At 65.6% G+C, this 54,651-nt stretch carries 57 protein-coding genes and 2 tRNA genes (1 of these 59 cut by a window edge); 29 read left to right on the top strand and 30 right to left on the bottom strand.

Annotation, left to right across the window (positions count from 1 at the left end; translation table 11 throughout):
- The 3 genes in view from AC13CR_RS05785 to AC13CR_RS05795 are tightly spaced (at most 24 nt apart) and all read left to right on the top strand, a layout consistent with a single transcriptional unit that may run on beyond the window.
- Positions 1-692, top strand: the 3' portion of a protein-coding gene (locus AC13CR_RS05785) for a DUF1800 domain-containing protein (RefSeq protein WP_335662123.1). It extends 664 nt beyond the left edge of the window; the window shows 692 of its 1,356 coding nt (coding positions 665-1,356); its start codon lies off the left edge, out of view; the stop codon is at positions 690-692.
- Between the two features lie 4 nt (positions 693-696).
- Complete coding sequence (locus tag AC13CR_RS05790) at positions 697-1,875, top strand: DUF1501 domain-containing protein (RefSeq protein WP_293767171.1); 1,179 nt, start codon at positions 697-699, stop codon at positions 1,873-1,875.
- 24 nt (positions 1,876-1,899) lie between these two features.
- Positions 1,900-2,682, top strand: coding sequence for a GNAT family N-acetyltransferase (locus AC13CR_RS05795; protein WP_292978054.1), 783 nt, complete (start codon positions 1,900-1,902; stop codon positions 2,680-2,682).
- Here the strand turns inward: AC13CR_RS05795 and AC13CR_RS05800 are convergent.
- Positions 2,636-3,367, bottom strand: a complete 732-nt coding sequence (locus tag AC13CR_RS05800; RefSeq protein WP_292953777.1) for a response regulator — start codon at positions 3,365-3,367, stop codon at positions 2,636-2,638. The genes AC13CR_RS05795 and AC13CR_RS05800 overlap by 47 nt on opposite strands.
- A gap of 133 nt (positions 3,368-3,500) precedes the next feature.
- On the opposite strand from AC13CR_RS05800, the gene mce reads away from it, so the two are divergent.
- Complete coding sequence (gene mce, locus AC13CR_RS05805) at positions 3,501-3,905, top strand: methylmalonyl-CoA epimerase (RefSeq protein ID WP_292953780.1); 405 nt, start codon at positions 3,501-3,503, stop codon at positions 3,903-3,905.
- The gene (locus AC13CR_RS05810; RefSeq protein ID WP_292953783.1) at positions 3,905-4,174 is read left to right on the top strand and encodes a DUF1467 family protein; all 270 of its coding nucleotides are present in this window, start codon (positions 3,905-3,907) and stop codon (positions 4,172-4,174) included. The genes mce and AC13CR_RS05810 overlap by 1 nt, the downstream gene beginning before the upstream one ends.
- Here AC13CR_RS05810 and AC13CR_RS05815 read toward each other — a convergent pair.
- The 3 genes from AC13CR_RS05815 to AC13CR_RS05825 form a co-directional block, all read right to left on the bottom strand.
- Complete coding sequence (locus tag AC13CR_RS05815) at positions 4,131-4,847, bottom strand: EI24 domain-containing protein (protein ID WP_292953786.1); 717 nt, start codon at positions 4,845-4,847, stop codon at positions 4,131-4,133. The two genes, AC13CR_RS05810 and AC13CR_RS05815, sit on opposite strands and share 44 nt — an antisense overlap.
- Entirely contained in the window at positions 4,844-5,416 is a 573-nt protein-coding gene (locus AC13CR_RS05820; RefSeq protein ID WP_292953789.1) for a nitroreductase family protein, read from the bottom strand. The genes AC13CR_RS05815 and AC13CR_RS05820 overlap by 4 nt, the downstream gene beginning before the upstream one ends.
- A gap of 143 nt (positions 5,417-5,559) precedes the next feature.
- Entirely contained in the window at positions 5,560-5,811 is a 252-nt protein-coding gene (locus tag AC13CR_RS05825; protein WP_292953792.1) for a hypothetical protein, read from the bottom strand.
- A 144-nt stretch (positions 5,812-5,955) separates the two neighbouring features.
- Between AC13CR_RS05825 and AC13CR_RS05830 the strand changes: the two genes are divergently transcribed.
- The 3 genes from AC13CR_RS05830 to AC13CR_RS05840 all read left to right on the top strand — a co-directional run bounded on the left by AC13CR_RS05830 (position 5,956) and on the right by AC13CR_RS05840 (position 8,555).
- Positions 5,956-6,741, top strand: a complete 786-nt coding sequence (locus AC13CR_RS05830; protein ID WP_292953795.1) for a M48 family metalloprotease — start codon at positions 5,956-5,958, stop codon at positions 6,739-6,741.
- 5 nt (positions 6,742-6,746) lie between these two features.
- Positions 6,747-8,045, top strand: a complete 1,299-nt coding sequence (locus tag AC13CR_RS05835) for a DUF2254 domain-containing protein (protein WP_292953798.1) — start codon at positions 6,747-6,749, stop codon at positions 8,043-8,045.
- A gap of 159 nt (positions 8,046-8,204) precedes the next feature.
- On the top strand, positions 8,205-8,555 hold the full coding sequence (locus tag AC13CR_RS05840; RefSeq protein WP_482900474.1) for a hypothetical protein: 351 nt from the start codon (positions 8,205-8,207) through the stop codon (positions 8,553-8,555).
- Between the two features lie 3 nt (positions 8,556-8,558).
- Here AC13CR_RS05840 and ilvN read toward each other — a convergent pair whose 3' ends face one another.
- The 3 genes from ilvN to AC13CR_RS05855 all read right to left on the bottom strand — a co-directional run bounded on the left by ilvN (position 8,559) and on the right by AC13CR_RS05855 (position 11,930).
- Entirely contained in the window at positions 8,559-9,119 is a 561-nt protein-coding gene (ilvN, locus tag AC13CR_RS05845) for an acetolactate synthase small subunit (protein WP_292953803.1), read from the bottom strand.
- 60 nt (positions 9,120-9,179) lie between these two features.
- Positions 9,180-10,934, bottom strand: coding sequence for an acetolactate synthase 3 large subunit (locus AC13CR_RS05850; protein ID WP_292953806.1), 1,755 nt, complete (start codon positions 10,932-10,934; stop codon positions 9,180-9,182).
- Positions 10,935-11,090: 156 nt separating this feature from the next.
- On the bottom strand, positions 11,091-11,930 hold the full coding sequence (locus tag AC13CR_RS05855; RefSeq protein WP_292953809.1) for an arginyltransferase: 840 nt from the start codon (positions 11,928-11,930) through the stop codon (positions 11,091-11,093).
- A gap of 190 nt (positions 11,931-12,120) precedes the next feature.
- On the opposite strand from AC13CR_RS05855, the gene AC13CR_RS05860 reads away from it, so the two are divergent.
- Positions 12,121-14,931, top strand: a complete 2,811-nt coding sequence (locus AC13CR_RS05860; RefSeq protein WP_292953812.1) for a [protein-PII] uridylyltransferase family protein — start codon at positions 12,121-12,123, stop codon at positions 14,929-14,931.
- A gap of 33 nt (positions 14,932-14,964) precedes the next feature.
- On the opposite strand, the gene AC13CR_RS05865 is transcribed toward AC13CR_RS05860, so the two are convergent.
- Together AC13CR_RS05865 and carA are read right to left on the bottom strand one after the other, a co-directional pair.
- On the bottom strand, positions 14,965-17,094 hold the full coding sequence (locus AC13CR_RS05865; protein ID WP_292953815.1) for a glycosyltransferase: 2,130 nt from the start codon (positions 17,092-17,094) through the stop codon (positions 14,965-14,967).
- Positions 17,095-17,148: 54 nt separating this feature from the next.
- Positions 17,149-18,300: a glutamine-hydrolyzing carbamoyl-phosphate synthase small subunit gene (gene carA, locus AC13CR_RS05870; RefSeq protein ID WP_292953818.1), complete on the bottom strand. Its 1,152-nt coding sequence runs from the start codon at positions 18,298-18,300 to the stop codon at positions 17,149-17,151.
- 181 nt (positions 18,301-18,481) lie between these two features.
- Between carA and AC13CR_RS05875 the strand changes: the two genes are divergently transcribed.
- Complete coding sequence (locus tag AC13CR_RS05875) at positions 18,482-18,946, top strand: GatB/YqeY domain-containing protein (protein ID WP_292953821.1); 465 nt, start codon at positions 18,482-18,484, stop codon at positions 18,944-18,946.
- Between the two features lie 51 nt (positions 18,947-18,997).
- Positions 18,998-19,186 carry a DUF3008 family protein gene (locus tag AC13CR_RS05880; protein WP_292953824.1) on the top strand — a complete coding sequence of 63 codons (189 nt, stop codon included), beginning with the start codon at positions 18,998-19,000 and terminating at the stop codon, positions 19,184-19,186.
- 92 nt (positions 19,187-19,278) lie between these two features.
- Here the strand turns inward: AC13CR_RS05880 and AC13CR_RS05885 are convergent, their stop codons facing one another.
- The 4 genes from AC13CR_RS05885 to lipB form a co-directional block, all read right to left on the bottom strand.
- Positions 19,279-19,773 carry a DUF2244 domain-containing protein gene (locus tag AC13CR_RS05885; protein WP_292953827.1) on the bottom strand — a complete coding sequence of 165 codons (495 nt, stop codon included), beginning with the start codon at positions 19,771-19,773 and terminating at the stop codon, positions 19,279-19,281.
- Positions 19,774-19,779: 6 nt separating this feature from the next.
- The gene (locus tag AC13CR_RS05890; RefSeq protein WP_292953830.1) at positions 19,780-21,456 is read right to left on the bottom strand and encodes a cytochrome c oxidase subunit I; all 1,677 of its coding nucleotides are present in this window, start codon (positions 21,454-21,456) and stop codon (positions 19,780-19,782) included.
- 184 nt (positions 21,457-21,640) lie between these two features.
- Positions 21,641-22,060 carry a c-type cytochrome gene (locus AC13CR_RS05895; protein WP_292953833.1) on the bottom strand — a complete coding sequence of 140 codons (420 nt, stop codon included), beginning with the start codon at positions 22,058-22,060 and terminating at the stop codon, positions 21,641-21,643.
- 125 nt (positions 22,061-22,185) lie between these two features.
- Complete coding sequence (gene lipB, locus AC13CR_RS05900) at positions 22,186-22,830, bottom strand: lipoyl(octanoyl) transferase LipB (protein WP_292953836.1); 645 nt, start codon at positions 22,828-22,830, stop codon at positions 22,186-22,188.
- A 179-nt stretch (positions 22,831-23,009) separates the two neighbouring features.
- On the opposite strand from lipB, the gene AC13CR_RS05905 reads away from it, so the two are divergent.
- The 8 genes from AC13CR_RS05905 to AC13CR_RS05940 all read left to right on the top strand — a co-directional run bounded on the left by AC13CR_RS05905 (position 23,010) and on the right by AC13CR_RS05940 (position 29,780).
- Positions 23,010-23,096: transfer RNA gene (locus tag AC13CR_RS05905), tRNA-Leu, on the top strand.
- The gene (locus AC13CR_RS05910) at positions 23,067-23,384 is read left to right on the top strand and encodes a hypothetical protein (protein WP_293014993.1); all 318 of its coding nucleotides are present in this window, start codon (positions 23,067-23,069) and stop codon (positions 23,382-23,384) included. Before AC13CR_RS05905 ends, AC13CR_RS05910 begins: the two co-directional genes overlap by 30 nt.
- A 55-nt stretch (positions 23,385-23,439) precedes the next feature.
- A complete protein-coding gene (locus AC13CR_RS05915; RefSeq protein ID WP_292953839.1) occupies positions 23,440-23,892 on the top strand; it encodes a hypothetical protein in 453 nt (150 codons plus the stop codon).
- Between the two features lie 129 nt (positions 23,893-24,021).
- A complete protein-coding gene (locus tag AC13CR_RS05920) occupies positions 24,022-25,125 on the top strand; it encodes an ABC transporter ATP-binding protein (RefSeq protein ID WP_292953842.1) in 1,104 nt (367 codons plus the stop codon).
- 82 nt (positions 25,126-25,207) lie between these two features.
- Positions 25,208-26,278, top strand: coding sequence for an ABC transporter substrate-binding protein (locus AC13CR_RS05925; protein WP_292953845.1), 1,071 nt, complete (start codon positions 25,208-25,210; stop codon positions 26,276-26,278).
- 106 nt (positions 26,279-26,384) lie between these two features.
- Positions 26,385-27,467, top strand: a complete 1,083-nt coding sequence (locus tag AC13CR_RS05930; protein WP_292953848.1) for an ABC transporter substrate-binding protein — start codon at positions 26,385-26,387, stop codon at positions 27,465-27,467.
- 60 nt (positions 27,468-27,527) lie between these two features.
- On the top strand, positions 27,528-28,826 hold the full coding sequence (locus AC13CR_RS05935; RefSeq protein WP_292953851.1) for an ABC transporter permease: 1,299 nt from the start codon (positions 27,528-27,530) through the stop codon (positions 28,824-28,826).
- A 3-nt stretch (positions 28,827-28,829) separates the two neighbouring features.
- Positions 28,830-29,780, top strand: coding sequence for an ABC transporter permease (locus tag AC13CR_RS05940; protein WP_292953854.1), 951 nt, complete (start codon positions 28,830-28,832; stop codon positions 29,778-29,780).
- 15 nt (positions 29,781-29,795) lie between these two features.
- On the opposite strand, the gene AC13CR_RS05945 is transcribed toward AC13CR_RS05940, so the two are convergent.
- The 6 genes from AC13CR_RS05945 to AC13CR_RS05970 are packed head-to-tail and all read right to left on the bottom strand — an operon-like array spanning position 29,796 to position 35,227.
- Entirely contained in the window at positions 29,796-30,740 is a 945-nt protein-coding gene (locus AC13CR_RS05945; RefSeq protein ID WP_292953857.1) for an AEC family transporter, read from the bottom strand.
- The gene (locus AC13CR_RS05950) at positions 30,737-31,555 is read right to left on the bottom strand and encodes an MBL fold metallo-hydrolase (RefSeq protein WP_292953860.1); all 819 of its coding nucleotides are present in this window, start codon (positions 31,553-31,555) and stop codon (positions 30,737-30,739) included. The genes AC13CR_RS05945 and AC13CR_RS05950 overlap by 4 nt, the downstream gene beginning before the upstream one ends.
- Positions 31,552-32,370, bottom strand: coding sequence for a TatD family hydrolase (locus tag AC13CR_RS05955; protein ID WP_292953863.1), 819 nt, complete (start codon positions 32,368-32,370; stop codon positions 31,552-31,554). Before AC13CR_RS05955 ends, AC13CR_RS05950 begins: the two co-directional genes overlap by 4 nt.
- 2 nt (positions 32,371-32,372) lie before the next feature.
- Complete coding sequence (locus tag AC13CR_RS05960; protein ID WP_292953866.1) at positions 32,373-33,485, bottom strand: DNA polymerase III subunit delta'; 1,113 nt, start codon at positions 33,483-33,485, stop codon at positions 32,373-32,375.
- On the bottom strand, positions 33,482-34,078 hold the full coding sequence (gene tmk / locus AC13CR_RS05965) for a dTMP kinase (RefSeq protein ID WP_292953869.1): 597 nt from the start codon (positions 34,076-34,078) through the stop codon (positions 33,482-33,484). Before tmk ends, AC13CR_RS05960 begins: the two co-directional genes overlap by 4 nt.
- A 3-nt stretch (positions 34,079-34,081) precedes the next feature.
- Positions 34,082-35,227 carry a D-alanyl-D-alanine carboxypeptidase family protein gene (locus tag AC13CR_RS05970; RefSeq protein WP_446232549.1) on the bottom strand — a complete coding sequence of 382 codons (1,146 nt, stop codon included), beginning with the start codon at positions 35,225-35,227 and terminating at the stop codon, positions 34,082-34,084.
- Positions 35,228-35,435: 208 nt separating this feature from the next.
- On the opposite strand from AC13CR_RS05970, the gene AC13CR_RS05975 reads away from it, so the two are divergent.
- Entirely contained in the window at positions 35,436-36,407 is a 972-nt protein-coding gene (locus AC13CR_RS05975; RefSeq protein WP_292952051.1) for a DMT family transporter, read from the top strand.
- Positions 36,408-36,425: 18 nt separating this feature from the next.
- On the opposite strand, the gene AC13CR_RS05980 is transcribed toward AC13CR_RS05975, so the two are convergent.
- The gene (locus AC13CR_RS05980; protein WP_414692129.1) at positions 36,426-37,106 is read right to left on the bottom strand and encodes a DUF2270 domain-containing protein; all 681 of its coding nucleotides are present in this window, start codon (positions 37,104-37,106) and stop codon (positions 36,426-36,428) included.
- A gap of 185 nt (positions 37,107-37,291) precedes the next feature.
- Between AC13CR_RS05980 and AC13CR_RS05985 the strand changes: the two genes are divergently transcribed.
- Positions 37,292-37,732: a BLUF domain-containing protein gene (locus AC13CR_RS05985; RefSeq protein WP_292978874.1), complete on the top strand. Its 441-nt coding sequence runs from the start codon at positions 37,292-37,294 to the stop codon at positions 37,730-37,732.
- On the opposite strand, the gene AC13CR_RS05990 is transcribed toward AC13CR_RS05985, so the two are convergent.
- Positions 37,729-38,313: a thymidine kinase gene (locus tag AC13CR_RS05990; RefSeq protein ID WP_292952057.1), complete on the bottom strand. Its 585-nt coding sequence runs from the start codon at positions 38,311-38,313 to the stop codon at positions 37,729-37,731. The genes AC13CR_RS05985 and AC13CR_RS05990 overlap by 4 nt on opposite strands.
- A gap of 144 nt (positions 38,314-38,457) precedes the next feature.
- Between AC13CR_RS05990 and AC13CR_RS05995 the strand changes: the two genes are divergently transcribed.
- On the top strand, positions 38,458-39,651 hold the full coding sequence (locus AC13CR_RS05995; protein WP_292952060.1) for a multidrug effflux MFS transporter: 1,194 nt from the start codon (positions 38,458-38,460) through the stop codon (positions 39,649-39,651).
- A gap of 68 nt (positions 39,652-39,719) precedes the next feature.
- Here AC13CR_RS05995 and AC13CR_RS06000 read toward each other — a convergent pair whose 3' ends face one another.
- From AC13CR_RS06000 to AC13CR_RS06010, 3 genes are all read right to left on the bottom strand, one after another.
- The gene (locus AC13CR_RS06000) at positions 39,720-41,090 is read right to left on the bottom strand and encodes a DEAD/DEAH box helicase (protein ID WP_482900475.1); all 1,371 of its coding nucleotides are present in this window, start codon (positions 41,088-41,090) and stop codon (positions 39,720-39,722) included.
- A gap of 228 nt (positions 41,091-41,318) precedes the next feature.
- The gene (gene dtd, locus AC13CR_RS06005) at positions 41,319-41,768 is read right to left on the bottom strand and encodes a D-aminoacyl-tRNA deacylase (protein ID WP_292952063.1); all 450 of its coding nucleotides are present in this window, start codon (positions 41,766-41,768) and stop codon (positions 41,319-41,321) included.
- Between the two features lie 144 nt (positions 41,769-41,912).
- Positions 41,913-42,140 carry a hypothetical protein gene (locus AC13CR_RS06010; protein WP_292952066.1) on the bottom strand — a complete coding sequence of 76 codons (228 nt, stop codon included), beginning with the start codon at positions 42,138-42,140 and terminating at the stop codon, positions 41,913-41,915.
- A gap of 138 nt (positions 42,141-42,278) precedes the next feature.
- Between AC13CR_RS06010 and AC13CR_RS06015 the strand changes: the two genes are divergently transcribed.
- The gene (locus AC13CR_RS06015; RefSeq protein ID WP_292952069.1) at positions 42,279-42,530 is read left to right on the top strand and encodes a DUF2312 domain-containing protein; all 252 of its coding nucleotides are present in this window, start codon (positions 42,279-42,281) and stop codon (positions 42,528-42,530) included.
- A 93-nt stretch (positions 42,531-42,623) separates the two neighbouring features.
- On the opposite strand, the gene AC13CR_RS06020 is transcribed toward AC13CR_RS06015, so the two are convergent.
- Positions 42,624-43,496, bottom strand: a complete 873-nt coding sequence (locus AC13CR_RS06020; protein ID WP_292952072.1) for a hypothetical protein — start codon at positions 43,494-43,496, stop codon at positions 42,624-42,626.
- Positions 43,497-43,603: 107 nt separating this feature from the next.
- Here AC13CR_RS06020 and AC13CR_RS06025 point away from each other — a divergent pair, with 107 nt between their 5' ends.
- Both AC13CR_RS06025 and AC13CR_RS06030 read left to right on the top strand, forming a co-directional pair.
- Positions 43,604-45,322, top strand: coding sequence for an ABC transporter permease (locus AC13CR_RS06025; protein ID WP_292952075.1), 1,719 nt, complete (start codon positions 43,604-43,606; stop codon positions 45,320-45,322).
- A tRNA-Thr gene (locus AC13CR_RS06030) sits at positions 45,313-45,388 on the top strand. The genes AC13CR_RS06025 and AC13CR_RS06030 overlap by 10 nt, the downstream gene beginning before the upstream one ends.
- An 85-nt stretch (positions 45,389-45,473) precedes the next feature.
- Here AC13CR_RS06030 and AC13CR_RS06035 read toward each other — a convergent pair.
- Genes AC13CR_RS06035 through surE form a run of 3 tightly spaced genes read right to left on the bottom strand, consistent with a single transcriptional unit; the run spans position 45,474 to position 48,133 of the window.
- Positions 45,474-46,589: a LysM peptidoglycan-binding domain-containing protein gene (locus AC13CR_RS06035; protein ID WP_292978880.1), complete on the bottom strand. Its 1,116-nt coding sequence runs from the start codon at positions 46,587-46,589 to the stop codon at positions 45,474-45,476.
- 42 nt (positions 46,590-46,631) lie between these two features.
- Positions 46,632-47,297: a protein-L-isoaspartate(D-aspartate) O-methyltransferase gene (locus tag AC13CR_RS06040; protein WP_446233649.1), complete on the bottom strand. Its 666-nt coding sequence runs from the start codon at positions 47,295-47,297 to the stop codon at positions 46,632-46,634.
- 2 nt (positions 47,298-47,299) lie between these two features.
- Positions 47,300-48,133: a 5'/3'-nucleotidase SurE gene (gene surE / locus AC13CR_RS06045; RefSeq protein ID WP_292952084.1), complete on the bottom strand. Its 834-nt coding sequence runs from the start codon at positions 48,131-48,133 to the stop codon at positions 47,300-47,302.
- Between the two features lie 171 nt (positions 48,134-48,304).
- On the opposite strand from surE, the gene AC13CR_RS06050 reads away from it, so the two are divergent.
- Both AC13CR_RS06050 and AC13CR_RS06055 read left to right on the top strand, forming a co-directional pair.
- The gene (locus AC13CR_RS06050) at positions 48,305-49,219 is read left to right on the top strand and encodes a sulfite exporter TauE/SafE family protein (protein ID WP_292952087.1); all 915 of its coding nucleotides are present in this window, start codon (positions 48,305-48,307) and stop codon (positions 49,217-49,219) included.
- Positions 49,219-50,112: a TIGR02186 family protein gene (locus tag AC13CR_RS06055; protein ID WP_292952090.1), complete on the top strand. Its 894-nt coding sequence runs from the start codon at positions 49,219-49,221 to the stop codon at positions 50,110-50,112. Before AC13CR_RS06050 ends, AC13CR_RS06055 begins: the two co-directional genes overlap by 1 nt.
- A gap of 186 nt (positions 50,113-50,298) precedes the next feature.
- Here the strand turns inward: AC13CR_RS06055 and AC13CR_RS06060 are convergent, their stop codons facing one another.
- On the bottom strand, positions 50,299-51,258 hold the full coding sequence (locus AC13CR_RS06060; protein WP_292952093.1) for an L-malyl-CoA/beta-methylmalyl-CoA lyase: 960 nt from the start codon (positions 51,256-51,258) through the stop codon (positions 50,299-50,301).
- 161 nt (positions 51,259-51,419) lie between these two features.
- Here AC13CR_RS06060 and AC13CR_RS06065 point away from each other — a divergent pair, with 161 nt between their 5' ends.
- Positions 51,420-52,280 carry a D-amino-acid transaminase gene (locus tag AC13CR_RS06065; protein ID WP_482900476.1) on the top strand — a complete coding sequence of 287 codons (861 nt, stop codon included), beginning with the start codon at positions 51,420-51,422 and terminating at the stop codon, positions 52,278-52,280.
- A gap of 62 nt (positions 52,281-52,342) precedes the next feature.
- Here the strand turns inward: AC13CR_RS06065 and AC13CR_RS06070 are convergent, their stop codons facing one another.
- On the bottom strand, positions 52,343-53,101 hold the full coding sequence (locus AC13CR_RS06070; protein WP_292952099.1) for an N-formylglutamate amidohydrolase: 759 nt from the start codon (positions 53,099-53,101) through the stop codon (positions 52,343-52,345).
- A 95-nt stretch (positions 53,102-53,196) separates the two neighbouring features.
- Here AC13CR_RS06070 and pyk point away from each other — a divergent pair, with 95 nt between their 5' ends.
- Entirely contained in the window at positions 53,197-54,642 is a 1,446-nt protein-coding gene (gene pyk, locus AC13CR_RS06075; protein ID WP_292952102.1) for a pyruvate kinase, read from the top strand.
- Positions 54,643-54,651 lie beyond the last annotated feature (9 nt).

Below are 54,651 nucleotides of genomic sequence, written 5' to 3' on the forward strand. Positions count from 1 at the left end.
GCATTTTCGATGCGACCCGCGCCGAGCCGGGGCCCGAAACCGTCCTGGGGCGCCGCTACGGCGACAATGGCCCCGCCTCGCTGGACGATATTCGCGCGGTGATCACGGATCTGGCCGCGCGTCCCGAGACCGCGCGACACCTGGCGCGTAAGCTCGTCGTGCATTTCGTCTCGGACGATCCGCCGCAGGGGCTGGTGGACCGGCTGGCGGCGACCTATTCCGAAAGCGGCGGCGATCTGGCGGTGGTCAACGCGGCGCTGGCCCAGGCACCGGAACTGGCCGCGCGATTTCGCGAAAAGGCGCGTCAACCCTATGATTTCGTGATCGCGGCCCTGCGAAGCCTGGGGTTCACTGGCCGGCAATTGCTGGACATGAAGCCCGGCGTCTTCCAGCGTGGCATCATCAGGCCGATGGCCCTGATGGGGCAGAACTGGGGCGCGCCGCGCGGCCCGGACGGCTGGCCAGAGGCGGCCCATTCCTGGATCACGCCGCAGGGGCTGGCCGCCCGGATCCACTGGAGCGCGCAGGTTCTGCCCCGTCTGCACCGTGTCAGGCCCGAGCCGCGGGAATTTCTGGCAGCGGCCTTCGGCGATACCGCGTCCGAGCCGCTGAAATGGGCGGTGCCGCGCGCCGAATCGGTGCGCGATGCCATCGTGATCGCGCTGTCTTCGGCCGATTTCAACAGGAGATAGGGTCATGCCAAGCCGGCGATTGTTCCTGAAATCCGCGGCCGTGATCGGCTGTTCGGCAGCGGCGCATCCCTGGATGTCAAGCATGACCTTTGCCTCGACCCCTGGCGAGAACCGCCTTGTCGTCATCATCCTGCGCGGGGCGATGGACGGGCTGGACGCGTTCCAGCCCTATGGCGATGCGAATCTGCGCGGCCTGCGCAGCTCCATTTCCATCGGTCCGGAACAGGGCGCGCATGATCTGGACGGCTATTTCGCGCTGCATCCATCGTTGGGAACATTGCTGCCCCTGTGGAAGGCCGGCGAACTGGCATTCGCGCCGGCGGTCTCGACACCCTATCGCGACAAGCGCAGCCATTTCGACGGCCAGGATATTCTGGAGGCGGGCACCGGCACCGATCTGGCGCCCGGCGATCAGAGGGATGGCTGGCTGAACCGGCTGCTGCAGAACATGCCGGGCGCGCAATCGCGGACCGCCTATTCCATCGGCACCGAAGAGATGCGGATCCTGTCGGGCAGCGCCCCGGCCAAAAGCTGGGCGCCGCAGGTCAGGCTGCGGATCAGCCCGCAGGCCGAGTTGCTGTTGCGGCGCATCTACGAGGATGACCCGCTTTTTCACGCCGCCGCCGAGGAAGCGATCGAGATCGCGGCAGAGGATCTGACGCCGGCGCAGGGGACCGGCCGCCCGCAGCGCGATGCAAGCGGGATTGCCTCTTTCGCCGCCGCGCGGCTGAACGAGGAAACCCGGATCGCGACGTTTTCCCTGCCCGGCTGGGACAGCCATGCGAGCCAGGCCAGAACGCTTGGCCGCGCCTTCGAAAGACTGGCAGCGGTAATCCTGACGCTGAAGACCGATCTGGGCCGGAACTGGGCGCGCACGACGGTGCTGGCCATGACCGAATTCGGTCGCACCGCGCGGGAAAACGGCTCTGGCGGGACGGATCACGGCACCGGCGGCACCATGCTGATGGCCGGGGGCGCGATTCGCGGCGGGCGCATGATCGGCGCCTGGCCCGGGCTGGCCGAGGGCGATCTCTATGCCGGCCGCGACCTGATGCCGATGCGGGACATCCGCGCTTATGCCGCCTGGGCGATGCGCGATCTTTTCGCGATTCCGCGCGACACACTGGAGCGGGCGGTCTTTCCCGATCTCGACATGGCGGAAAATCCGCGCATTCTGGCCTGAGCGATCAGGACAGGGGCAGAACCGATGACGACAGCCAGACGGAATGCCGCGACCGGCAGTCCCCGGGGGCCGGAGGTCGGGGATTTCACGCCGCCGGCGGCGCCGGCCGCGCGAATGATCGATGCGGGCTGGGTTCGGCTGGAGCCCCTGTCATCCGGTCACGCGGATGCGCTGTTTGACGCCTATCGCGGCCATGACGGGCTGTGGGACTACATTCCGGACGGGCCGCATCCCAGCCGCGAGGCGCTGTGGGACTGGATCGCGGCGGTGGCGGACAAGCCCGACCCGGTTTTCCTTGCATTGGTGACGCCGGAAGACGGGCAGGCCAGGGGACAGGCCGCTTTCATGCGCATCGACCGTTTTTCGGGCGTGATCGAGATCGGCTTCATTGTCCTGTCGCCGGTGCTTCAAGGCTCGCGCGCGGGCAGCGCCGCGCTGATGGCGATGATCCGCTGGGCATTCGAGGCCGGCTATCGCCGTGTCGAATGGAAATGCGATGCGTTGAACGCGCCCTCGCGACGCGCTGCGCATCGTCTGGGCTTTGCCTTCGAGGGGGTCTTTCGCCAGCACATGATCGTGAAGGGCCGCAATCGCGACACGGCCTGGTTCGCGATCATCGATCGCGACTGGCCGGCGCTGCGCGACGCTTATGACATCTGGTTGTCGCCCGGCAATTTCGACGCCAAGGGTCGCCAGCGGCAAAGCTTGTCGCGGCTGACCGGCGCCGCCTTGCCCGGCCGACCCGCATCTACCCGGGACGCTACATTTCGGCCACGTTCGCCAGCCGATCCTGAACCATGCCGCTGATCCGGGCCAGGTCGGTGGCCAGCGCGCGCCCCGCCTGATGATCGCGAGCCAACGCCGCCGCCGCGTTTTCCAGATCGGAATCGTGGGCTGAACGGGCCACGCCCGCCAGGAAGCGGGCGATATAGTCGATCTCGGCCGTCTCTCGTGCGTTCGACAGGATCTCGGCGACATGGGCCAGATCGTCGCGCAGCCCGGAGGCATCGGGATGGATCACGTCGTCGGGCAGGACGCGGGGCCCGAAACCCTGTGTCTGAGCCGGAAGCGCCGAAAGGATCGCCTGCTGAAATACGGCCAGGCTTTCGACGGGTTTGGGCAGAAAGCCGTCGGCCCCCGCATTCATCGCCGCATCGCGCGCATCCGGATCGCCCGACATGCCCAGGACCACCGGCACACGCGGTTCGGTTGCCGCGATCTGGCGGATCAGCCCCGAGCCATCGCCGTCGGGCAGACCCAGATCGACGATCACCACCGCCGGCCGGTAGGTCTGAAGATGGCGCGCCGCTGAACGCAGGCAATCGGCGCGCCTGATCCGTGCGCCCGAGCGCAGGCATAGCAGACGCACCGCCTCGCTTGCATATCGCGAATCCTCGACCACGAGCACCGTAAGGCCGGTCAGTGGACGCCCTGGCAGCGACGTTTGCCACAATGGCAGGGCCCCCGCTTCGGTTCCGACTTCTGTCAGCATGGCTGTTTCCCCACTCATGTCGTCTGATGGGTTCAGATAAACCGCGATTCGCTAAGAAGCCGTTAACGCGGCCCGGTTTTCCTTTCGCTCGCGCGCTGAAACCCCTAGAACATGCCGCAAACGGAGGTTCCAGATGATCGGACGTCTCAATCATGTGGCCATCGCGGTGCCCGATCTGGCTGCGGCGGCGGCGCAATACGAAGACAGGCTGGGCGCGAAGGTCGGCGCGCCGCAGGACGAGCCCGATCACGGCGTCACCGTCATTTTCGTGGAGGTGCCCAACACCAAGATCGAACTGCTCTGCCCGCTGGGCGAGGACAGCCCGATCAGGGGATTTCTGGACAAGAACCCGTCGGGCGGGATCCATCACATGTGTTTCGAGGTCGAGGATATCCTGGCCGCCCGCGACCGCCTGAAGGCCGAGGGTGCCCGTGTGCTGGGCAGTGGCGAGCCCCGGATCGGTGCCCACGGCAAGCCGGTGCTGTTCCTGCACCCGAAGGATTTCAACGGCTGCCTGATCGAACTGGAGCAGATCTGATGAACCTGACCGCGGGGATCATCCTCTATTTCATCTATTGGTTCCTGACGCTGTTCGTGGTCATGCCGATCGGTCAGAAATCCCAGCAGGACGTGGGCCAGATCGTTCCGGGCACGCCGGCGGGCGCGCCGGTCGGCACGCCGTGGAAGCGCAAGCTGATTGTGGTAACGGCGATCACCACGATCCTTTGGGCGATCACCGCCAGCCTGATCCTGGGCGGGGGCTTTACCCGCGCCGATGTCCAGAATTTCGACCGGTTCCTGCGCTGAGCAGGTGAAACAGGTGGGTGAAGGCCGCAGCCGCCAGCAGCGGCACGCCGATATTGACCACCGGGATCGTCAAGGCCACTGCGACCAGCGCCCCGGCCAGGGTTACGCGCAGCCCGTGCCGGCGTCGCATGTCGCTGGCCAGCGGGGCGTCCAGATGCCGGCGCGCGGCCATCTGGAAGAATTCGCGCCCCAGCAGCCAGCCATTCGCGCCATAAAACAGCAGCGGCGCAAGCGGCCCCAGAAAGGGTGTCAGCATCAGCGACAGGATCGCCACGCCCAGAACCGCCGCCATCACCGCCAGCGATTCCAGCATGCCGTCCAGAAAATCCAGCGCGCGGCCCCGGCTTGCGGGATAGTGGATGTCCTCGACCGCGTCGGCCACCCGATCGGCGAACAGCCCGGAAAAGCCCGCCGCCACCGGCGCCATCAGGAAGAAGCCCATCAGCGGAAACAGTGCCAGCGAACCCCATGACAGCGCATCTCCGACATCGACCGATCCAAGCCAGGGCAAGGCGAAAGATCCGGGCGTGACCAGCCGGATCAGCCAGAAGGTGCCCGCCTGAAGCGCCACGAATAGCAGGATTGTCAGCCCGATCCCCATCGCCACCAGGGACAGGATTCGCGGCCGCAGCAGATCGCCCCAGGCCAGGATCAGCGACCGCAGGACGATCATTCCAGCCAGCTTGTCTTGGCCTCGATATCCGGGCGCGGCCGCTCGGGCGGAGTGTCGCCGCGGGTGCCGATATGGATCAGGCCGGCGATCCGCTCGTCCTCGTTCAGGCCCAGATGGGTGCGCGCGAAGCCTTGGTCCAGTGCCGCGAAACCCGTCAGCCACGCAGCGCCCCAGCCCGAGGCCAGGGCCGCGTTGAGCAGGCCCAGACAGACCGCGCCCGCAGACAGGATCTGTTCCCATTCGGGCACCTTGCCGCTGCTGACAGGCGCTGAAATCACCGCCACGATCACGGGCGATGCGAAGGCCGAGGCGGCCTTCTCGGCGGTCGCGGCATCCTGTCCCTCGGTCAGGATCGCTTGGCGCAGGATCGGGGTCAGCCTTTCCAGCGCCGCTCGTTCAAGGACCAGGAACCGCCAGGGTTCCAGCTTGCCGTGATCGGGGGCGCGGGCGGCCAGTTCCAGAAGGCGCAGGATCTCGGCCCGGCCGGGCGCGGGTGTCTTCAGCAGCTTGGGCGGGTGCGAGCGGCGGCTGGCCAGAAAATCCAGCGCGGCATCGTTGCGGTAATCCATCGGCATCTCCTTCAGCGAATCCCGGAACGGATCCCGGCGCCGTTGTCACAAAGGCGCGGGCGCGGTGCAAGCCGGCGACGGCAGATCCCGCATACGCCTCGACTTCACGACCGGTGCCGCGGCCTGCCGGGCAGGGAACGGGATCACGCCTTGTTTTCGGGTTCGATCCGGTAATTGCCTTCGGGCAGATTCAGCGCCAGCCGCAATTCCGTCAGCTGCTGCATCGACAGGGTGACGCGCAGGACATCATTTCCGTCCGGACTCATCTGTTCCAGCACGACGCGGTCGTCGAAGGTCAGGATCACGACATCCTCGTTCAGCGGGCGCGCTCCGGCTTCGGCCTCGTCGATGAGGGTGATGACGGTCGCGTCGAAATCGTGCTCGATGGTGAACATCGGGGCCTCCTTTGGTCGGACAGACATTCGCGTGATCGGGGCGGCGGGGCAAGGCGTCGGGGTTTGCAGCGGACAAGGCAGCAAGCTAAACTGCCTGAAAAGGCGCGGCCAATCGCGTCCTTATCTTCGGGGCAGGGGGCATGGATGGCAATGGCGATCACGAGGATTTCCTGGAAAGCCCTTGTCCTGGGCGGCGGGCTGCTGCTGGGGGTGGCGGCCTGCGCGCCGATCCAGAATGCCGCCCCCACGACCGTGGCCGCCCCGGCCTCGCCCTATCAGGGCACCCCGCGCGCCCCGGTTCTGGTCAGCGACGGCTCGCCCCAGTCGGCCGCGCGCACCTTCGTCGGCGTCATGCGCCGCATGGAACCCGCGGTCGAACGAGAATGTCGCCAGCGGCGCACCCAGCCGATCAACTGTGATTTCCAGTTCGTCGTCGATGACCGTCCGGGGCTTGAACCGAACGCCTTCCAGACCACCGACGACCAGGGCCGGCCGATCATCGGCTTCACCTTGTCGCTGATCGCGGCGACGCGCAATAGCGACGAGATCGCCTTCGTCGTCGGGCACGAGGTCAGCCACCACATCCTGAACCATCTCGACCGCAAGTCGGGGGCCGCGGCGGCAGGGGCGGTGATCCTGGGCAGCATCGCGTCTGTCTATGGCAACAACCAGCAGGCGATCGAGACGGCGCAGCGGATCGGCGCCTCGGTCGGATCGCGCTATTATTCGAAAAACTGGGAACTGCAGGCCGATTACCTGGGCGCGATCATCTCGCTGGCGGCCGGCTATGACCCGGTCAACGGCGCCCGGTTCTTCGAGCGTATTCCCGACCCGGGCGATCACGTCCTGGGCACCCATCCCGCCCGCGCCGCGCGTCTGGCCCAGGTTCGGCGCGCGGTGGACGACGTGTCCAGCGGCCGGGTGCGATAACGCGGATGGCAACGGGACAACAGGTCGGCCAACTGCGCTGGCGTCTTCAGGAATTGTCGCAACGGGTCTGGGTTCGCGTCACCGCCTTCGCGGTTCTTGGCGTGATGACCGCGGTCGCGGGCTTCGCGGTGAAGGGGCTGATCCCGGGCGACCTGCCGGCCAAGATCGGTGCCGATGCGATCGAATCGATCCTGCAAATCCTTGCGTCCTCGATGCTGGCGGTCACGACCTTCTCGCTGTCGATCCTGACAGCGGCCTATGCCGCGGCGGGCAGGACCGCGACACCGCGGGCGGTGCCTCTGCTGGTTTCGGATTCGGTCAGCCAGACGGTTCTGGCGACCTTCATCGGCGCCTTCGTCTTCAGTCTTGTCAGCATCATCCTGCTGAAGACGGAGATATACGGAGAGTCCGGACGACTGATTCTGTTCGCTGTGACGCTGCTTGTCGTCCTGATCGTGATCGCCTCGCTGCTGCGCTGGATCGACCGGCTGGGCCGGCTGGGCCGGGTCGGGGACACGCTGGTCCGCGTCTCTCACACGGCAGAGGAGGCTTTCTGCAAACGCCTGGAGGCCCCGTGGCTGGGCGCCAACCCGCTGCGAGGCGCCGTGCCGGAAAGGGCCGTGCCGATCTTCGTGGACCGCGTCGGTCATGTGCAGCATTGCGACATTCCGGCGCTGAGCAGGATCGCCGAGGAAAACGAACTGCTGATCTATCTGGAGGCGACGCCGGGCGATTTCATTCACCCCGCCGCGGCAGCCCTGCATGTCGAGGGTCTTCCCGCCGATCCCGACAAGGCCGGGTCTTTGCGTGACAAGCTGTGCGGCTGTCTGACGATTCGGGACAGACGGGATTTTCGCCAGGACCCGCGCTTCGGTTTGCAGGTCCTGTCCGAAATCGCCCAACGCGCTTTGTCACCCGCGGTGAACGATCCCGGAACCGCCAATCTGGCAGCAGAACAGATTTTCAAGGTTCTCAGCAACTGGCGCGACGAGACCGCGCCGGTCGTCGAATTCCGCCGCCTTTTCATTCCGTCACTGACCGCATCGAATCTGCTTGAGGATGCTTTCCTGCCCATCGCCCGCGACGGGGCAGACAACTGGCAGGTGCAGCGCAAGCTGCAGAACCTCTTGCTGGGTTTGTCGCGCCTGGCACCCGGTATTTTTGCGAAAGTAGCCAGCGATTTGTCTGCGCAGATGCTGGCGATGCAGGGTGATCGTGTGGCAAATGCGCCGCAAGCCGGGGAACTGACTGAAATTTCCCAAGATATTGCCGTTATAGCTCAAAGTTCTAGCGGAAAATCGTGACGATCCCGCACGCAAAAGTGAAAAAACTGCCATACAAGGCAATAAAACGCTGGCTTATCGGCGGATTTCTGCTTTATTGCATTAACCGTGTACATAACTTCGTGTGCGGGTCACAGCTTCCACGTGTGTCATCGCGGAAAAACGAAAGAGAGCTTGCCCATGATCGGGGTCGTCGTCTGGAGTAATGCAGAGCGGGAGAAGGCAGTGATCTGGTGCGAGGATCACGCCTCTCTGGCTTATCTTCAGGGACGGCAGAACCTGATCGCCGCAGGTCAGTGGCCTTCGCCCGGCGACCTTCTGGAACTTGAAACCGAGATCGTGGGAAATTTGCGTCACGCCCGCAATGTCTCGCTCGTGTCCGAACAGGGTTGCAGGCAATTGCCCCAGATGTTGCGGCGTTCCTCGAAGGCGGCCCCGCCGCGTCTGAAACTCGTGGCCAGCAACCAGCAGGCGCCGAGCCGCGCGGATTCCGAAGACATCGCTCCGATCCGGATCGGGGCCTCTCGCTGAATTTCAGGCGCCGCGCGACAACGCCGCCACGCCTGTCCGGGCCAGATCGACCAGGCCCAGCGGACGCATCAGGTCGGCGAAAGCATCCAGCTTGGCGGGCGTTCCGACCAGTTCGAAGACAAAGCTTTCCAGCGTCGAATCGACCACATTGGCGCGGAAGATATCCCCAATTCGCAGCGCCTCGACGCGCTTGTCGCCCTGACCCTTCACCTTGAACAGGCCCAGTTCACGCTCGACCGAGGCGCCCTCGACCGTCAGGTCGTGAACCTCGTGAACCGGCACGATCCGGCCCAGCTGCGCCTTGATCTGTTCGATGACTTGCGGCGTTCCGCTTGTGACCAGCGTGATCTTTGATTGGTGGCCATTGTGATCGACTTCGGCCACCGTCAGGCTGTCGATGTTGTAGCCGCGCCCCGAGAACAGCCCGATCACGCGGGCCAGGACGCCGGGCTCGTTCTCGACCAGCACCGACAGGGTGTGGCTTTCCTCGACCTGGGAATTCGGATCGCGCAGGTCATAGGCCGAATGGCTGGACATGCCCTGCTGGATATTCAACGCGTTCATCGCTCTGCCTCTTGTCTTCCGTGCAGAAATTCGCCAGCGGCGCAGATCCGCGACGCCATGTCAGACCAGCACCGCACCCTGCGACTGGATCGCATCCTGGGTATCGGCATCGCCCAGCAGCATTTCGTTATGCGGCTTGCCCGAGGGGATCATCGGGAAACAATTCTCGTGTTTCTCGACCAGGACATCCAGAATGAACGGGCCGTCATACTCGATCATCTGCCCGATCGCGTCGTCCAGATCCGCAGGGTCGCGGACCTGCGCGCCCTTGCAACCAAAGGCTTCGGCCAGTTTCACGAAATCGGGCAGGCTGTCGGACCATGACTGGCTGTATCGTTCGCCATGCAGCAATTGCTGCCACTGGCGCACCATGCCCAGGCGTTCATTGTTCAGGATGAACTGCTTGACCGGCAGTCGGAACTGCACTGCGGTGCCCATTTCCTGCATGTTCATCAACCAGCTGGCATCGCCCGCGACATTGATCACCAGCGCCTCGGGATGGGCCATCTGGACGCCGATGCTGGCGGGCAGGCCGTAACCCATCGTGCCCAGCCCGCCCGAAGTCATCCAGCGGTTCGGTTCGTCGAAATGCAGATATTGCGCGGCCCACATCTGGTGCTGTCCGACCTCGGTCGTGACATAGCGATCGTGGTCCCTGGTCAGCGCCTCAAGTCGCTGCATCGCGTGCTGCGGCTTGATGATCTTGTCGCTGTTGCGGAAGAACAGGCAGTTCTTCGATTTCCAGCCCTCGATCTTTTCCCACCATTTGCCAAGCGCCGCTCTGTCGGTCCTGCGGCCGCGCGACTTCCAGATCTTCAGCACATCCTCCAGAACGTGACCGACATCGCCGATGATGGGCAGATCGACATGGACCACCTTGTTGATCGAGGAGGGGTCGATGTCGATATGCGCCTTGACCGAGCCGGGGCTGAAATCGGCCACGCGGCCGGTGATCCGGTCGTCAAAGCGCGCGCCCAGATTGATCATCAGGTCGCAATCATGCATCGCCAGATTGGCCTCGTAGAGACCGTGCATCCCCAGCATCCCGATCCAGTTCTGGCCCGAGGCCGGATAGGCGCCCAGCCCCATCAGCGTCGATGTCACCGGAAAACCCGTCGCATCCGCCAATTCGCGCAGAAGCTGGCTTGCACCGGGCCCCGAATTGATCACGCCGCCGCCGGTATAGAGGATCGGACGCTCGGCCTGTTCGATCATCTCGACCAGACGGGTGATCGCGGCGATGTCGCCCTTCATCCGGGGCTGGTATTTCGACGGCTCCAGCTGCTTGGGGCCGACATAATCGTCGGTGGCGAACTGAACATCCTTTGGAATGTCCACCAGCACCGGACCCGGACGGCCGGACGTGGCGACATGGAATGCCTTGTGGATCGTCTCGGCCAGTTTCGCGGTATCCTTCACAAGCCAGTTATGCTTGGTGCAGGGTCGGGTGATGCCGACCGTATCGGCCTCCTGGAACCCGTCCGTCCCGATCAGGAAGGTCGGAACCTGTCCCGACAGCACGACCAGCGGAATCGAATCCAGCAAGGCATCGGTCAGCCCGGTCACGGCATTGGTCGCGCCGGGGCCGGATGTCACCAGAACGACACCCGGCTTGCCGGTCGAGCGGGCGTAGCCTTCGGCCATGTGGACCGCGCCCTGTTCGTGCCGGACAAGAACATGGGTGATGTCGTTCTGCTGGAAAATTTCGTCATAGATGGGTAGCACCGCTCCGCCCGGATAGCCGAATACGGTATCAACGCCCTGATCGCGCAGCGCCTCGACAACCATTCTCGCACCCGTCATCGTTCGGGACATCGTTTCCACTCCATCAGATATGTCATCGCGGGCCACAGCATCCAGCCCGCGCGTCGGCGCAAACTATGGTCGCTTCCGGAAAGGGTCAATGGGATCCGGCGGAGAAAATGACGCAATGCAGCCGGTAATTGTAATTTTCTTTCGTCGCTGACCGGCTCAGCGGTCGAATTGCGGCAGCGCGATGCGCGCGACCTGTTCGACGATCGGATCGACCGACAGCGGATGCGCTTCGTTCGAATGGTCCGCAGGATCGCCGATATCCTGCCAGACGCCGCCCTTGTAGATTTCCAGCGCGGAGAACCGGGCCTTGTAGTCCATCTTGCGGCTGCCCGGCACCCAATAGCCCAGATAGACATAGGGCAGCTTCGCGGCGCGCGCGATCTCGATATGGTCGAGGATCAGATAGGTGCCCAGGCTGGCGCTGCTCAGGTCCGGATCGTAGAAGCTGTAGACCAGGCTCAGTCCGTCATCCAGAACGTCGGTCAGGCAGACAGCGGCCAGATGGTCGTCGCCCGCGGCCAGCCTGACAGGCTCGCGCCCGTCGCAGCGATATTCGATCACCCGCGTCTTGACCGGCGTTTCCTCGATCATGGCGGCGAATTCGAAGATATCCATGTCGGCCATGCCGCCATCGGCGTGGCGGTGGTCCAGGTAGCTGCGGAACAGATCGAATTGCTCTTCGGTCGCCCAGGCGCTGGTCGCCAGCCGCCGCACCCCCTCGTTGCGGCGCGCCAGCCTCCTCTGGGTGCGCGAGGGCTCGAAATCCGCGACCCGGATCCGGGCCGACATGCAGGCGACGCAGCTTTCGCAACTGGGACGGTAAAGGACGTTCTGAGACCGGCGAAAGCCTTGTCGAGACAGCGCGTTGTTCAACTCGGCCGCGTTTTCGCCGTGCAAGGCGGTGAACAGCTTGCGCTCGGCCCGGCCATGCAGGTAGGGGCACGGCTGCGGGGCCGTGACATAGAATTGTGGCGCATGGGGGACGGTATGACGCATCAGTTGCGCCCCCAGCGACGGGATGACGGGTCAAGGCTTGCCATGCGCGAGAAACGTCCGGGGATCGCCTGATTGTTGCACTGGAGCGAAGCCTAGCAACGTTTCGATGACAGGCCAAGCATCGAAAGGGTTAACAGCTTCGCGCCGCACCATATTGCCCCCGCGGGTCCGGCGGCCCTAATCTGTGGCGATGAAATTCTCTGCACGCATCAGCCGCCAGCCCATCCCCGTCGATGACGACCGTGCGCGTCACATCCGCGAAATCTTCGATCCCGGGGGCGCGCTGTCCGACCTTGTGGCCGGAGCGGCCGGCAGCAGTCCGCATCTGGCCGATCTGATCGAGAAAGAGGCCGGATGGCTGGCCGGCGCGCTGGACGATGATGATGTGGTCGCACGCGAGACGGCGGGTTTCGAGGATCTGGACTCTGCCGCGCTGTCGGTTGCGCTGCGTCGGGCCAAGCGCCGGGTGGCATTGTTTGTCGCGCTGGCCGATCTGGGCGGGGTCTGGTCGCTGGAACAGGTGACGGGGGCGTTGTCCGATCTGGCCGATCGCGCCGTCGATCTGGCGCTGCGCGTCCATGTCGCGCAAGAGGCCGGGCGCGGCAAACTGCCCGAAAACAATGCCGATTGCGGCGGTGTTTTCGCGCTGGCCATGGGCAAGGGCGGCGCGCGCGAGCTGAACTACAGCTCGGACATCGACCTGATCGTGCTGTTCGACGAAACCGCCTATGCCGAGGCCGATCAGGCCGATGCCCGCGCCGCCCTGATCCGCGTCACCCGCAAGATGGCGGCAACGCTGTCTGACGTGACCGAACATGGTTATGTCTTCCGGACCGATCTTCGCCTGCGTCCCGACGCTTCGGTGACGCCGGTCTGCATCTCGACCGCCGCCGCGCTGGCCTATTACGAGGCCGAGGGCCGGACCTGGGAACGCGCCGCCTTCATCAAGGCTCGCGCGGCGGCGGGCGATGTCGCCGCGGGCCTGCGCTTCCTGCGCGATCTGCGGCCCTTTGTCTGGCGCAAGCACCTGGATTTCGCGGCCATTCAGGACGCGCACGACATGCGCCTGCGGATCCGTGATCACAAGAACCTGGGCGGCAGGCTGGATGTGCCCGGCCACAACATGAAGTTGGGGCGGGGCGGCATTCGCGAGATCGAATTCTTCACCCAGACCCGGCAGTTGATCGCCGGGGGCCGCGACCCCGATCTGCGTTGCCGCGACACGGTGGGCGGCCTGGCGGCCCTGGCGGCGAAGGGCTGGACGCCGGATGATGTGGCCGCCGAGCTGGCCGACCACTACCGCAAGCATCGCGAGATCGAACATCGCATCCAGATGGTCCACGATGCTCAAACCCATTCGCTGCCCAGGGATGGCGAAGGATTGGCCCGCATCGCTGCCCTGATGGGCGAGGCCGATCCGGCGGCATGGGCGGCGCGGCTGAAGGCCCGGCTGGCGCGGGTTCACGAATTGACCGAGGCCTTCTTCGCGCCCGGAGAGGCCCCCGATCGGCCTGAAATCTCGGCCGGGTCGCGCGCCGTCATCGATCGCTGGCAGGGCTATCCTGCGCTGCGCTCGGCTCGCGCCCAGCACATCTTCCGCCGGGTCGAACCGCAATTGCTGACACGCATGGCCAGAACCGGCCATCCGGAAGAGGCGCTGGCGCGGTTCGACAGCTTTCTGTCGGGATTGCCGGCGGGTGTGCAGCTTTTCTCGCTGTTCGAGGCCAATCCGCAACTGATCGATCTGATCGTCGATATCTGTGGCACCGCGCCCGGCCTGTCTGCCTATCTGGCCCGGCATTCCGCGGTGCTGGACGCGGTTCTGGCGGGCAGCTTCTTCGCGCCCTGGCCGGGGGCACAGGGCTTGCGGGACCAGCTTGGCGCGACCGTTCAAGCGGCGCTGACGGGGCCGGATGGCGGCTACGAGCGGGCGCTGGACGCAGCCCGGCGCTGGGCGCATGAATGGCATTTCCGCATCGGCGTGCATCATCTGCGCGGGCTGATCGACGCGGATGAGGCGGGCCGTCAATACGCGGATCTGGCCGAAGCCTGCATCGCCGCCCTGTTTCCCGTCACCGCCGAGGATTTCGCCCGCCGTCACGGCCCGCCGCCCGGCCGCGGCGCGGTCGTGCTGGGGATGGGGTCGCTGGGCGCGCGAATGCTGAACGCGGGCTCGGATCTGGATCTGATCGTGATCTATGACGCTGATGGGGCCGAGGCTTCGGAGGGGCCCCGTCCGCTCGCCGCGCGACCCTATTATGCGCGACTGACCCAGGCGATGATCACGGCCATTTCGGCACCCACGGCCGAGGGGCGGCTATACGAGGTCGATATGCGGCTGCGCCCCTCGGGGCGGCAGGGGCCGGTCGCGACGTCGATCCAGAGCTTCGAGAACTACCAGATGGACGAGGCCTGGACATGGGAACATCTTGCCCTGACGCGCGCGCGGATCCTGGCCCGGGCTGGCCGCGATGCCGCCGGGCTCGACGACCGTGTCGAAACGCTGAGAATCCGCATTCTGCGTGCACGCGGGACCGATCGTCGGGTCATGCCCGATCTGGCAGCGATGCGAACGCGAATCTTTGCTTCCAAAGCCCCCGACGGTGTCTGGGAGGCAAAGATCGGGCCCGGCCGGTTGCAAGATATCGATCTTCTGGCGCAATCCTGTGCCCTGCGCGCCGGCGATCCGGGGCGGGGCACGATGGCGCAACTGCGCGCGGGCAGGCGGGCTGGATTGCTGTCGGATGCGGATGCCGATGGTCTGACCTCGGTCTGGCGCTTCCTGTGGCGGTTGAACGCCTCGGCGCGGCTGCTGACCGATCGGCCGCTGGACATGGACGAGATCGGGCTTGGCGCGCAGGAATTTCTGCTGCGCGAGACGGCTCAGCCGGATCTGCCGGCGCTGAAGGCGCGACTGGCCGAAGTGACCGGCCAGGCGGCGACGCTGATCCAGGCGCAATTGCCCGATCCGCCGGTAGACGGTGCGGAAAGGACCGCATAGCCCCGTGCGCGCGCTTGCACAGTTTGGCAGGTCTCAGCCCGCGGCCTGCCGCAAATCGGGCGCGCATGTCGGCGAATCACTGTCGGCCGCCGGATCGGGATGCGGGACCAGGGCGGCAACGGGCGCGCGATCGGGGTCGTTCGCGACATCCGCAAGGCTCTGTCCGCCGATCTGACCCAGGACCGGCAGCGAGACGGTGCCCCTGGCGGGCGATGCCGGTGCGGACTCGGCGGTTTCGGTCGCGTCGAAGATGCCGTGCGCGGTCTTGTCCCAGTAGAAGGGCTTGACCACAACCTCGTAGATCGCCTTCCAGCCGGCCAGACATCCCAGCGGAAAATAGAGATGCAGCGTCGGCACCCAGGCCATGAGGTGCCGATGCTTGGCGCCCCGCACGGCCCAGAGACCGATCGCGATGCCGATTGCTTCGGAGGCAATGAACAGGCCGAACAGGGCAATCGCGGCCTGTCCGCCCCAGACCGTTTCCAGCGGTCCGCGCAACGGATGCGGCAGGCCAAGGCTCAGCAACCAGAAGCTCCACAGGACCGGGGCCAGCAGATATTGCGACAGGGAACCGAAGAACTGGATTTGGAAGGCCAGGAAACGTCGGCCGCCCAGATCGCGCCACAGCGCGCGCGGATCGCGCATGTGGACACCCCAGGTCATCGCATAGCCCTTGAGCCAGCGCGAACGCTGCTTGATCCAGGGAAGCGCGCGGCAATTCGCCTCTTCGTCGGTGGTCGTGTCCAGAATTTCCGTCCGCCACCCGCGCCGTGTCAGGCGCACGCCCAGATCGGCGTCCTCGGTGACGTTCCAGGCGTCCCAGGCGCCCACGGCCTCCAGCGCGTCGCGACGGAAGAACAATGTCGTGCCGCCCAGCGGAACCACGAGTCCCAACCGCGCGAGGCCCGGCAGAAGAACGCGGAACCAGGTCGCATATTCGACGGTAAAGCATCGCGCCAGCCAGTTGCTGCGCGGATTGTAGTAATCCAGTGCGCCTTGCAGGCAGGCGACATCCGGCGCGGCATGGTGAAAGCCGCGCGCGACCTTGTGCAGTTGATCGGAATCAGGGCGGTCCTCGGCGTCCCAGATACCCACGATCTGGCCGCGGCAGAAGTTCAACGCATAGTTCAGCGCCCGCGGCTTGGTCTGGATCGGCCCGTCCGGCACCTCGACCACCCGGATCCAGAAGGGCAGGGCCGCACCTTTCAGGGCGTTCCTCGTGACATCGTCGCTGGCCTCGATGACCAGCAGTATGTCGGTCAACTCGCGCGGATAATCCAGCCGCGCCAGCCGCGCAACCAGCTTGCCCGTTACATCGCTTTCCCGAAACAGCGGCACCATGACCGAAATCACCGGCAATGGCCCGGTCATCTGCGGCGCGGCCTCCTTGCCCAGGGCGATCGCGTGCATCCGCTCCAGTTCCTCGCCCCGCAGCTTCCAGGCCGAGAAGAAGCACATCAGCTTGAGCCCCGTCTGGCTGATCAGCGTCAGCGCCGCCCACAGGGTCAGGATCGCGATCACCGCGACCGGCAGCAGGAACAGTCCCAGTGTCACCGCGGCCATCACACCCAGGGCAAGCCGGCCGGCGAAAGCCTCGTCTCGCGTGCGGCAGCTCTCATGGGCCGGAACCCGCAACTCGGCCCGCCGGATCATCGAGATCCGGCGCGTGGCGAGGATCGCGGCCTGGGCCTGATCCTCGGTACACAGCAACATCCGGATGCGACCGAATTCGGGCGGCAATTGCGGCAGCACCTCATCGAAAAGGTCGGGCCGGGCGGTGGCTACCCAGGTCACGCCGCCGACCCGGCGCCAGGGCAGGATACCGTGGGCCAGACAGAATTCGGGCCCTGCGGCGTCGATCAGTCGCGGATCGGCCGGCATCGTCCGGGGATCGACGGCAGTGGTGCGCCATTGCCGCGACAGCGCGCGGATCAGCGCCTCCGGCGTGACCCAGCGATGCGCCAGAAGGATCGCGCCCAGACGCACATTCTGGCGCTGGCGCATGACCACCGCCTTCAGCAGATCGGCCGGATCGACCGACCCATCCTCAAGCAATATCTGGCCCAGGGGATTCCGATTGCGATCGGCCAGCGTCAGCCGTGATTCCGGCAAGTTCGGGGCCGGAACGGGAAACGGGTCGGTCTGGATCAGCGGCTCGGCCATGGACGATTCCTTTCGGGAACGCCCAGACGTGCCATGAAAGCCGTTAAAAAGAGGTTAAGTGGCGCGGCGCGCCCGCATGGATTGCGTGAAGCGGTCGAACAGATACAGGCTGTCCTGCGGACCCGGCGCCGCCTCGGGGTGATACTGCACCGAGAACACCGGACGGCCATCGAGGCGGATGCCGCAATTGCTGCCGTCGAACAGGCTGACATGGGTCTCGATCACGCCCTGCGGCAACGTCTGGCTGTCCACCGCGAAGCCGTGGTTCATCGAGGTGATCTCGACCCTGCCGGTCTCGACATCGCGCACGGGGTGGTTCGCGCCGTGATGACCGTGACTCATCTTGACGGTCCTGGCACCAAGTGCCAGCGCCAGCATCTGATGGCCCAGGCAGATACCGAAGATCGGCAGGCCGCGTTCCAGCAGCGACTGGATCATCGGCACCGCATAGCTGCCGGTCGCCGCCGGATCGCCGGGACCGTTGGACAGGAAAACACCCTCGGGGTCATGGGCCATGACCTCATCGGCGGTCGCGGTGGCGGGCAGCACGGTGACATCCGCGCCATGGGCCACCAGCGACCGCAGAATGTTGCGCTTGGCGCCGTAATCCAGCGCGACGACCTTGAAGGGCGTGTCTTCGGCCGCGGTGCCGAAGCCCTTGCCCCATTCCCAACCGCCTTCCGTCCAGCGATAGGTTTGCGCACAACTGACCCCCTTGGCCAGATCGAGCCCGACCAGCCCCGGCCAGTCGCGCGCCCTGGCGATCATGGCCTCGATGTCGAAACGTCCCCGGGGATCATGGCACAGCACGACATGAGGCGCGCCCTGACGGCGGATCGCGCGGGTCAGGCGGCGGGTATCCACGCCGCCGATACCGATCCGGCCGCGCCGCGCCATCCAGTCCGGCAGGTCCCCGGCCGCGCGCCAGTTCGAAGGCTCGGTCGGATCCCAGCGAACCACGATGCCGCTGGCGACCGGATCAGGGGCCTCGTCATCCTCGGGCGTGATGCCGGTATTGCCGATATGGGGGAAGGTGAAGGTGATGATCTGGCTGGCATAGGATGGATCGGTCATGATTTCCTGATAGCCGGTCATCGCGGTATTGAAGACCAGTTCGGCCAGCACCTCGCCGGTTGCGCCGAAGCCCTGACCGTAGAAGATCGTCCCGTCGGCAAGCACGAGGCAGGCGGTCGGTTCTGCAGCCATGGCGGGCACCCTCTGTCTTGAATCAGCCGGTCAATAGGCGCGGCCGGAGCGGAGGTCAAGTCGAAGGGCAGGGAACGGGCGCTTGATTCGCCGCGCCGCAGCGCCTACATGGCGGGGTCCATTCTGCCGCCCGGCGCGTCAGTCACGCGCGCCGCCCGGCGCATCCGTCAAGGAGAAGGCCATGGATCTGCGAGCCAGACTGCAAGCCGCCACGAAAGAGGCGATGAAAGCCAAGGAGGCGCATCGCCTGTCCACCCTGAGGCTGATCGCGGCCGCCGTGAAGGATCGCGAGATCGCAGCGCGCGGGCAGGATGGCGAGGGCGGCGATCTGCGCGAGGCGGACCTGATCGCGATCCTCTCGCGGATGGTCAAGCAACGTCAGGAATCGGCCAAGGCCTATGAAGAGGGCGGGCGGCTTGAACTGGCCGGAAAGGAGCAGCAGGAAATCGAGATCATCCGCGAATTCCTGCCGCGCCAGATGGACGAGGCCGAGACCAGCGCCGCGATCGGCGCGGCGATTTCGGACCTGGGCGCATCCAGCATCCGCGACATGGGGCGCGTGATGACCGAATTGCGCGCGCGACATGCAGGACAGATGGATTTCGGCGCGGCAGGGCCGAAGGTGAAGGAACGGCTGCTGCACTGACGCCGCGAAACCGCATGCGCCCGGCCGCGTTATCCGTCAGGAGGTGTAGCCATGCCCGCAAAATCCAAGGCCCAGCAACGCGCCGCCGGGGCGGCCCTGTCCGCCAAGCGCGGCGAAACCAAGGTCGGCGACCTGCAGGGCGCGTCCCGCGACATGTATGACAGCATGAGCGAAGACGAGCTTGAAGATTTCGCCTCGACCGACCTGGACGGATTGCCCGATCGCGTCGAGGGCGACTGACATCGCGAAACGCAATGGGGCGCGCGCGCCATGCGGCGCCTGCCGCGCCACTCACCCCTGGAAGGTACTTGAAAAGAGTGCGAGATTCGGCGCTAGCGCATGGCGGTCAGCCGGCGCTGCAGGTCGGCGCAGAGGTCGCGACGTTCGCCGGGGGTCAGAAAGGCGCCCAGTTCGATTTCGCGCCGGCCATCGGTCAGGATCAGGTAATCCTCGACCGGCCCGTCACGCAGAAGAACGCGCACCCAATGGGGATTGGTGTGCCATTCGCGCGGATTGCGGCCCGGGTCGACGCGCCGCAGATCCAGCGCATCGCGCGATAGCGTCATTTCCTCGACCGTCTCGCCGCTGCGATAGCTGCGCTGCAACGCGGTCCAGATCCCCCAGATGGCGAGGCCCAAAAAGGGCAGAAGCCCCCACAGAACGACCGTTCCCAGAACGGGCAGGATCGGTAGCAGCAACAGCACGGCGGTCGTGCCGATGAACCAGACGAAGCCGCGCCGGGGCAGCGACCGATAAGGCCATACCCTCAGCCGATAAGAGACGGCCCCGGACTCGTCCGGGGCCGCGTCATGCCATTCATAAGGCATCCTGCCTCAGTGCGCCTTGGCGTGATCCCAATCCTCGCGCTTGGGAAGCTGCTCGAACGTGTGTTCGGGCGGCGGCGAGGGCAGGGTCCATTCCAGCGTATCGGCATATTTGTTCCAGTAATTCGGCACGTTCACCGGTTTTCCGGCGCGCAATGTGTAGAACACGATGCCGATGAAGAACAGGAACGAGGCGAAGCTGATATAGGCGCCGATCGAGCTGATATTGTTCCAGAACGCGAATTCGACAGGATAGTCGATATAGCGGCGCGGCATCCCCTGACGTCCCAGGAAGTGCTGCGGGAAGAAGGTCAGGTTCGAGCCGATGAACATGGTCCAGAAGTGAACCTTGCCCGCCCATTCCGGATATTGCCGGCCGCTCATCTTGCCGATCCAGAAATAGACGCCCGCGAAGATCGCATAGACCGCGCCCAGCGACATCACGTAGTGGAAATGGGCGACGACATAATAGGTGTCGTGATAGACCCGGTCCAGCGGCGCCTGGCTCAGGACGACGCCGGTCACGCCGCCGACGGTGAACAGGAACAGGAACCCGAAGGCCCAGAGCATCGGGGTCTTGAATTCGACCGAGCCGCCCCACATCGTCGCGATCCACGAGAACACCTTGATCCCCGTGGGCACGGCAATCGTCATCGTGGCCAGCATGAAATAGCTTTGCTGGGTCAGCGACAGGCCGACGGTATACATGTGGTGCGCCCAGACGACGAAGCCCAGGATCCCGATCGACACCAGGGCCAGAACCATCGGCAGATAGCCGAAGATCGGCTTTTTCGAGAAGGTGGAGATGACGTGGCTGATAATGCCGAAGCCCGGCAGGATGATGATATAGACCTCGGGGTGACCGAAGAACCACAGGATGTGCTGATACAGGATCGGATCGCCGCCACCGGCCGGGTTGAAGAAGTTGGTGCCGAAATTGCGGTCCATCAGCAGCATCGTGATGGCGCCGGCCAGAACCGGCAGGGCCAGAAGGATCAGCCAGGCGGTCACGAAGACCGACCAGGCGAACAGCGGCACCTTGAACAGCGTCATGCCCGGCGCGCGCATGTTCAGGAAGGTGGTGATGATGTTGATCGCGCCGAGGATCGACGAAGCGCCCGAAACGTGGATGGCGAAGATCGCCAGATCCATCGAATAGCCGCCTTCGTTCGTGGATAGCGGCGGATACAGCACCCAGCCCACGCCCGAACCCATCTGATCCGAACCGCCCGGCGCCAGCAGCGAGGCGAGACCCAGGCAGGTGCCGACCACATACATCCAGTAGGACAGGTTGTTCAGGCGCGGAAAGCTCATGTCCGGGGCGCCGATGTGCAAGGGCATGAAGTAGTTGCCAAAGCCGCCGAACAGGGCCGGAATCACCACGAAGAACATCATCAGGACGCCGTGATAGGTGATCATCACGTTCCAGAGATGGCCGTTCGGCGTGCATTCCCGCGAGGCGTCGGCGATGAAGCGCGCGCCTTCCAGGCACATGTACTGAACACCCGGAAACTGCAATTCCATCCGCATGTAGACGGTGAAGCTGACCGAGATCAGCCCCACCAGACCGGCGGTGAAGATATACAGGATCCCGATGTCCTTGTGGTTGGTGGACATGAACCAGCGGGTGAAGAAGCCGCGCTGGTCTTGATGGTCGTCGTGGCCGTGTGCGGCTGCGTCTGCCATACCCGAACTCCCTGAGATGTCGTCAGCCGGTCGGGCGGACCGGCAATATCACGTCTTCTTTAGACCAGCCGCAGCGGCCGGGCAATGTCGCAAAGGCCCGAAAATGCGCGCCCCCGCGATGTTTGCACGTTCGCGGGGGCGTCCTTGGGTCAGTCTGCGTCCAATTGACGCATCGGCCGTCAGCCTATTGGGCCGCCGGTGCGACGCTGGCCAGATAGGCTGCGACATCGGCCTGATTCTTGTTCAACTTGAAGGTCATCTTGGTTCTGGCGCTCTGATCGCCGGTCTTTTCCTGGACGAATTTGTTCGGGTCGGTCATGTAGGCGGCCAGATCCGCCTCGGTCCAGACCTCACCGCTGTCTTTCAGTTCCAGCAGGGCGTCGGAATACTTGTATCCTTCGACGCTGCCGGCCGCCCGTCCGACCACGCCGTAAAGGTTCGGTCCGACCTTGCCGCCCTTCACGATATCCTCGCCGGCGGGCGACTGGATCATGTGGCAGGCCTTGCACTTGCGGAATTCCTTTTCGCCATTCGCGACGTCCTGCGCGAAGGCCGGAAAGGCGATCGCGGCCCCAAGCACCGCGCCGATCAGTGTTGTCTTCATAGGATCCTCACTCCAACCAATCATCTGGATGTCCCTGTGCCCGTTATAGCGCCGGCGCGACTCAAATCCACCCCGGTCGAAGGTCGCAGGCCAAATCGTGAAGACACGCCGCCTGCCGCCGCAGGTCAGGTGAATGCCCGTGAAAAGCTGTCCCGCAGCGCCTGATCCAGGTCGGACATCGTCACCGGAAGGCCCAGATCGACAAGGCTGGTCACGCCGTGACCGCTGATGCCGCAGGGCACGATGCCGTCATAGTGCCGCAGGTCCGGTTCGACATTGATCGATATGCCGTGAAAGCTGACCCATCGACGCAGCTTGACGCCGATGGCCGCGATCTTGTCCTCGCGCGGGCTGCCATCAGGCAGGGGCGGCTTTTCGGGGCGCGTGACCCAGACGCCGACACGGCCTTCGCGAACCTCGCCCCGGACGCCGAACCGGTCCAGCGCGGCGATGACCCAAGCCTCCAGTCCGGCCACGAAGCGGCGGATGTCGCGGTCGCGGCGATTCAGATCCAGCATGACATAGACGACGCGCTGGCCCGGCCCGTGATAGGTATATTGGCCTCCGCGCCCCGAGGGGTGGACCGGAAAACGGGCCTCGATCAGATCGGCGCTCTTCGCGCTGGTTCCGGCGGTATAAAGCGGCGGATGCTCGACCAGCCAGATCAGTTCATCCGCCCGGCCCGTGCCGATGTCGGCGACGCGCGCCTCCATGAACGCGACCGCCGGGTCATAGCCGGTCAGACCGTCGCTGATGATCCATTCAACCATAGGCGGCGATCTGATGCGCGGCGGCGGCAAGGTCAAGAGGCGAGATGACGGGGCCGGCGGATGGCCGGCACGGCGCGTCGCGGGCCGAGCCGATGCATGACCGGACCGTCCGAACCCACAGTCGAATCCCCCTTTTCAATCGCGCCGGCCTTCGCTATGACGCGCGGCACTGCCCGGATGCGGTCGTGGCGGAATTGGTAGACGCGCAGCGTTGAGGTCGCTGTTCCTTAACCGGAGTGGAAGTTCGAGTCTTCTCGACCGCACCAAGGCAGGCTTTCCAGCCATTCCGTGCCGATCCTCGATCCCTGTTCCGGGCTCTCGATCTGGTTGAGCTTGAATGGCGTTTCCGTCTTCCAATTGAAATTGCTAAAGAATTTTTCATCGCCTTCTTGCGTTTCATGGCCATGTCACGCTATCGACCTGGACCGAGGCGATTGCCTCCCTGGAAAATGACTTTGCCCGCTCTTTGCGATCACGCCGCGCTGTTCGATCGCTTGGAAAGCTTGGCAGGATTTTTCGCCCAGTGCGTATTGGTAAATGGGTTGTCGAGGTAGCTTTTGTCGATTTGGTTCCTGATTGAACAGGGCGAGACCCGGAAAGTCAGGCTGCTTGCGGCGTTCTGATCCTGACGGCATCGCGCTGATCGTCGCCGGAAGGCGCAATGGCGGCGTCCTGTTTACCGTCGGACTGGTCCTTACCATGCTGAAACCCCAGATCGGCGCGCTGTTGCTCGTCGCGGCGAGCGTTCTGTTCTTCTTCCGCAACAGCGACAATCTGCTGGCGCTGACGATCATCTGCGTCCTGGCCTTCGGAGGGTTGCATTCCTACGATGTCACGCTGGCGCTTGGCCTCGTTCCGCTCGTGACCACGCCGCTGCTGTTTGTCGGCCTGCTTCTTCTGTTTCGCCCGGGAAATCTTGCGAACGTGATCCCGGTCCCCCAGGACAGTTGGATCTTCCAGGGATCCATCTATGCGACATTCGCAATCCTGATCCTGTTGCTTGCCTGGCTGTCGCCGATCACGGCGCTTCGGGCAGGAGGGCGCGGCGATCAAGGCGAATGATCCATGGGCATTTTCGGCGGTGCCGTCCGCGACATCCGAAATGTCGGAATTGGTGTTGCCAGCGCCGCGCGGCAACGCTTAACCTCGGTCTCGCGCTGAACGAACAAGATAACGCAGGGAGAGCGCCCATTGCTGGACAATCGTGCGGGCGACGCATTCGTCGCTTTCGAACACGTGCAGAAAAGTTATGACGGGCAAACGCTTGTCGTCAAAGACCTCAATCTCTCGATCGGCCGGGGCGAGTTTCTGACCATGCTGGGTCCGTCGGGATCGGGCAAGACCACCTGTCTGATGATGCTGGCCGGATTCGAAACCGCGACCCATGGCGAAATCCGGCTGGCGGGCCGCCCGATCAACCAGGTGCCGCCGCACAAGCGCGGCATCGGCATGGTGTTTCAGAACTATGCGCTGTTCCCGCACATGACGGTCGGCGAGAACCTTTCCTTCCCGCTGGAAGTGCGCGGCATGGACAAGGCCGAACGCGACACGCGCATCAGGCGCGCGCTGGACATGGTGCAGATGGGGTCCTTTGCCAATCGCCGCCCGGCGCAGCTTTCGGGCGGGCAGCAGCAGCGGATCGCGCTGGCCCGTGCGCTGGTCTTCGACCCGGAACTGGTCCTGATGGACGAACCGCTGGGCGCTCTCGACAAGCAATTGCGCGAACACATGCAGTTCGAGATCAAGCACCTGCATGAAGAACTTGGAATCACCGTCGTCTACGTCACCCATGATCAGGGCGAGGCGCTGACCATGTCGGACCGGATCGCGGTCTTCAACGACGGCCGTATCCAGCAACTTGCCACACCCAGCGAATTGTACGAACGGCCCGAGAACAGCTTTGTCGCCGGCTTCATCGGCGAAAACAATGCCTTGCCCGGCACGATCGAAAAACTGGATGGCGACAAGGCGCTGGTTCGGCTGGACAGCGGCGACCTGATCGACGCGACCGCCGTCAATATCCGCGAATCGGGCCAGCGGACCACCGTCTCGATCCGGCCCGAACGGGTCGAGTTCAAATCCGAGTTGATGCCCGAGGGCGCGCATACCGTCGAGGCCGACGTGGCCGAGGTGATCTATATGGGCGACATCCTGCGGACGCGGTTGCGGGTGGCCGACAGCGATAATTTCGTGATGAAGTTCCGCAACACGGCCGGGCAGACCCGGCTGCAGCCGGGACAGAAGATTCGTATCGGCTGGCATCCCCAGGATGCCCGGGCGCTGGACCCGGTATGATCCGGCATGACGACTCGGCCCCTGCGGGCCAAGACCGGCGGCCGAAGTGCCGCGTCCTTCCTGACCAATAGCGGAGATTTCGATGAAGACGACTCTGGCCCTGACCACCGCCATCGCGCTTGTGACCGGACCCGCCCTTGCCGACGTGAACCTGCTGTCCTGGGGCGGCGCCTATGGTAACAGCCATCTTCAGGCCTATGTCCAGCCGTTCGAGGAAAAGACCGGCATCAAGGTGCGGATGTCCGATACCGACAATCCGGCCACGCCGATCAAGGCGATGGTTGATGCGGGCAATGTGACGACCGACGTGGCCTCGGTCGAATATGCCGATGCCGTGCGCCTGTGCGACGAGGGACTTCTGGAAATCATCGACCCCTCGATGCTGGCGCCCGCGCCCGACGGCACCCCCGCCGAAGAGGATTTCATCGACGGCGCGATCACCGATTGCTTCGTGGCGACCGATGTCTATTCGATGGTGTTGGCCTATGACGAGTCCAAGTTCCCGGACGCCAAGCCCGCCAGCCCGGCCGATTTCTTCGATCTGGAAAAATTTCCCGGCAAGCGCGCCATGCGCAAGGGTGCCAAGTTCAATCTGGAACTGGCGCTGATGGCCGATGGCGTCCCGGCCGATCAGGTCTATGATGTCCTGTCCACGCAAGAGGGGGTCGATCAGGCTTTCGCCAAGCTGGCAGAGATCAAGTCCGATGTCATCTGGTGGGAGGCCGGCGCCCAGCCGCCGCAACTGCTGGCCGATGGCGAGGTGACGATGGCCTATGCCTTCAACGGCCGCATCTTCAACGCCGCGCAGGGCGAGGGCAAGCCGTTCAGGATCATCTGGGACGGCCAGATCTATGAAATGGAGGGCTGGGTGATGCCGAAAGGCGCGCCCAACAAGGACGAGGCGATGAAATTCATCACCTTCTCGACCTCGCCTGAACCGCAGGCGCGGGCAGCGGAATTCATCAGCTATGGTCCGCCGCGCAAATCGGCCGCCGCGCTGGTCGGAAATATTGAGGGGACCGATCAACCGATGGGTCCCAATCTTCCGACGACCGAGGCGAACATGACCGACGCGCTTGGTTCGGACCTGGATTTCTGGGTCGATCATGACGCGGAACTGAACGAACGGTTCAACAGCTGGCTTGCCGGCTAGGCCGTCTCGGGCGCGGGCGCCGGGATGGTCCCGGCGTTTGCGCAAGACTTGAAGATTGAACGACAACGGCTTGGAAATGCCGGAAGTTCACGACAGGGAGTGCAAGATGAAGAAAGTTCTGATCCTGACCACAGCAATGGTCGGTCTGGGCCATGCGGCCCTTGCGGACGAGGGCGAGGTCAACGTGGTGTCCTGGGGCGGCGCCTACGAGATGTCGCAGGTTGAGGCCTATAACAAGCCGTTCAACGAAAAGACCGGCATCAAGGTCAACATGATCGCCGCCGACAACCCCGCCACGCCGCTGAAGGCCCAGGTCGAGGCCAACAACGTCACCGGCGATGTCTTCGATATCGAGGTTTCTGACGCGATCCGCCTGTGCGACGAGGGCGCGCTGGTGGAAATCGACCCGGCCAACCTGCCCGCCGCGCCCGATGGCACCCCGGCATCCCAGGATTTCATCGACGGTGCCTTGCAGGATTGCGCCGTCGCCAACATCTTCTGGGGCACCGTCATCGCCTTTGACAAGACCAAGTACCAAGGCGACGCGCCCAAGACGGCCGCCGATTTCTTCGACACCGAGAAGTTTCCCGGCAAGCGCGGTCTGCCCAAGAATCCCAAGCGTACGCTGTATCTGGCGCTGATCGCCGATGGCGTGGCGCCGGATCAGGTCTATGACAAGCTGGGCACGCAGGAAGGCGTCGACCAGGCCTTTGCCAAGCTCGACACGATCAAGAATGATGTCGTCTGGTGGGAAGCCGGCGCCCAGCCGGTGCAACTGCTGGCCGATGGCGAAGTATCCATGACCACCGGCTATAACGGCCGCTTCTTCGACGCGATGGTCGGCGAGGGCAAGCCCTTCGAGATCATCTGGGACGGCCAGTACATGGACATGGACATGTTCGTCATCCCGAAAGAGGCGCCCCATCCCGAGGCGGCGATGGAATATCTGAAATTCGCCACCGACACCCAGCGGCTGGCCGATCAGGCGAAATACATCGCCTATGGCCCGGCGCGGCAATCCTCGGCCGCGCTGGTCGGCATGTATCAGGACGGCAAGACCGAGATGGCGCCGCACATGCCCACCAATCCCGATCACCTGAAGACCGCGGTCATGGACGACCCGGAATTCTGGGCCGATCACGATGCCGAGTTGACCGAGCGGTTCAACGCCTGGCTGGCCGGCTCCTGATCCGCACCCGCCGCCTCCGCCCGCATGGGCGGGGGCGATACCTGATTTTTCGGGGAATTCATGGCGAACGCTCTTGATCCACATGCCGCCATCGTCACCACCGCCGCGGGCGAAACCGACGGGACGCTGACCACCGCCGACGGCCGCCCTCTGGCGCGCGCGCTGGCACGCAGCCAGCGCCGGGCCAAGCGCCGCGCCTTTCTGCTGGTACTGCCGCTGTTGGCCTTCATCCTGATCACCTTCGTGGTGCCGATCGGGCAGATGCTGCAGCGCTCGTTCTACAATGACGGCTTTTCGGCGAACATGCCGCAGATTTCGGCCTGGTTCGCGAACAATCCCCGCGGGACGCCGCCCGACGATGCCGCCTGGACGGCACTGGCCACGGATCTGCAAGCCTCGGCCGAAGAGCGCAGCATCGGCGTCGTCGGCACCCGGATCAATTATGACGTGCCCGGCACCCGGTCTCTGTTCACCTCGACCGGCCGCAAGGTCCGCCGCGGGTTGGAGCCGCCCTACAAGGAGACGCTGCTGGCCATCGACGAGCAATGGCAGTCGCCGCAATTGTGGAGCGCGATGCGCAACGCCGCGACCCCCTATACCGGAAATTTCTATCTTGCGGCGCTGGACCGGACGCGGGCCGATGACGGCAGTATCGAGCAGGTGCCCGAGCGCCAGCAGGTCTATGTCATGCTGTTCATGCGCACCTTCTGGCTGTCGCTGCTGATTACCGGCCTGACCTTTGTTCTGGGCTTTCCCGTCGCGCATCTGCTGGCGACCTTGCCGATGCGGAAATCGAACCTGCTGATGATCCTGGTCCTGCTGCCCTTCTGGACCTCGCTGCTGGTGCGCACGACGTCGTGGATGGTGCTGCTGCAACAGCAGGGCGTGATCAACGACCTGCTGGTCTGGGTGGGCGTGATCGACAACGGCCAGCGCCTGCAGATGATCTATAACCGCACGGGCACGATCATCGCGATGACGCATATCCTGCTGCCCTTCATGATTCTGCCGCTGTATTCGGTGATGCGAACGATCAATCCCTCCTATGTCCGGGCCGCGCGCAGCCTGGGCGCGACAAGCTGGACCGCCTTCCGCCGGATCTATTTTCCGCAGACGCTGCCGGGGCTGGGGGCGGGCGCGCTGCTGGTCTTCATCCTCGCGGTCGGCTATTACATCACGCCGGCGCTGGTCGGCGGCTCGTCGGGTCAGCTGATCTCGAACATGATCGCGACGCATATGACCGATACGCTGAACTGGTCCATGGCCGCAGCCCTTGCCGCGCTGCTTCTGGCCTCGGTTCTGGTTCTCTACTGGCTTTACGACCGGCTGGTGGGCATCGACAATCTGAAGCTGGGGTGAACGATGGCTGTCCCGACCTATGCAACCCCGCTGGAGCGGATCTGGCACTATACCTATCTGGTCATGTGCGGGCTGATCCTGTTCTTCCTGATCGCGCCCATCGTGGTGATCATTCCGCTATCCTTCAACGCCGAACCCTATTTCACCTTTACCGACAAGATGCGCAGCTTCGATCCCGAGGGCTACAGCCTGCGCTGGTATCGCAGCCTGCTGACCTTCGGGATGCAGAACCCCGATGCGACCGGCAGCGCCTTCTGGTCCGACGCATGGGCCAATGCGAAATGGGTGCAGGCGGCCAAGAACTCGATCATCATCGGCTTTTTCGCCACCCTCATCGCCACCGGCCTGGGCACGCTGGCCGCGCTTGGCCTGTCGCGGCCCGAAATGCCGCTGCGCCGGGCGATCATGGCGACGCTGATCTCGCCGATGATCGTGCCGCTGATCATCACCGCGACGGGGATGTTCTTCTTCTACTCCAACCCCTGCGAATTGCTGGGGATGATCGGGTTACCGACCAATTGCGGGCGGCTGGCCGGCACCTATCTGGGGGTCATCCTGGCCCATGCGACGCTGGGCATTCCCTTTGTCATCATCACCGTCACCGCGACGCTGGTGGGCTTTGATCAGTCGCTGAACCGGGCTGCGGCAAGCCTTGGCGCCAATCCCCGAACGACCTTCTTCCGGGTGACGATGCCGCTGATCCTGCCGGGCGTCATCTCGGGGGCGCTGTTTGCCTTTGTCACCTCCTTCGACGAGGTGGTGGCGGTGCTGTTCATCGCCGGTCCCGACCAGCAGACCATTCCGCGCCAGATGTGGAACGGAATCCGCGAACAGATCAGCCCGGCGATCCTGGCCGTGGCCACCATCCTGGTGCTGTTTTCGATCGCGCTGCTGGCCAGCGTCGAATTGTTGCGACGCCGGTCCGAACGAATTCGGGGCATCACCCCGCACTGATTCCCGGCGGGCTGCCTAGGGCAGGATCGCCAGCCACATCCAGATCGTCAGGACCGAAGCCGCGGTGCCGATCAGCACGGTCGAGGCGGCGACGCGGCGGGCCGAGGCATAGATGTTGGCGAAGAGATAGGCGTTGATGCCCGGTGCCATCGACGCCGTCATCACCGCCGAACGCAGACCTGCCGTATCCAGCCCGCCGGCCCGGCCCAAGCCGTAGGTGATCGCCGGATGCAGCAGAAGCGAACAGGCGCAGCACATGGCGATCGCGGCCATATCGCCTTCCGGCCGGTATCGGTAGAGGATGCCGCCCAGCCCGAACAGGGCGGCAGGCAGGGCCGCGCGCGAAATCATGTCCACCGCCGCCCAGAAGCCCTCCGGCATCGTCATCCCGGCCTGCATCAGCGCGTTCATCGCCAGTCCCGACAGGATGCCAATGACCAGCGGCGTGTGCAGCACGCCGGTCAGAGCACGCAGGGCGACACGGCCGACCGAAAGGCCGGTTCCCCTGGCGCGCGTGAACTCCATCACCGTGATCCCGAACGTGTAGAGCAGCGGCGAATGGATCGCGATGATCGCCCAATTGCCGGCCAGCGCTGCCGCGCCAAAGGCGCGCTCGGTGATCGGGACGCCCATCAGCAGACTGTTCGAGAACAGGCAGACAAAACCGATCGCGACGCAATCGGCGGGGCTGCGGCGAAACAGATATTTCGCGCCCGCCCACCCCGCCAGAAAGCTGGCGAACGCGCCGAGATAGAAGGACAGCAGCAGCACCGGCTGGAAGTTGCTGCCGATATCCAGCCGCGCCATGGACGCGAAAAGCAGCGTCGGCACCGCGAAATTCTGGGCAAAGCGCATCAGCCCGTCCACGGCGCCTTCGGAAAACCAGCCGCGCCATGTCACCAGATAGCCGAAGCCGATGACCAGAAAGACCGGCAGGACGATGGTGAACAGCGCGCTCACAGCGCGGCCGCGATCGCGGGGGCCTCGTCTTGAACGTCAAGCACCATGCCGTCATGGGCCGGGATGACGTGATCGGGCGTCATCGCCATGACCGCGTCGTGATCCAGGTCGATATGCATGTTTGTCACGATCCCCCGCGGCACGCCCGAGCGCGCCAGCCATTCCAGCGTGCGCGCCAGATGCGCGTGGCTGGGATGGGGATCCAGCCGCAGGGCATCGCAGACAAAGATCTGGGCGCCCTCGATCAGGGGCCAGGCCGCGTCGGGGATGTCCGAAACGTCGGGCAGATAGACCAGGCCACCGATGCGAAAGCCAAGCGCGTCGATCTCGCCATGGGTGACGCGGAAGGGATGGAAGACGATGGCGCCGCCGGCGCCGTCGATCGTGACCGGCCCCTCGATCCGGTTCAGTTCGCAGATCGGGGGATAATTGCTGCCTTCGGGCGTCAGAAAGACATAGGAAAAGCGATCGAGCAATGCCTGCGCGGTCGGCTGAGCGGCCCAGACAGGCATCCGGCGGCGGGAATTGTGGACCAGCTGACGGATATCATCGATACCATGGACATGATCGGCATGGGCATGGGTATAGATCACCGCTTCCAGTGTGCCCACATCGGCATCCAGCAGTTGCGGCACCATGTCCGGGCCGGTGTCGATCAGCACGCGTGTCGTGCCCTGGGGCCCGTTCCTTTCCACCAGCAGCGAACAGCGGCGGCGGCGGTTCTTCGGGTTCGTCGGATCGCAGGCCCCCCAGCGGCCGCCCAGCCGCGGCACGCCCCCCGACGAGCCGCAACCAAGGATCGTGGCGCGAATCACGGCTGGCCCCCGACCCGCTGTCCCGCCGCCTTCGGGAACAGCCGGTCGAAATTCTCGCAGGTCTGCTTGGCGAAATCGGCGTAGCCCATGCCGAAGACCTCGGCCCCCACGGCGGCGGTGCTGGCGACATAGGCGGGTTCGTTGCGCCGTCCGCGATGGGGCGGGGGGGCCAGATAGGGGCTGTCGGTTTCGACCAGGATACGGTCCACCGGGGCGGCAGCGAAGATCTTGCGCAGATCCGAGGATCGCGGAAAGGCTGCGATGCCCGACATGGACAGGTAAAAGCCCAGATCCAGCGCCGCCTGCGCAAGGTCCGGACCGCTGCTGAAGCAATGCATCACGCAGGAATAGGGGCCGGCGCGATGTTCCTCGGTCAGGATGCGGGCCATGTCTGCATCTGCGTCGCGGGCATGGATGATCAGTGGCAGACCGGTGCGGCGCGCGGCCTCGATATGGACACGCAGGCTTTCGGCCTGGGCCGCGGCGCTTTCGGCGGTATAATGGTAATCCAGCCCGGTCTCGCCGATGCCGACGAATTTCGGATGATCGGCCAGACGCAGCAGATCCGTGAGGGTGGCCATCGGCTCGTCCGCGACGCTCATCGGGTGGGTGCCGGCCGCGTAGAAGACTCCATCATGCGCCTCGGCCAGCGCGCGGACCTGAGGCTCGAGGCGCAATCTTGTGCAGATTGTCACCATGCGCGTCACCCCGGCCGCCCGGGCGCGGGAGATCAGCGCGTCATGTTCGCCGTCGAAATCGGGAAAATCCAGATGGCAATGGCTGTCGACAATCGGCGGTGGGGCCGCTTGGTTCATGGTCAACCTGTGGCTGGCAGGGCGGATTGTGCCGGCGGCAGATGCGCCAGTTCCGTCAGCATATCCATCACCAGCGCGGCAGGGTCAAGGTTGACCGCCCGACCGGCGCGCGCACGCGCCGACAGCCGCGCCTGCGCGCCAGCCCAGTCGCGGGCGGCGCGGTCATCGGGTGACAGCCGCGCCAGCAGCGCGCCTTCGCCGGTCGCGGCTTGCGGCAGGGGCGCGCCCATCAGCCCGGCGCGCGCGGTTCGGGTCAGGAACCGGTCCAGCAGCGTGATCGTCAGGTCGAAGGGATCGCCGTCGGCATTGGCCCGACCCGCCGCTGTCTCGGCCAGCTGGGCCGCCGCAATCCGGTCCATCCGGGGCAGGGTGGCGAACAGGTCGACGATCTGCTGATAGCGTTTCAGCCCGTCCTGTCCGGCCAGCCGCAACGCCTCGCCGACCGAACCGCCCGACAATGCCGCCAGCGCGACGGCATCCTGATCGACGCCCAGATCCGACAGCACCTCGGTCATCAGGTCAGGTTTCAGCGGGTTCAGGCGCAGCGTTCGGCAGCGTGAGCGGATCGTCGGCAGAAGCCGCGCGGGCTGGTGCGCGATCATCAGGATCAGCCCGTCCCTGGGCGGTTCCTCCAGCACCTTCAGCAGCGCATTCGCGGCGGCGGTGTTCATGTCGTCCGCGGTGTCGATGATGGCGATGCGCCGCCCGCCTTCGGCCGCCGAGAGGTGAAAGAACGACAGCAGCCTGCGGATCTCTTCGACGGTGATTTCGGCCCGCAGCCTGTTGGCCTTGTCGTCCCAGGGGCGGCGGACCAGTTGCAGATTCGGTTCGGACAGGGCGGCAAGGCGGCGGGCGGCGGGCGCGTTGCCTGGCACGGACAGATCGTCGCTGTCCGTGCCCGCCAAAAGCCAGCGCGCGATGGACCAGGCCAGCGTTGCCTTGCCGATGCCGCGCGGCCCGGTGAGCAGCCAGGCATGATGCAGACGCCCGCCGCGCGATGCCTCGACAAAATCGCGAACGGCCTCGTCCTGACCGATCACGCGCGCCGTCATCCGCGGATGGGGCGCGCCGGGCACGCGGTCGGGTTCGGGGATATCCGCGGGGTCGGTCTTCACAACGCCGCCCGGACCCGCGCGGCCACGTCCTCGGGCGCGCCGCTGCCGTCGATCATCCGGACGCGGGCCGGATATTCGCGGGCCAAGGCCCGAAATCCCCCGGCCAGCGCCTGCTGGAAGCCAAGGCCCAGGCTTTCATAGCGGTTCTCGATCCCGCCGCGCGCATGGCCCCGCGCCACGGCGGTGGGCGGGTCGATATCGATGACAAAGGTCCGGTCGGGCTCGGTCCCGATCATCAGCGCGTGCAGCCGGTCCACGATGCCACGCAGATCGCCCCGCGCCGCGCCCTGATAGACGCGCGTGGAATCGGCGAAGCGGTCCGAGACGACGGTCCGGCCCGCGGCCAGGGCCGGGCGGATGGTCCGTTCCAGATGGTCGCGCCGGGCGGCGGTGAACAGCAGACATTCGGTTTCGGGCGACCAGCGTTCGCCCGTGCCCTCGACCAGCAGGCGCCGGATCTCTTCGGCGCCGGGGCTGCCGCCGGGCTCGCGGGTCAGCACGACGTGGCGGCCTTCGGCGCGCAGCGCATCGGCCAGCAGCCGGGCCTGCGTTGACTTGCCGCAGCCGTCGATCCCCTCGAAGCTGATGAACATGGCTCAGAGGCCGGCGGCCTGGACCGCCTTGTTGCCCAGCCGGGTCACGGCGCCCTTCATCCGGCCCATGAACCCGGCGGCGGGCACGTCCTGCGCGGCGATCAGCGGTGTCACGGCATCCTTTGCGCCGGGCACGGTGACGACCAGCCGGCCCACTTCGTCGCCCTTGGCGATGGGCGCCGGAATGGGCGAATCATAGACCGCCTCGACCTTGACGCTGTCCTGCGCACCCGCAGGGATCAGCACATTCACGCCCTCATTGGTGGTCAGACCCAGCCGGTCCTGGGTTCCGAGCCAGACGGGGGCCTCGACCACCGTCTCGCCTGCGGGAACAAGCTTCTTCATCGTGAACTGGCGGAAGGACCAGTTCACGATCCGCTCGGCCTCTTCGGCGCGGGCGGTCTCGCCGGACAGGCCGGTGATCACGAACACCACCCGGCGCCCGTTCTGCACGGCCGAACCGACAAGGCCGTATCCGGCCTCTTGCGTGTGGCCGGTCTTCAGCCCGTCGGCACCGATGCCAAGGCTCAGCAGCGGGTTGCGGTTGAAGCGGTTGGCCGGCGCACGGCCGTCAAAGCCGAATTCCCTGATCGCGAAATTCTTGTAGAGCTCGGGAAAATCGCGGATCAGCCGAACCGCGAGCGTGCCAAGATCGCGCGCCGTCATCAGGTGATCCGGGTCCGGCCAGCCCGAGGAATTGGTGAAGACCGAATTGGTCAATCCGATCTCCTTGCCCTTCTGGGTCATCTGACGGGCAAAGGCCGCTTCGGTTCCGGAAAGTCCCTCGGCCACCACGACGCAAGCGTCGTTGCCCGACAGCACGATGATGCCCTTGATCAGTTCGTCCACCGTCGGGCGATCCTGTTCATTGAGGAACATGGTCGAGCCCTGCATCTGCCGCGCCTTGGTCGAGACCGGCAGCCGCGTATCCATCTGCACCCGGCCTTCGCGCAGGGCTTCGAACAGCATGTAGATGGTCATCAGCTTCGACATCGATGCCGGCGGGATCTGCTGGTCGGCATTCTTTTCCATCAGCACGGTGCCCGTGGCGACGTCATAGACCCATGCCGTCTGCGCATTCGTCTCGAACGCCTGCACCGGCGCCGAAAGAGACAGCAGGGCGACCAACCGCAGCAGAAATGCACGCATAAGGATTCCTTTGCCTGTTTGCGCAAGATGGTTACATCATGCCTCGCCATGCCGCAACGCGGCTGAATGGCGCGGGACGGATAAAGTGAACGCGGCGCCGCGAGGAACGGCAGTCGCGCCGCCGCCGCCCGCGGCCCGCGTCGCCGCCGCTTGACCTTGACCGCCGCGCGTCCTAGCGACACAAGGCCCCCGTCACGGATATGCGATCATGCGCCAGCCTTCCGATCGTCAGCCCTCGTCACGCCTGACGACCCAGCGTCCGCTGGCAGGGATCGTCCTGAAATGCGCCAGCGTCGCGGTTTTCACGGTGATGGCGGCGCTGGTCAAGGCAACCGCGGACAAGAGCCTCGGCGTGCCGCCCGGCCAGCAGGTCTTCTTCCGGTCGTTTTTTGCCATTCCGGTGATTCTGGCCTGGCTGGCCTTGCGCCAGGAGATCGGCGTGGGCCTGCGCACCTTTCGGCCCTTGGGCCATGTCTATCGCGGCATCATCGGCACCGCCGCCATGGGGCTGAATTTCTGGGCGCTGTCGCTGTTGTCCTTTCCCGAGGCGACCGCCATCGGCTATGCCGCGCCGCTGCTGGTCGTCGTCTTCGCCGCGATGTTTCTGGGCGAGGACGTGCGCCTGTTCCGCCTGGGCATGGTCGGGATGGGACTTGCCGGCGTGCTGATCGTGCTGTCGCCGCAACTCAACATGTCCGGGGCGGGCGATTACCGAAACCAGTTGGGCGCCGTCGTGGCGCTTGGCGGCGCCTTCTGTGCCGCGCTGGCGCAGATCTTCGTGCGCCGGCTGGTGCAGGAAGAACGCACCTCGGCCATCGTCTTCTGGTTCTCGGTCACCTCGGCGGTGCTGGGATTGTCCACGCTGCCCTTCGGCTGGGTGGCGCCGGATGCCCGGACGCTGGCGCTGCTGATCACGACCGGCATTCTGGGCGGGTTCGGGCAAATCTTTCTGACCTCGGCCTATCGCTTTGCCGATGCCTCGCTGATCGCGCCCTTCGAATATGTCTCGATGATCCTGGCCATCGCCATCGGCTGGTTCTTCTTTGCCGAGGCGCCGACGGCCGTCGTGCTGACCGGCGCGGCGGTGGTCATTCTGGCCGGGATCCTGATCATCTGGCGCGAGCGCAGGCTGGGGCTGGAGCGCAATCGTCAACGCAAGGCGATGACGCCCCAGGGCTGAGGCGCGGTCGGCCGGATCTCAGCCCATGCCCAGGGCGTCGCGCCGCATTCGCGCGCGTTCCGCGTCCTGCTTGCCGCTGAGGATGGCGATGATCGACCAGCTTATGCAGTAGAACGCCCCGACCCCCAGGACCAGCCAGCCCGGAAACGGTCCGATGGCGGCGCGTTCCAGCAACTGGCCGGCCGAGACCAGCGGGTCGGGATGCACGATCAGCTTGCCCAGATAAGCCACGGCCTGGATCAGCAGGATCCAGACATAATTGCGCCGGATCCGCCGACCGATCGCGGTCCACATGCTGACGTGATAGGCCGGATGCAGATAATCCTCGGCCAGCCGGTCCTGCCAGTGTTCCTCCAGATGCAGATCGCCTTCCTTCAGGATCGGCGCCATGAAATGCAGTTCCATCCACCGGCAGCGGGCGCGCCAGACGTTGAAATAGCGATATCGCCGCGCTTCCAGCATCAGGAAGAAGATGATCAGGATGCCGACCAGAACCAGCGGCAGCGGCGACGCCTGGGGCGATGAATAGGTGATCGACAGGGCGACGCCCAGCGTCACCACCGACCAGTTCGTCGTCGTGTCCAGCCGCGTGCGCCAGATGGTCGAGCGATAGACCTCGCCGCGATAGAGATGCGCGATCACGCCCATTTCGGCGGCATCCAGCTTCTTGCGACAATGTTGTTCGCCATCCATGGTCATTCTCTCCCCGCGACCAGCTTGGCAGGCCGACGGGAATCCGGCAAGCCGGTTGCGCACAGGGGCGCTGATCGTGCTTGTCCATCTCAGCCAAAGGCAACGGGCTGAAACTTAACAAAACTTATATGGATGGTGCCGGTCGTTTCAGGTTAAGAAGCGTCAAGTGCCACGAGAATGAGGAGGTCTTCGTGCCCCGTACATTGTCGGCAATCCTCTATCGCAGCGAATCTCTGGTGCCGCCGAACGGCGCCGAGGAACGGGATATGCTGGTCAAGGCGGCGTTGCGCAACGCACGATTGGGCATCACCGGGTTGCTGCATCGCGAAGCCGATGTCTATTACCAGTGGATCGAAGGCCCGGCAGACAATCTTGATTCGCTCTACGAAGACATCCTTGCCGATCCCCGACATCGCGATGTCGAGCTGCTGCTGCGCTCGCCCATCGCGCAGCGGCAGTTCGATGGCTGGTCGATGGGACGCACCGATCGCGATTGCACGCTGCTTTTCGATTGGGCGACGCAGCACGACGTATCGATGCGCGCGATGCGGCCCGAGGATTTTCTGTCTTTCCTGAACGATTGTTCGTTCAGCGTGCTGCGGCAGGACGCGCCGGCCAATCCCGCCGGCTAGGCGGGGCGCTGTCGCGCCGTCGCCTCGCGCCAATGACGGCGGCACAAGGACAGGTAGGTCTCGTTTCCGCCGACCTGCACCTGCGCGCCTTCGGTCAGCGCGCCGCCGTCTGCGCCGCGCCGGATCACCATCGTGGCCTTTCGCCCGCAATGGCAGATCGTGCGGACCTCGCGCAGATCGTCGGCCAAAGCCAGCAGCGCGGCCGAGCCGGGAAACAATTCGCCGCGGAAATCGACCCGCAGTCCATAGCACATGACCGGAATGCGCAGATCGTCGGCCACGTGCGCCAGTTGCCAGACCTGATGGCGGCTCAGAAACTGTGCCTCGTCGATGAAGATGCAGGCGCAACCGCGACCCCGGCTTTCGATCAGCCCGACCATGTCGGTCGCGGCATCGAAGGTCAGCGCCTCGGCGCCGATGCCGATGCGGCTGCCGATCCGGCCGTGTCCCTCGCGCCCGTCCAGCGCCGCTGTCAGCAGCAGCGTCGCCATGCCGCGCTCGCGGTAATTATGGGCGGCTTGCAGCAGCAGTGTACTTTTGCCCGCGTTCATGGTCGAGTAATGGAAATACAGCTTTGCCATGGCGCCAGATAGCGCCGGGCCGGTGCGCGGGCAAGCCGCGGAGATTGCCAGGAAGTCCGTTTTCTGGCACAACCGCGTCGCCGTGGCGAACGTCGCCGTCGCGCGGTGCCCTGTCTTTTCGCAGTCACAGATCAGGTTGTTCCAATGCGCGATCCGTTGTTCCGCATGGCCCTTGTGCTGGGTCTTCTTGCCGCGGTGGGCCCCTTCGCGGTGGACATGTATCTGCCTGCGCTGCCGCAGGTCGCCAGGGATCTGAACACGTCCGAGACCGCAGCGGCAATGACGCTGACAGCCTATTTCATCACTTTCGGCATCGCCCAGATGGTCTATGGTCCGATGGCCGATGCCCTGGGCCGAAAAATGCCCATCGTGATCGGCACCGCGATCTTTCTGGCCGCCACGCTTGCCGCGATTCTGGCCCCCTCGATCGGCTGGCTGATCGCGGCGCGGGCACTGCAGGGGCTGGGCTCGGCCACGCTGATGGTGGTGCCGCGGGCGGTGATCCGCGATCTGGCGACCGGGCCGGCGGCGGCCCGAATGATGGCCGCGATCATGATCGTCATCTCGGTATCGCCGATGCTGGCGCCGCTGACCGGTTCGCTGGTCATGGCCTGGGGCGGCTGGCGCGAGATCTTCGCGGTTCTTGCCGCCGCGGCCGCCTTCAGCCTGTGCCTGACCCTGTTCGTTCTGCCCGAGACCCTGCCGGTCGAACATCGCCGCCCCGTGCAGCTGCGCCCGATCCTGAGCGGTGCCGGCCGGCTGCTGTCGGACCGCCGCTTCATGGGGCTGACCATGATCGGCGGTTTCGGGCTGGCCAGTTTCTTCGTCTTCCTGTCCGCGGCCAGCTTCGTCTACACGCGCCAGTACGGCCTGTCGCCGACCGGCTTTTCGCTGGCCTTCGCGATCAATGCCGTGGGCTTCTTCACCGCCTCGCAATTCGCCGGCCCCATGGCCGACCGTTTCGGTATGGAGCGGGTGATCGCGCTGGCCATCACCGGTTTCGCGGTCCTGGGCGTCGCGTTGACCGGGCTCGTCTGGATCGGCCTTGACGCGCTGCCGGTGGTGGTGGCCGGGCTGTTCTGCGCCAATGCCTTCCTCGGGCTGGTCATCCCCACGGCGATGGTCATGTCGCTGGACCCCCATCCCGACATCGCGGGCCTTGCCTCCTCGCTGGGGGGCACGATCCAGATGCTGACCGGAGGCGCGATGATCGCCGTGACCGGACCGTTCATGGATAACAGCGCCGCCACCATGGTGCCCGCGATCGCCTTGTGCGGGGTGCTGGCATGGTGCGCTGCGGCCGCGTCGCTGCCCCGGCCGCGTTTGCGGGTGGCATGAAAAAGCCGCAGGACCAACATCCCGCGGCTTCTTCGTTGCCCAAATACCCAAATCCCGCAGGCCGACGCTCAGGCCTTCGCCTGCCGGCTTCTGGGCTGCCGTGAAGGACGCCGGGCGGGACGCTTGTTCGCGCCGCCATCGATCGGCTTGCCGCGACCGCGAGGCCCGCGACCGGCCGAGGCCGCGGCGGGCGGCGGAACCTCGCCGCCGATCACCGGGATGGCGGATTTCATCGCCCTTTCGATGGCGCGCAATTCGCCGATTTCGGCCGGCGCGCAGAAGGCCACGGCGCGGCCGTCGCGTCCGGCGCGGGCGGTGCGACCGATGCGGTGGACATAATTCTCGGGCACGTTCGGCAGATCGTAATTATAGACATGGGCGACCTCGGGAATATCGAGACCCCGCGCCGCCACATCGGTGGCCACCAGAATCTGGGTCTGGCCGGCGCGGAACGCGGCCAGGGCGCGTTCGCGCTGACCCTGCGACTTGTTGCCGTGAATCGCCGCGACCTTGAACCCCCACTTGTCCAGAAGCTTGGACAGTTTTTCGCTGCCATGCTTGGTGCGACCGAAGACCATGGCCAATTCGCCGGGATGTTTCGACAGATATTCTGCCAGCAGCGTCGCCTTGTCGCCTTGCGTGACGAAATGCACGCCTTGCTCGATCTGCTTGGCGGCCTGGCCCGGAGGGTTTACCGCGACCCTGACCGGATCGGTCAGATAGGTGTCGGCCAGTTCCGACATCAGCTTCGGCATTGTGGCCGAGAAAAGCAGCGTCTGCCGTTCCTTCGGCAGGATCCTGGCGATCAGGCGCAGCGCATGGATGAAGCCGATGTCCAGCATCTGGTCGGCCTCGTCCAGAACCAGATAGGTGGTCTGCGACAGATCGACCGCGCGTCGCTCGATAAGGTCGATCAGGCGGCCGGGCGTGGCGATCAGCACATCGACGCCGCGCGACAGCCGTTCCATCTGGACGTTGATCGAGGCGCCGCCGACGACGCGGAAGCTGCGGATCGGGGTGCCCTCGGCATAGGCGTCGATATTGGTGGCGATCTGCGTTGCCAATTCGCGCGTCGGCGCCAGAATCAGCGCGCGGCAGGTCTTGGGATCGGGCTTCTTGCCGAAGTTGATCAGCCGGGTCAGCATGGGCAGCCCGAAGGCCGCCGTCTTGCCGGTGCCGGTCTGGGCCAGCCCCAGCACGTCGCGCCCCGCCACGACCGAGGGAATGCCCCGTTCCTGGATCGGTGTCGGCGTGACCAGCCCCATCGCGGCGATATTGGCATTGATGCGGTGATCGATCCCCATTTCGGCAAAGGGGCCGCTGGGCAGCGGATCGCGCGAGATGGCACGGCGGCCCTGATTCGCGGCGGGTTGCGGGGCGGGACGCCCCTTGCCCTTGCCGCCATGGAAAGGACGGCGATTGTTGTTCTTCTGGTCCATCAAAAACTTTCAGGCCCTCGCATCCCCCGTATCGGACACGAAAGCAGTGGCCACGCACATCATCGGCGCGGCGATCAGCAGGGGTGCGGGCGCAATACGAGAAGCCCGCAAGCCTCCCCGCGTGAATGGGAAACTGGATTATCGTCGCAGGCCTGGGGCGAAATCTCGCGGCTGCTCACGCGGCAGCGGACGGCGACATGGCTCAGATGGGGGAACCGTCGCGACAAGTCAAGCGCGGTCTGCGCTGTCCAGCCAGATCGTGACCGGTCCGTCGTTGAGAAGCCGCAGCTTCATCTCGGCGCCGAATTGGCCGGTCTCGACGGCAACGCCCTCTCCGCGCAGGCCGTCCACGAAGCAATCAAGGAGCCTGCGCCCGTCGTGGGGCGCGGCCGCCGCGGAAAAGCCGGGGCGGTTGCCCGAACGGGTATCGGCGGCCAGCGTGAACTGGCTGACGACCAGCGCGCCGCCCCCCATGTCGATGAGCGACCGGTTCATCCTGCCCGCCTCGTCCCCGAAGATGCGCAACCTTGCCACCCGCGCGGCCAGCTTCTCGGCCATCGCCTCGTCATCGCCGCGCATGGCGCAGGCCAGCACCAGCAGACCCGGTCCGATGCGGCCGATCGGCCGGCCCTCGACCTCGACCGAGGCCTCGGTGACGCGCTGGACCAGCGCCCTCATGCGCGGCGCCTCCACGGCCTGAAAATCGCCGTCACGATTGCTGCCGCACCGCCCGTCATCGCAGGCCGGTGGTCGGTTCGGGATTCATCGCATGCTCCTGCCCGTTTGCCGACATGATGCGGCCGGGCCCCTGAAAGGGTCAAGTCACGGGGCCAGGAAGATGCCCACGATGACCAGGACCAGCCCGATGCCCGACAGGGCCAGCGCCGCCATGTTCAGCACCAGCGCGCGCCGCATCCGCGCGCGCAGCGCGGCATCGTCCAGCCCGGCCTTGCGCGCGCGCGCGACGATCGCGATGCAACCGATCAGCAAGGCCACGCCGGCCAGCGTCAGCGCGGCTCCAAGCCAGACGAGAATGTCGAAGATGGTCATGGCGATCTGTCTCCGCGATGGGCGCGATATCATGCCGGTGGCCTAGCGGCGATTGCACCCCGGAACAAGAGCGACTAACCCTGCGCGCCAGATGATGACGTCGCGGGACCGACCCGTGGCAACAGATAGGGACGAAAGATGCAGGACGATCAGGCCTATGGTGTCGCCGCCGACGAGCTGCGCCAGTTCATCGAGCAGTTCGAACAGCTTGAGGCAGAAAAAAAGGACATCGCCGAGCGCCAGAAAGAGGTCATGGCCGAGGCCAAGGCCCGCGGCTATGACACCAAGGTGATGAAGAAGATCGTCGCCCTGCGCAAGCGCGACCGTGACGACGTGGCCGAGGAAGAGGCCATCCTGGAGATGTACAAATCCGCCCTTGGCATGGGCTGACGGGCGCCGGTTGCGGCGCGCGGAAGGATGGGGTGTTCGCGGCCGGATTGCCGCGCCGCGATCCCGGCCTGAGCCTTCCTGCGCCCGCGCCTTTCAGGGCAGGACGAACTCGACCCCCGGCAGGACCGCGATCTCGGCCACGTCACTGCGATAGAGATCGGTGATCTCGTCGACCATGTCCTGCGTCCAGCCTGGCAGGGCGACCTCTTGTTCCATCGCGTCCCGGGGGGCGTGATCGGCAAGGATGCGGGCGTATATTTCGCGCCGTTGCTGCACACTCAGCTGGTCGCGGCCGCCAAGTGCCTCCTGAAGCATCGCAAGCCCCGAATCGCCGAGAATTTCCTGCATGTAGACCAGGGCGCCGGACAGCGGCGCGTCGGCCGGGATCTTTCCGGCCAGCCGCACGATTTCGGGCCAGATCAGCGGCACGTCCTCGTGACACCAGATCACGATGCGGCGACCGGGAACCGACCGGACCAGCCGCCGGATCGCGTCGCGCCAGCGCAGATCCTGCGGCCGGTTGCCCTGAAGCAGCTTGTCATAGCCGCCGCCGGTGAAGATCGGCAGGACTTCGGACAGCAACGTCGCCGGATTGCGGATCGCCAGGAAAAATTCCGCTTGTGCCTGCGGGAACAGGCTGGCCAGCGCCGCCGCGCGCGACCCCATTTGCGGATACAGCCCCTCGTTGCGGCCACAGACCCGGCCCGGCGCGCCCATGAAGGTGGGCGTGGACAGGACCACGCGGCGCGGCGCCTCGGCGGTCAGCATCGCGTCCAGCATGATCTGTTCCATCTCGGGCGTGGCGCGGCCGCCGTTCAGGGCCATCAGCGCCTCTTCGAACAGGCCCCGATGGCGTTGCGGGGTGACGATCTCGGTTCCCTTGCCCAGCAGCCATTCGCGGTTGTTGAGCAGGGTCTTCAGAAGCCGGTCCCCGTCGGTGCAATGCACCCCGAGGTGAAACACCATCTCCATCCGCTCGGCCTCGTTCTTTCTTCGGTCCGGTTCTTTTCTGGCGTGGCAAGAGTAGCTGCCATTGATGGACAGTCAAACGCCTTTGGATTAACGCAGGGTGAATGAGCGCGCCTGAAATTGCATCGCATCCTCATCGTCACGACCACGGCCTGCGTCAGGGCAGCGGCCGCGCCTGGTCCGTCGCGGCCGGCCTGATCGCGGCCCTGGTCCTGCTTCCGGTTGGCACGGTGATCTGGCTGGCGCTGAACCCGTCCGAGAACATCTGGCCGCATCTGATGGCCACCGTGATGCCACGCTATTTGATGAATACCGCGATCCTGGCGGCCGGAACGGGGATGCTGGCGGCCGCGATGGGGGCGGGCGCGGCCTGGCTGGTCAGTCTCTATGACTTTCCCGGCCGCCGTCTGCTGGAATGGGCCCTGCTGCTGCCCCTGGCCGTGCCGGCCTATATCGGCGCCTATGCCCTGGCCGATTTTCTGGATTATTCCGGCCCCGTCCAGATGGCCTTGCGCGGCTGGTTCGGCTGGGCCAGTGCTCGCGATTACTGGTTTCCGCAGGTCCGCTCGCTGGAGGCTGCGATTCTGGTCATGGCGGCGGCGAATTTTCCCTATGTCTATCTGCTGACCCGCGCAGCCCTGCACGAGCAATCGGGCGGCGCCTACGAGGTCGCTCGCGCGCTTGGAACCGGCGGCTGGGGTCTGTTCCGTCGCGTGGGTTTGCCGCTGGCCCGTCCCGCCATCGTGGCCGGATCGGCCATCGCGATGATGGAGGCGGTCGCGGATTATGGTGTGGTCAGCTATTTCGGCGTGCAGACGCTGAATACCGGCATCTTCACGACCTGGCTGGAACGTCGCAACGCGGGCGGGGCGGCGCAGATTGCCTGCGTGATCCTGCTGGTGGTGATGATCCTGGCCCTGTGGGAACGGTTCGGCCGCCGCAATGCGCGCTATAGTCCAAGCGCCCGTCAGCCGCGACCGATCCTGCGCCAGCCTCTGCGCGGACCGGCGGCGGCCGGCGCCAGCATCGCCTGCTTCATCCCCTTTGCCCTCGGCTTCATCCTGCCGGTCGGCGTGATCCTGAACTATGCGCTGGCCTATCCGCAGGGCTGGATCACGCCGGGGCTGGCCAGGGCGGCCTGGCACACGATCACCCTTGGCGCGACGGCCTCGGTCCTGACCGTCCTCCTGGCGCTGGTCATGGTCTATGGCGTGCGCCTGTCGGGCCGCGCGCTGCCGCGCCTGCTGATGCCGGTGACGACCATCGGCTATGCGGCGCCGGGGGCGGTGCTGGCCGTCGGCATCCTGTTCCCGCTGGCGGCGCTGGATCACCGCCTGGCCGATGGCTGGCTGGCCCTGACGGGGACGGATCCCGGGCTGATCCTGACCGGCAGCGGCGCGGCCATCGTGCTGGCCTATCTGGTGCGGTTCTTCGCCATCGCCCAGGGCGCGATCGACGGCGGCTTTACCCGCGTCCCGCCGTCGCTGCCGATGGCCGCCCGGTCGCTTGGCCGGGATGCGGGTGGGGTCTTGCGCGATCTGTTCCTGCCGCTGATGAAGGGCTCGGTCGGGTCGGCCCTGTTGCTGGTCTTCGTCGATAGCGGCAAGGAATTGCCTGCGACCCTGCTGCTTCGTCCCTTCAATTACGAGACGCTGGCCACCCGCGCCCACGAAAAGGCCAGTCTCGAGGATCTCGGCAACGCGGCGCCGGCCGCCCTGCTGGTGATGGCGGTCGGACTTCTGGCGGTGGCGCTGCTGGCGCGCGCCAACCTTGGCTTGCGCAAGCCTGCCGCGCGCGGTATCGCAGGCGATGGGCCGGTTTAGCTCAGCAGGTAGAGCAGCTGATTTGTAATCAGAAGGTCGCGGGTTCGATTCCTGCAACCGGCACCATTTCCAGAGCCGCAGGCGGAATGACGGACCGAGGCCTGCGTGGATGACATCCTCGGGGCACAGGTGCTGGGGCAGCCGCGGAGGATCAGCCCAGATAATCTTCCGGATCGGCGCTTTCGAAGCCGCGGCGGACCTCGAAATGGACGACGCCGCCCTTGCCCGCCTTGCCCAGCGTCTGGCCCTTGCCGACGCTGGCGCCCTTGGCCACGTCCAGCGATCCGAAGCCGGTATAGACCGTCATCAGCCCGCCATCATGGCGGATCACGAGGATCGGCGTGCTGGATGTGTCCTGCGTGATCGCGGCGACGACGCCGGCGCCAGCCGCCTTGATCGGTGTTCCGGCGGGGGCGGCGATGTCGATCCCCTCGTTCTTGCCCTTTTCATAGACACTGATGATTGCGCCCGGAACGGGCATGCTGAAACGGCCGCCACCCGAGGCGGCGGTCCGGGTCGACCCGAGATCGGGGCCGTCCGGCGCCGGCGCGGGTTTCGAGGCGGGGGCGGTATCCTCGCGCGGCAGCGGATCCGCGGCCGAGGGCGGACGCGGCGTGGGGCTGCCGCTGCCCGGCGCGGTGGTGATCGCTGCCGGATCGGGCGCGCGCTGGCCCGGAATCGGCACGATCAGCCGCTGGCCAAGTCGCACCGACATGTTGGAGGGCAACCCGTTCCAACGGGCCAGATCCTGGACCGACACCCCGTATCTGCGCGAAATCGACCAGGCGGTTTCGCCCGCGGCGACGACATGCTGCCGGGGCTGGCCGCCGACCGAAGACGCGGTCGAGGCCGGGCTGTCGGACGCGGCGTCGGCCGGGGGCGCGCCGCCGCTGCGGGCCGCGGGCGCCGCCGCGCCGGTTGCGTCGGCGACACGGCGCGGCAGAACCAGCGTCTGGCCCTGTTGCAGCGAGGCATTCACCGGCAGGGCGTTGTAGCGGGCCAGTTCGTCGGCGCCCAGGCCCAGCCGCGCGGCGATCGTGGCCGGCGTGTCGCCACTGCTGGCGATGGCGATCTGATAATCGGGGAAGGAAATCAGCCCGCGACTGTCCGGCTGCGGCCGCGGGGCGGCGGTCGCGGCCGCCTCGGCGGTGCTCAGCGCGCCGGGCATCATCCGGCGCAGATCGGGGTCGAATCCGTTCGCCCCGCAGGATGCCAGCAACAGAACTGCCGCGCTGGCGCCCCCGATCAGCCTGTAGGTCCTGCTCATGCTGTCATCCTTGGCCTGTCTGCCTCTGCCGCCGCGCGGGGGTCATGTCTGTCCCAACCCCTCGACCAGCGGAACGAACCTGACCTGCCGCAATTCGTCATAGTCGAAACCGGTCTCGGTCCGCGTCACCCGGATCAGCGTCTGCACCGTATCGGACTGCCCCACCGGAACCACCATGATACCGCCGATCTTCAATTGTGCCAACAGCGGCCCCGGCGGATCTTCGGACGCGGCGGTGACGATGATGCGATCGAAGGGCGCCTGATCGGGCAGGCCCCGCGATCCGTCGCTGACCTGCGCGGTGATGTTGAACAGATCCAGTTCCCGGAAGATCGCCTCGGCCTCCTGCACCAGACGGCGGTGGCGGTCGACGGTATAGACCCGCCGGCAAAGCCCCGACAGGATTGCCGCCTGATAGCCCGAGCCGGTGCCGATCTCCAGCACCGTATCGCGCGGGCCGACATTCAGCGCCTGGGTCATCAGGCCGACGACCGAGGGCTGGCTGATCGTCTGTCCGCAGGGGATGGGAAGCGGCGTATCCTCATAGGCGCGGTCGGCGAACTGGCCGCGCACGAACAGACCCCGGTCGATCCGCTCCATCGTCGCCAGCACGCGCGGATCGGTCACGCCGCGCGACCGCAACTGGAACAGAAAGCGCATCTTGCGCTCGGCCGGGCTGTCGTCGTCCTGGTGATCGTCTGCGGGCATTGTCAGGCGGTTCCGGGCTGGCTGGCGGGACTTTCCGCATCATGATCCTCGTCCAGCGAGGCGGCAAGCCCCGTCAGCGAGGCATGGCAGGTCAGATCGGCGCGCATCGGCGTGACCGAGACGTAGCCCCGCATGTTCGCGTCCACATCGCTGCCCGCGCCCGCAGGCGCCGTCTGCGACCCGCCCGCGACCCACATGAAGCGCCGCCCGTTCGGCGCGGTATAGGGCACGACACCGAAGCGCGTTCCCTGCCGGCGGCCCTGCGCGGCGACCCGCGTCCCGCGCACCCCCTCGGCACCGGAGGGCGGAAAATTGATGTTGTAGAACAGCCGGAAATCCTGGTCCGAGGTCCAGTCGCCATGGTCCAGCAGCCGGCGGATCAGCGCCGGGCCATGACGGCGCGCGGCCTCGAACGGATCGTTCAGAACGGCGGTGGCGGCACCCATGTATTGCGACAGCGCGATCGCCGGCAGGCCCTGAAGCGCGGCCTCCATCGCGCCGCCGACGGTGCCGGAATACATCACGTTCTCGCCCGAATTGTTGCCCCGGTTCACGCCCGACAGCACCAGATCGGGCGGATCATCCGCCATCACGTCCGAGATCGCCGCCAGCACGCAATCGGCCGGGCTGCCCTCGGCGGCATAGCGGCGCTGGTCCAGTTCGGCGATCATGGTGGGATGGGAATAGCTGATGCAATGGCCGACGCCGGATTGTTCGAACGCGGGCGCGACGGTCCAGACCTCGCCGTCCGGGCCCGCGATTTCGGCCGCGATTTCGGCCAGAACCTGAAGGCCCGGCGCGTTGATCCCGTCGTCATTGGTGATGAGTATCCGCATCCGGTCGTCCCTGTCCCGACGCGCGCGGGTGACGCGCCTGTTGCTGGCAATCCCCATATCGTGATTAGCGGGCCGCGCCATCGCCTTCAACCCGTTGACGCAGGAACCGAAAGCCGTTTGACCTTGTGACCAAGTGGCTGCATGCTGCGTCACGGCAAAACATCACGGCCCATGCAGATCTACCTTCCCATCGCCGAGGTATCGGTCAACGCCTTCACGCTGGTGGGTCTTGGTGGCGTGGTCGGCCTGATGAGCGGATTGTTCGGCGTCGGCGGCGGCTTTCTGATCACGCCGCTGCTGTTCTTCATCGGCATCCCGCCCCCCATCGCGGTGGCCACGGGCGCCAATCAGGTCGTGGCCTCGTCGGTGTCGGGCGTGCTGGCCCATGTGAAACGCAAGAGCGTCGATTTCCGGATGGGCTGGGTTCTGCTGGCCGGCGGACTGGCCGGATCGTCGGTGGGCGTCTGGGTCTTTACGCTGCTGCAGCGGATCGGCCAGGTCGATCTGGTGGTGCAGCTTTCCTATGTCGTGTTTCTGGGCCTGATCGGGATGATGATGCTGCAGGAAAGCATCCGATCCCTGCGCCGGTCGCGAAACCCGACCTTCCGCAAGCGGCTGCACCAGCACAACTGGGTGCATCGCTGGCCGATGAAGATGAAGTTTCGCGCCTCGGGGCTGTACATCAGCGCGATCCCGGTGCTTCTGGTCGGACTTGCCGTGGGCGTGCTGGCCGCGATCATGGGTGTGGGCGGCGGCTTCATCATGGTGCCGGCGATGATCTATCTGCTCGGAATGCCGACCAAGGTCGTTGTCGGCACCTCGCTGTTCCAGATCACCTTCGTGACCGCCTTCACCACGCTGATGCACGCCGTCAGCTACAACACGGTCGATATCATGCTGGCGGTTCTGCTGATCATCGGCGGCGTGGTCGGGGCGCAGATCGGCACCAGCCTGGGCGCGCGGCTGCGGGCGGAACAGCTGCGGATCCTTCTGGCGCTGATGGTGCTTCTGGTCTGCGGCAAGCTGGCGCTGGATCTGTTCCTGAGGCCGGACGAGCTTTACTCGATCACGTCGGGGGCGCGCTGATGGTGGCAAGGGCGGCGATCCTGACCCTGCTTGTGTCGCTGGGCGCGGCGGCGGTCCTTGCCCAGGACCAGACCGCGCCCGGATCGACGGTGCCGCTGGCGCCCCGCGGGCAGGACGCCTATCCGACCTATCCCGATCCCGGCCGCCCGCGCGTCATCGTGCCCGAGAACGTCGAGAGGCCGGGCGAACAGGTGGTGGCGGGTCTGTCCAGCGATTCCATTGCCATCACCGCCAGTTTCGACGGCTCCGAGATCCTGATCTACGGCGCGGTCAAGCGCGAGACCCCGATCCCCGACGGCCCGCCCCTGCAGGTCATCATGACAATCGAGGCCCCCTCGCAGTCGCTGACGGTCTGGAAGAAGGAACGCAAGCTGGGGATCTGGATCAACACCAAAAGGGTCGAGGTCGGCGCCGCCCCCGGTTTCTACGTGGTCGCGACCACCGGCCCGCTGGATCAGATCCTGCGCCCCGAATGGGACCAGCGCTACCGCATCTCGCTGCCGCTTGCCCTGCGTGCGATGGGGGGCAACAATCAGGTCGCGGACGTGGTGCCCTATACCGCGGCCCTGATCCGACTGCGCGAAGCAAACAGGCTGTACCGGCTGGATCAGGGCAGCGTCAAGCTGGTCGACCAGACCCTGTTCCGCGCCGATGTCCGGCTGCCCGCCAACCTGATCGAGGGGGATTACAAGACCCGCATCTTCCTGCTGCGCGACGGTCGGGTCATCGACGTCTATCGCGCGCCCATCGAAGTGCGCAAGGTCGGTCTGGAACGCTGGCTCTACCGCATGGCCTTTGACCAGCCGCTGCTCTACGGGTTGATGTCGCTGGCCGTCGCGGTCGCCGCGGGTTGGGGCGCATCGGGGATTTTCCGCAAGCTGCGCCGGGCCTGACAACGGGGCTCCGACGGTTTCGTCACGCCCCGCGCTATCCGGCAGAGGGCCCGCGGGACGCACTTTCCGGGGACCAGCGATACGGGCGCCGCGGACGCGACAGGCCCCGTTCGATCCGCACGGGGCCTGTCCCTCCCGCGTCGCGGGCCGGCCCCCTCCACTGGTCCGGACCCGCTGGGTGTTGCGTCAATCTGCGGCGATCAGTTCGGATTGCCGCACGATCACCTCGGCCTGCTTGATCGAGGCGATATCGACCAGCCGCCCCTTGTAGACGGTGGCGCCCGCGCCCTCGGCCTTGGCCCTTTCCATTGCCGCCAGAATCTCTTTCGCCTCGGTCACGGCTGCCTCGGAGGGCGAGAAGACCGCGTTGGCCAGGGCGATCTGACCGGGATGGATCGCCCATTTGCCGACCATGCCCAGCGTCGCCGAACGCCGTGCTTGCGCAATGAATCCGTCCTGGTCCGAGAAATCGCCGAAAGGACCGTCGACCGGCAGCAGGCCGTGCGTCCGGCAGGCCGAGACGATCGCGGTCTGCGCCCAGTGCCAGGGATCGGACCAGTATTTCTGACCCTCGCGAATCATGTAATAGTTTTCCTGCGTGCCGCCGATCCCGGTCGTGGCCATGCCCATCGAGGCCGCGAAATCGGCCGCGCCCAGACTGATCGCCTGCATCCGGGGCGATGCGGCGGCGATCTCTTCGACATGGCACAGGCCCGCCGCGCTTTCGACGATCACCTCGAAGCCGATTTTTTTCTTTCGACCCTTCGCGCGTTCGATCGCGGTGACCAGCGCGTCCACGGCGTAGATGTCGCCGGCGTTGCCAGCCTTCGGGATCATGATCTGGTCCAGCCGCTCGTCCGCCTGTTCCAGCAGTTCCACCACATCGCGATACCAGAAGGGCGTGTCCAGCCCGTTGATCCGCACCGACAGCGTCTTGCTGCCCCAATCCACGTCGCCGATTGCCTGAATCGCGTTCTTCCGTGCCTGTTCCTTGTCATCCGGCGCCACCGAGTCCTCGAGATCGATATTGATGACGTCGGCTTCCGATTTCGCCATCTTCTCGAAAAGGCTGTCGCGGGATCCGGGGCCGAACAACTGGCAGCGGTTCAGACGGGCAGGGGGCAGGGGCTGGGTGCGAAAGCTCATGCGCTGGTCCTCATCTGTCGAATCGCGGGCGTGATGAGCAATAATGTTTCGCGGCCGATGCTGCAAGCGCGAAATCGGGCGCGCCGCGGCGCAGCTTGACGCGGATCGGGATAGGGTCGAAGAGCGGAACGGAAATCGCGGCCAGAGGGAAGGGACACGGAATGACGCGCATTGTCTATGTTGACGGGGAATATCTGCCCGAGGATCGGGCGACCGTCTCGATCTTCGACCGGGGCTTCCTGATGGCCGATGGCGTCTACGAAGTGGTCAGCGTTCTGGGCGGCAAGCTGATCGACCTTCCCGGCCACATGGCGCGCCTGCAACGGTCCCTGAACGAACTGGCGATGACCGATCCCTTGTCAGAGAGCGATTACACCGCCGCCTTTCGCGAACTGGTTGCAAGAAACGAAATCGGCGACGGTCTGATCTATCTTCAGGTGACGCGCGGCAATGCCGGTGACCGCGATTTTGCCTATCCGCCCGAAGGAACGCGCCCGACCGTGGTGATGTTCACCCAGTCGAAGCCCGGACTTGCCGATGCGCCAGTGTCGAAGACCGGCTGGAAGATCATCAGCGTCGAGGATCTGCGGTGGGGGCGGCGCGACATCAAGACGGTGCAGCTGCTCTATCCCTCGATGGCCAAGATGGAGGCCAAAGCGCGCGGCGTCGACGATGCCTGGCTGGTCGAGGACGGCCACGTGACCGAAGGCAGCAGCAACAACGCCTATATCGTCAAGGACGGGGTGATCGTGACGCGCGAATTATCCCACGACATCCTGCACGGAATCACCCGCGCCGCAGTGCTGCGTCTTGCCGCCGAGGCGCAGATGAAGGTCGAGGAACGCCGCTTCACCATCGCCGAGGCGCAGGACGCGGACGAGGCCTTCGTCACCTCGGCCTCGGCCTTCGTGATGCCGGTGGTCCAGATCGACGGCGTGGAAATCGGCAGCGGTAAGCCCGGCCCGGTCGCGGCCCGCCTGCGCGAGATCTATCTGGAAGAAAGCCGCAAGTCCGGGATCTGAGGCGGCCGCCGGGGGCTGTCTGCCCCCTGACCCCCGAAGGTATTGGGAAAGAGCGCGAGGGTTCAGAGTCCCGTTTCATCCAGCACGCGCGCGATGACCGGAGCCAGCCTTCCGGCCCATTCGGCCTGGCCCTGTTCGGTCCGGATCAGGTCGTTGCGGATCTCGATCAGCATGTTGGGGCGGCCATGGGACAGGGCGTGACGGTCGATCGAATCGCCGTCCAGATGGCCGCTATAGGGCTGGTTCTCGCCGGTGATCCAGCCTTCCGCGCGGCAGGCCGCGACCATGGCAGGGCCCAGGCGTGCGTCGCGGTGCGAATAGAGGATGCCGATCTGCCATGGACGCGGCGGCCGGCCGCGCAGCTGCGGGGTGAAGCTGTGGACCGCGCAGAGGCAGCGCGCCGGGTGGCGGGCGGCCAGCCGCGCCAGCGCGGCATGGTAGGGACGGTGCAGGCGCTCCAGCCTGCGACGACGTTCGGCCGCGTCGGCGCTCTTGTTGGCCGGGATCACCGTGCCGTCATAAAGACGCATCAGCAGGGTCGGGTCGTCCTCGCCCCGGTTCGGGTCGATCACCAGGCGCGAGAAATCGGACAGGATCGCGGGGGCATCCATCAGCGCGGCCAGACGTTCGGCCACCCCGGCTGCGCCGACATCATAGGCGATGTGGCGCCCCATGTCGGCGTCGGCGATGCCCAGTTCGCCGCCGCCGACCCATCGGGGAACCCGGTTTGTCGCGTGGTCGCAGGTGATCAGCCAGCGCGAGGGGCGATCCTCGCCCAGCGTCCAGAAGGCACGTTCCGTCGTGGAATGGTCATCTTTCATGGTGCAGCCTGTCTAGGCCGGAATGTTCCCGGACGCCAGTTGCCGCGGGCATGCGTTTGCGGCATAGATAGCGCTAAACGTGGAAGGGGCGCATGATGAGACGACATCGCAATGTGAAGATCGTGGCGACACTTGGCCCCGCATCCTCGACGCAAGAGATGATCCGGGCCCTTTTCGATGCCGGCGCCGACGTTTTCCGCCTGAACATGAGCCATGGCGACCACGCCGATCACAAGGCCCGTTTTGACGCCATCCGCGCCGTCGAGGCCGAAACCGGGCGCCCGATCGCCGTCCTGGCCGATCTTCAGGGGCCGAAACTGCGCGTCGGGCGCTTTGCCACGGGCAGTCACGATCTGGAAGCGGGCGATCGGTTCCGCTTCGACCTGGATGCGGAACCGGGCGATACCGATCGCGTGCAGCTGCCGCATCCCGAGATTTTCGCCGCGCTGGAGGCGGGATCGGAACTGCTTGTCAATGACGGCAAGATCCGCCTGCGGGTGGATGAATGCGGCGCCGACTTCGCCAATTGCACCGTCACCGTCGCCGGCACGATCAGCGACCGCAAGGGCGTGAACGTGCCCGACGTGGTGTTGCCGCTGGCGGCCCTGTCGGACAAGGATCGCGAGGATCTGGAATTCGCCTGCGAACTGGGCGTGGACTGGCTGGCGCTGTCCTTCGTGCAGCGCGCCGAGGACGTGGAGGAGGCACGGCACCTGGCCCGGGGCCGAGCCGCGGTGCTGTCCAAGATCGAGAAACCCTCGGCGGTGCGCGCCTTCGACGAGATCCTGAAGGCGTCCGACGGGATCATGGTCGCGCGCGGCGATCTGGGGGTGGAATTGCCGGTCCATTCGGTGCCCCCGATCCAGAAGCGGCTGGTGCGGCAATGCCGTGCTGCGGCCAAGCCGGTCATCGTGGCCACGCAGATGCTGGAATCGATGATCGAAAGCCCGATGCCGACGCGGGCCGAGGTCAGCGACGTCGCCAATGCCATCTACGAGGGAACCGACGCCGTGATGCTGTCGGCCGAAAGTGCCGCGGGGGCCTATCCGGTCGAGGCGGTGACCACGATGGACAGCGTCGCACGTTCGGTCGAAGCCGATCCGAATTATCGCGGCATCATCGAGGCCGCGCGGCAGGCCGAACTGCACAGCGTGGCCGACGCCATCGTTACCGCCGCCCGCGAGATCGCCGAAACGACCGACGTGGCCGCGATCTGCGCCTTCAGCCAGTCGGGCAAAACCGTCAGTCTGGTCGCCCGCGAACGCCCGCGCGTGCCGATCATCGCGCTGACGCCGCTGGAAAACGTGTTGCGCCGCATGGTCTTGACCTGGGGGACGCATTGCGTGATCACGCCGCGTCTGACCCGCTTCAAGGAGGCGGTGGTGAACGCGACCCGCGCGGCGCGGGATTTCGGCTTCGCCGACGAGACGCGGCAGGTCGTGGTCATGGCCGGCGTGCCCTTCAACGTGCCGGGCACGACCAACATCGTGCGCATCGCGCCTTGCGACGAACGCTTGATCTTCGCCTCCGATCCGGAATAAGCCCGCAAC

The sequence above is a fragment of the Paracoccus sp. L-17 genome, assembly GCF_056857655.1.

Coding starts and splice junctions, on each gene's coding strand:
- AC13CR_RS05790 (WP_293767171.1), top strand. CDS start 697: ATGCCAAGCCGGCGATTGTTCCTGAAATCCGCGGCCGTGATCGGCTGT.
- AC13CR_RS05795 (WP_292978054.1), top strand. CDS start 1,900: ATGACGACAGCCAGACGGAATGCCGCGACCGGCAGTCCCCGGGGGCCG.
- AC13CR_RS05800 (WP_292953777.1), bottom strand. CDS start 3,367: ATGCTGACAGAAGTCGGAACCGAAGCGGGGGCCCTGCCATTGTGGCAA.
- mce (WP_292953780.1), top strand. CDS start 3,501: ATGATCGGACGTCTCAATCATGTGGCCATCGCGGTGCCCGATCTGGCT.
- AC13CR_RS05810 (WP_292953783.1), top strand. CDS start 3,905: ATGAACCTGACCGCGGGGATCATCCTCTATTTCATCTATTGGTTCCTG.
- AC13CR_RS05815 (WP_292953786.1), bottom strand. CDS start 4,847: ATGATCGTCCTGCGGTCGCTGATCCTGGCCTGGGGCGATCTGCTGCGG.
- AC13CR_RS05820 (WP_292953789.1), bottom strand. CDS start 5,416: ATGGATTACCGCAACGATGCCGCGCTGGATTTTCTGGCCAGCCGCCGC.
- AC13CR_RS05825 (WP_292953792.1), bottom strand. CDS start 5,811: ATGTTCACCATCGAGCACGATTTCGACGCGACCGTCATCACCCTCATC.
- AC13CR_RS05830 (WP_292953795.1), top strand. CDS start 5,956: ATGGCAATGGCGATCACGAGGATTTCCTGGAAAGCCCTTGTCCTGGGC.
- AC13CR_RS05835 (WP_292953798.1), top strand. CDS start 6,747: ATGGCAACGGGACAACAGGTCGGCCAACTGCGCTGGCGTCTTCAGGAA.
- AC13CR_RS05840 (WP_482900474.1), top strand. CDS start 8,205: ATGATCGGGGTCGTCGTCTGGAGTAATGCAGAGCGGGAGAAGGCAGTG.
- ilvN (WP_292953803.1), bottom strand. CDS start 9,119: ATGAACGCGTTGAATATCCAGCAGGGCATGTCCAGCCATTCGGCCTAT.
- AC13CR_RS05850 (WP_292953806.1), bottom strand. CDS start 10,934: ATGTCCCGAACGATGACGGGTGCGAGAATGGTTGTCGAGGCGCTGCGC.
- AC13CR_RS05855 (WP_292953809.1), bottom strand. CDS start 11,930: ATGCGTCATACCGTCCCCCATGCGCCACAATTCTATGTCACGGCCCCG.
- AC13CR_RS05860 (WP_292953812.1), top strand. CDS start 12,121: ATGAAATTCTCTGCACGCATCAGCCGCCAGCCCATCCCCGTCGATGAC.
- AC13CR_RS05865 (WP_292953815.1), bottom strand. CDS start 17,094: ATGGCCGAGCCGCTGATCCAGACCGACCCGTTTCCCGTTCCGGCCCCG.
- carA (WP_292953818.1), bottom strand. CDS start 18,300: ATGGCTGCAGAACCGACCGCCTGCCTCGTGCTTGCCGACGGGACGATC.
- AC13CR_RS05875 (WP_292953821.1), top strand. CDS start 18,482: ATGGATCTGCGAGCCAGACTGCAAGCCGCCACGAAAGAGGCGATGAAA.
- AC13CR_RS05880 (WP_292953824.1), top strand. CDS start 18,998: ATGCCCGCAAAATCCAAGGCCCAGCAACGCGCCGCCGGGGCGGCCCTG.
- AC13CR_RS05885 (WP_292953827.1), bottom strand. CDS start 19,773: ATGCCTTATGAATGGCATGACGCGGCCCCGGACGAGTCCGGGGCCGTC.
- AC13CR_RS05890 (WP_292953830.1), bottom strand. CDS start 21,456: ATGGCAGACGCAGCCGCACACGGCCACGACGACCATCAAGACCAGCGC.
- AC13CR_RS05895 (WP_292953833.1), bottom strand. CDS start 22,060: ATGAAGACAACACTGATCGGCGCGGTGCTTGGGGCCGCGATCGCCTTT.
- lipB (WP_292953836.1), bottom strand. CDS start 22,830: ATGGTTGAATGGATCATCAGCGACGGTCTGACCGGCTATGACCCGGCG.
- AC13CR_RS05925 (WP_292953845.1), top strand. CDS start 25,208: ATGAAGACGACTCTGGCCCTGACCACCGCCATCGCGCTTGTGACCGGA.
- AC13CR_RS05930 (WP_292953848.1), top strand. CDS start 26,385: ATGAAGAAAGTTCTGATCCTGACCACAGCAATGGTCGGTCTGGGCCAT.
- AC13CR_RS05935 (WP_292953851.1), top strand. CDS start 27,528: ATGGCGAACGCTCTTGATCCACATGCCGCCATCGTCACCACCGCCGCG.
- AC13CR_RS05940 (WP_292953854.1), top strand. CDS start 28,830: ATGGCTGTCCCGACCTATGCAACCCCGCTGGAGCGGATCTGGCACTAT.
- AC13CR_RS05955 (WP_292953863.1), bottom strand. CDS start 32,370: ATGAACCAAGCGGCCCCACCGCCGATTGTCGACAGCCATTGCCATCTG.
- tmk (WP_292953869.1), bottom strand. CDS start 34,078: ATGTTCATCAGCTTCGAGGGGATCGACGGCTGCGGCAAGTCAACGCAG.
- AC13CR_RS05970 (WP_446232549.1), bottom strand. CDS start 35,227: ATGCGTGCATTTCTGCTGCGGTTGGTCGCCCTGCTGTCTCTTTCGGCG.
- AC13CR_RS05975 (WP_292952051.1), top strand. CDS start 35,436: ATGCGCCAGCCTTCCGATCGTCAGCCCTCGTCACGCCTGACGACCCAG.
- AC13CR_RS05980 (WP_414692129.1), bottom strand. CDS start 37,106: ATGACCATGGATGGCGAACAACATTGTCGCAAGAAGCTGGATGCCGCC.
- AC13CR_RS05990 (WP_292952057.1), bottom strand. CDS start 38,313: ATGGCAAAGCTGTATTTCCATTACTCGACCATGAACGCGGGCAAAAGT.
- AC13CR_RS05995 (WP_292952060.1), top strand. CDS start 38,458: ATGCGCGATCCGTTGTTCCGCATGGCCCTTGTGCTGGGTCTTCTTGCC.
- AC13CR_RS06000 (WP_482900475.1), bottom strand. CDS start 41,090: ATGGACCAGAAGAACAACAATCGCCGTCCTTTCCATGGCGGCAAGGGC.
- dtd (WP_292952063.1), bottom strand. CDS start 41,768: ATGAGGGCGCTGGTCCAGCGCGTCACCGAGGCCTCGGTCGAGGTCGAG.
- AC13CR_RS06010 (WP_292952066.1), bottom strand. CDS start 42,140: ATGACCATCTTCGACATTCTCGTCTGGCTTGGAGCCGCGCTGACGCTG.
- AC13CR_RS06015 (WP_292952069.1), top strand. CDS start 42,279: ATGCAGGACGATCAGGCCTATGGTGTCGCCGCCGACGAGCTGCGCCAG.
- AC13CR_RS06020 (WP_292952072.1), bottom strand. CDS start 43,496: ATGGTGTTTCACCTCGGGGTGCATTGCACCGACGGGGACCGGCTTCTG.
- AC13CR_RS06025 (WP_292952075.1), top strand. CDS start 43,604: ATGAGCGCGCCTGAAATTGCATCGCATCCTCATCGTCACGACCACGGC.
- AC13CR_RS06035 (WP_292978880.1), bottom strand. CDS start 46,589: ATGAGCAGGACCTACAGGCTGATCGGGGGCGCCAGCGCGGCAGTTCTG.
- AC13CR_RS06040 (WP_446233649.1), bottom strand. CDS start 47,297: ATGCCCGCAGACGATCACCAGGACGACGACAGCCCGGCCGAGCGCAAG.
- surE (WP_292952084.1), bottom strand. CDS start 48,133: ATGCGGATACTCATCACCAATGACGACGGGATCAACGCGCCGGGCCTT.
- AC13CR_RS06050 (WP_292952087.1), top strand. CDS start 48,305: ATGCAGATCTACCTTCCCATCGCCGAGGTATCGGTCAACGCCTTCACG.
- AC13CR_RS06055 (WP_292952090.1), top strand. CDS start 49,219: ATGGTGGCAAGGGCGGCGATCCTGACCCTGCTTGTGTCGCTGGGCGCG.
- AC13CR_RS06060 (WP_292952093.1), bottom strand. CDS start 51,258: ATGAGCTTTCGCACCCAGCCCCTGCCCCCTGCCCGTCTGAACCGCTGC.
- AC13CR_RS06065 (WP_482900476.1), top strand. CDS start 51,420: ATGACGCGCATTGTCTATGTTGACGGGGAATATCTGCCCGAGGATCGG.
- AC13CR_RS06070 (WP_292952099.1), bottom strand. CDS start 53,101: ATGAAAGATGACCATTCCACGACGGAACGTGCCTTCTGGACGCTGGGC.
- pyk (WP_292952102.1), top strand. CDS start 53,197: ATGAGACGACATCGCAATGTGAAGATCGTGGCGACACTTGGCCCCGCA.